General features: G+C 62.5%; 58 protein-coding genes (2 of these 58 only partly in view). 31 read left to right on the top strand and 27 right to left on the bottom strand.

The features are described 5' to 3' along the window. Positions 1-317, top strand: partial view of an ATP-dependent helicase HrpB gene (gene hrpB, locus ACYAS9_RS09975; protein WP_463568124.1) — the final stretch only. The gene continues 2206 nt to the left of window position 1, outside the view; 317 of the gene's 2523 nt are visible here — the last part of the coding sequence; the start codon falls outside the window, past its left edge; its stop codon occupies positions 315-317. A 6-nt stretch (positions 318-323) separates the two neighbouring features. On the opposite strand, the gene ACYAS9_RS09970 is transcribed toward hrpB, so the two are convergent. After that, a complete protein-coding gene (locus ACYAS9_RS09970; protein ID WP_463568123.1) occupies positions 324-656 on the bottom strand; it encodes a hypothetical protein in 333 nt (110 codons plus the stop codon). Positions 657-848: 192 nt separating this feature from the next. On the opposite strand from ACYAS9_RS09970, the gene ACYAS9_RS09965 reads away from it, so the two are divergent. Further along, on the top strand, positions 849-1586 hold the full coding sequence (locus ACYAS9_RS09965; protein ID WP_463568122.1) for a hypothetical protein: 738 nt from the start codon (positions 849-851) through the stop codon (positions 1584-1586). A gap of 51 nt (positions 1587-1637) precedes the next feature. Here the strand turns inward: ACYAS9_RS09965 and ACYAS9_RS09960 are convergent, their stop codons facing one another. The 5 genes from ACYAS9_RS09960 to ACYAS9_RS09940 all read right to left on the bottom strand — a co-directional run bounded on the left by ACYAS9_RS09960 (position 1638) and on the right by ACYAS9_RS09940 (position 6707). Next, entirely contained in the window at positions 1638-2252 is a 615-nt protein-coding gene (locus tag ACYAS9_RS09960; protein WP_463568121.1) for a hypothetical protein, read from the bottom strand. Next, entirely contained in the window at positions 2252-2425 is a 174-nt protein-coding gene (locus tag ACYAS9_RS09955; protein WP_463568120.1) for a hypothetical protein, read from the bottom strand. The genes ACYAS9_RS09960 and ACYAS9_RS09955 overlap by 1 nt, the downstream gene beginning before the upstream one ends. A gap of 164 nt (positions 2426-2589) precedes the next feature. Then, entirely contained in the window at positions 2590-4626 is a 2037-nt protein-coding gene (locus ACYAS9_RS09950) for a TonB-dependent receptor (protein ID WP_463568119.1), read from the bottom strand. Positions 4627-4704: 78 nt separating this feature from the next. Beyond that, entirely contained in the window at positions 4705-5856 is a 1152-nt protein-coding gene (locus ACYAS9_RS09945; protein ID WP_463568118.1) for a phytanoyl-CoA dioxygenase family protein, read from the bottom strand. Next, a complete protein-coding gene (locus tag ACYAS9_RS09940; RefSeq protein ID WP_463568117.1) occupies positions 5853-6707 on the bottom strand; it encodes an SDR family oxidoreductase in 855 nt (284 codons plus the stop codon). Before ACYAS9_RS09940 ends, ACYAS9_RS09945 begins: the two co-directional genes overlap by 4 nt. Positions 6708-6832: 125 nt before the next feature. Here ACYAS9_RS09940 and ACYAS9_RS09935 point away from each other — a divergent pair, with 125 nt between their 5' ends. Then, on the top strand, positions 6833-7855 hold the full coding sequence (locus ACYAS9_RS09935) for a LacI family DNA-binding transcriptional regulator (RefSeq protein ID WP_463568186.1): 1023 nt from the start codon (positions 6833-6835) through the stop codon (positions 7853-7855). Between the two features lies 1 nt (position 7856). Here ACYAS9_RS09935 and ACYAS9_RS09930 read toward each other — a convergent pair whose 3' ends face one another. Genes ACYAS9_RS09930 through ACYAS9_RS09920 form a run of 3 tightly spaced genes read right to left on the bottom strand, consistent with a single transcriptional unit; the run spans position 7857 to position 12036 of the window. Next, the gene (locus ACYAS9_RS09930) at positions 7857-9188 is read right to left on the bottom strand and encodes an OprD family porin (RefSeq protein WP_463568116.1); all 1332 of its coding nucleotides are present in this window, start codon (positions 9186-9188) and stop codon (positions 7857-7859) included. A gap of 55 nt (positions 9189-9243) precedes the next feature. Then, a complete protein-coding gene (locus tag ACYAS9_RS09925; RefSeq protein ID WP_463568115.1) occupies positions 9244-10818 on the bottom strand; it encodes an MFS transporter in 1575 nt (524 codons plus the stop codon). Between the two features lie 9 nt (positions 10819-10827). Next, entirely contained in the window at positions 10828-12036 is a 1209-nt protein-coding gene (locus ACYAS9_RS09920; protein WP_463568114.1) for an aspartate transaminase, read from the bottom strand. Positions 12037-12311: 275 nt separating this feature from the next. Here ACYAS9_RS09920 and nac point away from each other — a divergent pair, with 275 nt between their 5' ends. The 12 genes from nac to ACYAS9_RS09860 all read left to right on the top strand — a co-directional run bounded on the left by nac (position 12312) and on the right by ACYAS9_RS09860 (position 22040). After that, the gene (gene nac, locus ACYAS9_RS09915) at positions 12312-13223 is read left to right on the top strand and encodes a nitrogen assimilation transcriptional regulator NAC (protein ID WP_463568185.1); all 912 of its coding nucleotides are present in this window, start codon (positions 12312-12314) and stop codon (positions 13221-13223) included. A 112-nt stretch (positions 13224-13335) separates the two neighbouring features. Continuing rightward, on the top strand, positions 13336-13767 hold the full coding sequence (locus tag ACYAS9_RS09910) for an acetyl-CoA carboxylase biotin carboxyl carrier protein (RefSeq protein WP_463568113.1): 432 nt from the start codon (positions 13336-13338) through the stop codon (positions 13765-13767). A 41-nt stretch (positions 13768-13808) separates the two neighbouring features. Beyond that, entirely contained in the window at positions 13809-15161 is a 1353-nt protein-coding gene (gene accC / locus ACYAS9_RS09905) for an acetyl-CoA carboxylase biotin carboxylase subunit (protein ID WP_463568112.1), read from the top strand. Further along, entirely contained in the window at positions 15158-15823 is a 666-nt protein-coding gene (pxpB, locus tag ACYAS9_RS09900; RefSeq protein ID WP_463568111.1) for a 5-oxoprolinase subunit PxpB, read from the top strand. The genes accC and pxpB overlap by 4 nt, the downstream gene beginning before the upstream one ends. Beyond that, positions 15820-16791, top strand: a complete 972-nt coding sequence (locus tag ACYAS9_RS09895; protein ID WP_463568110.1) for a 5-oxoprolinase subunit C family protein — start codon at positions 15820-15822, stop codon at positions 16789-16791. The genes pxpB and ACYAS9_RS09895 overlap by 4 nt, the downstream gene beginning before the upstream one ends. Further along, a complete protein-coding gene (locus ACYAS9_RS09890; protein WP_463568109.1) occupies positions 16791-17177 on the top strand; it encodes a biotin/lipoyl-containing protein in 387 nt (128 codons plus the stop codon). Before ACYAS9_RS09895 ends, ACYAS9_RS09890 begins: the two co-directional genes overlap by 1 nt. Continuing rightward, positions 17178-17951 carry a LamB/YcsF family protein gene (locus tag ACYAS9_RS09885; RefSeq protein WP_463568108.1) on the top strand — a complete coding sequence of 258 codons (774 nt, stop codon included), beginning with the start codon at positions 17178-17180 and terminating at the stop codon, positions 17949-17951. Between the two features lie 126 nt (positions 17952-18077). Further along, complete coding sequence (locus ACYAS9_RS09880; RefSeq protein ID WP_463568107.1) at positions 18078-18830, top strand: SDR family oxidoreductase; 753 nt, start codon at positions 18078-18080, stop codon at positions 18828-18830. Positions 18831-18955: 125 nt separating this feature from the next. After that, positions 18956-19657 (top strand): amino acid ABC transporter permease, encoded by a 702-nt coding sequence (locus ACYAS9_RS09875; protein WP_463568106.1) that lies wholly within the window; start codon positions 18956-18958, stop codon positions 19655-19657. A 6-nt stretch (positions 19658-19663) separates the two neighbouring features. Continuing rightward, positions 19664-20404 (top strand): amino acid ABC transporter permease, encoded by a 741-nt coding sequence (locus ACYAS9_RS09870; protein ID WP_463568105.1) that lies wholly within the window; start codon positions 19664-19666, stop codon positions 20402-20404. A 23-nt stretch (positions 20405-20427) separates the two neighbouring features. Continuing rightward, positions 20428-21156, top strand: a complete 729-nt coding sequence (locus ACYAS9_RS09865; protein ID WP_459743840.1) for an amino acid ABC transporter ATP-binding protein — start codon at positions 20428-20430, stop codon at positions 21154-21156. 50 nt (positions 21157-21206) lie between these two features. Continuing rightward, complete coding sequence (locus tag ACYAS9_RS09860; protein WP_463568104.1) at positions 21207-22040, top strand: ABC transporter substrate-binding protein; 834 nt, start codon at positions 21207-21209, stop codon at positions 22038-22040. On the opposite strand, the gene ACYAS9_RS09855 is transcribed toward ACYAS9_RS09860, so the two are convergent. Further along, on the bottom strand, positions 22041-23078 hold the full coding sequence (locus tag ACYAS9_RS09855) for an endonuclease/exonuclease/phosphatase family protein (RefSeq protein WP_463568103.1): 1038 nt from the start codon (positions 23076-23078) through the stop codon (positions 22041-22043). Between the two features lie 47 nt (positions 23079-23125). Beyond that, positions 23126-23788: a YciC family protein gene (locus ACYAS9_RS09850; RefSeq protein WP_463568102.1), complete on the bottom strand. Its 663-nt coding sequence runs from the start codon at positions 23786-23788 to the stop codon at positions 23126-23128. A 180-nt stretch (positions 23789-23968) separates the two neighbouring features. On the opposite strand from ACYAS9_RS09850, the gene ACYAS9_RS09845 reads away from it, so the two are divergent. Continuing rightward, a complete protein-coding gene (locus ACYAS9_RS09845) occupies positions 23969-24619 on the top strand; it encodes a DUF2076 domain-containing protein (RefSeq protein WP_463568101.1) in 651 nt (216 codons plus the stop codon). A gap of 43 nt (positions 24620-24662) precedes the next feature. On the opposite strand, the gene ACYAS9_RS09840 is transcribed toward ACYAS9_RS09845, so the two are convergent. Beyond that, a complete protein-coding gene (locus ACYAS9_RS09840) occupies positions 24663-25133 on the bottom strand; it encodes a hypothetical protein (RefSeq protein ID WP_463568184.1) in 471 nt (156 codons plus the stop codon). A 195-nt stretch (positions 25134-25328) separates the two neighbouring features. Here ACYAS9_RS09840 and ACYAS9_RS09835 point away from each other — a divergent pair, with 195 nt between their 5' ends. Next, complete coding sequence (locus ACYAS9_RS09835) at positions 25329-25808, top strand: LabA-like NYN domain-containing protein (protein ID WP_122472182.1); 480 nt, start codon at positions 25329-25331, stop codon at positions 25806-25808. A gap of 34 nt (positions 25809-25842) precedes the next feature. Then, on the top strand, positions 25843-26454 hold the full coding sequence (locus ACYAS9_RS09830) for a 3'-5' exonuclease (RefSeq protein WP_463568100.1): 612 nt from the start codon (positions 25843-25845) through the stop codon (positions 26452-26454). Here ACYAS9_RS09830 and ACYAS9_RS09825 read toward each other — a convergent pair. Further along, positions 26432-26926 carry an Lrp/AsnC family transcriptional regulator gene (locus ACYAS9_RS09825; protein WP_463568099.1) on the bottom strand — a complete coding sequence of 165 codons (495 nt, stop codon included), beginning with the start codon at positions 26924-26926 and terminating at the stop codon, positions 26432-26434. The two genes, ACYAS9_RS09830 and ACYAS9_RS09825, sit on opposite strands and share 23 nt — an antisense overlap. A 167-nt stretch (positions 26927-27093) precedes the next feature. Here ACYAS9_RS09825 and yedA point away from each other — a divergent pair, with 167 nt between their 5' ends. Further along, positions 27094-27996: a drug/metabolite exporter YedA gene (gene yedA, locus ACYAS9_RS09820; protein WP_463568098.1), complete on the top strand. Its 903-nt coding sequence runs from the start codon at positions 27094-27096 to the stop codon at positions 27994-27996. Between the two features lie 62 nt (positions 27997-28058). Then, a complete protein-coding gene (locus tag ACYAS9_RS09815; protein ID WP_463568097.1) occupies positions 28059-29387 on the top strand; it encodes a DEAD/DEAH box helicase in 1329 nt (442 codons plus the stop codon). A gap of 6 nt (positions 29388-29393) precedes the next feature. On the opposite strand, the gene ACYAS9_RS09810 is transcribed toward ACYAS9_RS09815, so the two are convergent. Continuing rightward, positions 29394-30629, bottom strand: a complete 1236-nt coding sequence (locus ACYAS9_RS09810) for a TIGR03862 family flavoprotein (protein WP_463568096.1) — start codon at positions 30627-30629, stop codon at positions 29394-29396. A 233-nt stretch (positions 30630-30862) separates the two neighbouring features. Further along, positions 30863-31780, bottom strand: coding sequence for a histone deacetylase family protein (locus tag ACYAS9_RS09805; protein ID WP_463568095.1), 918 nt, complete (start codon positions 31778-31780; stop codon positions 30863-30865). Positions 31781-31898: 118 nt separating this feature from the next. On the opposite strand from ACYAS9_RS09805, the gene ACYAS9_RS09800 reads away from it, so the two are divergent. The 3 genes from ACYAS9_RS09800 (at position 31899) to ACYAS9_RS09790 (ending at position 33994) form a co-directional block, all read left to right on the top strand. Then, entirely contained in the window at positions 31899-32468 is a 570-nt protein-coding gene (locus ACYAS9_RS09800) for a GNAT family N-acetyltransferase (RefSeq protein WP_463568094.1), read from the top strand. A gap of 69 nt (positions 32469-32537) precedes the next feature. After that, positions 32538-33407 (top strand): acyl-CoA thioesterase II, encoded by an 870-nt coding sequence (gene tesB / locus ACYAS9_RS09795; protein ID WP_463568093.1) that lies wholly within the window; start codon positions 32538-32540, stop codon positions 33405-33407. Continuing rightward, positions 33407-33994 carry an HAD family hydrolase gene (locus ACYAS9_RS09790; RefSeq protein WP_463568183.1) on the top strand — a complete coding sequence of 196 codons (588 nt, stop codon included), beginning with the start codon at positions 33407-33409 and terminating at the stop codon, positions 33992-33994. Before tesB ends, ACYAS9_RS09790 begins: the two co-directional genes overlap by 1 nt. 69 nt (positions 33995-34063) lie before the next feature. Here the strand turns inward: ACYAS9_RS09790 and ACYAS9_RS09785 are convergent, their stop codons facing one another. From ACYAS9_RS09785 to ACYAS9_RS09760, 6 genes are all read right to left on the bottom strand, one after another. After that, complete coding sequence (locus tag ACYAS9_RS09785) at positions 34064-35056, bottom strand: alpha/beta hydrolase (protein WP_463568092.1); 993 nt, start codon at positions 35054-35056, stop codon at positions 34064-34066. A 3-nt stretch (positions 35057-35059) separates the two neighbouring features. Beyond that, positions 35060-35959, bottom strand: a complete 900-nt coding sequence (ypfJ, locus tag ACYAS9_RS09780; RefSeq protein WP_463568091.1) for a KPN_02809 family neutral zinc metallopeptidase — start codon at positions 35957-35959, stop codon at positions 35060-35062. 67 nt (positions 35960-36026) lie between these two features. Beyond that, positions 36027-37304, bottom strand: coding sequence for an MFS transporter (locus ACYAS9_RS09775; protein ID WP_463568090.1), 1278 nt, complete (start codon positions 37302-37304; stop codon positions 36027-36029). 97 nt (positions 37305-37401) lie between these two features. Next, positions 37402-38487, bottom strand: a complete 1086-nt coding sequence (gene trmA / locus ACYAS9_RS09770) for a tRNA (uridine(54)-C5)-methyltransferase TrmA (RefSeq protein ID WP_463568089.1) — start codon at positions 38485-38487, stop codon at positions 37402-37404. Next, positions 38484-39779 carry an NCS2 family permease gene (locus ACYAS9_RS09765; protein ID WP_463568088.1) on the bottom strand — a complete coding sequence of 432 codons (1296 nt, stop codon included), beginning with the start codon at positions 39777-39779 and terminating at the stop codon, positions 38484-38486. Before ACYAS9_RS09765 ends, trmA begins: the two co-directional genes overlap by 4 nt. Positions 39780-39928: 149 nt before the next feature. Next, positions 39929-42436 carry an EAL domain-containing protein gene (locus ACYAS9_RS09760; RefSeq protein ID WP_463568087.1) on the bottom strand — a complete coding sequence of 836 codons (2508 nt, stop codon included), beginning with the start codon at positions 42434-42436 and terminating at the stop codon, positions 39929-39931. A gap of 426 nt (positions 42437-42862) precedes the next feature. Between ACYAS9_RS09760 and ACYAS9_RS09755 the strand changes: the two genes are divergently transcribed. From ACYAS9_RS09755 to ACYAS9_RS09745, 3 genes are read left to right on the top strand one after another with little or no spacing between them, the layout of a single operon-like run. Continuing rightward, positions 42863-44302 (top strand): cytochrome ubiquinol oxidase subunit I, encoded by a 1440-nt coding sequence (locus ACYAS9_RS09755; RefSeq protein WP_463568086.1) that lies wholly within the window; start codon positions 42863-42865, stop codon positions 44300-44302. Between the two features lie 2 nt (positions 44303-44304). Then, the gene (cydB, locus tag ACYAS9_RS09750) at positions 44305-45312 is read left to right on the top strand and encodes a cytochrome d ubiquinol oxidase subunit II (RefSeq protein WP_463568085.1); all 1008 of its coding nucleotides are present in this window, start codon (positions 44305-44307) and stop codon (positions 45310-45312) included. Between the two features lie 12 nt (positions 45313-45324). After that, positions 45325-45486, top strand: coding sequence for a DUF2474 domain-containing protein (locus ACYAS9_RS09745; protein WP_463568084.1), 162 nt, complete (start codon positions 45325-45327; stop codon positions 45484-45486). 99 nt (positions 45487-45585) lie between these two features. Here the strand turns inward: ACYAS9_RS09745 and ACYAS9_RS09740 are convergent, their stop codons facing one another. Together ACYAS9_RS09740 and ACYAS9_RS09735 are read right to left on the bottom strand one after the other, a co-directional pair. Further along, positions 45586-46710 carry a methyltransferase gene (locus ACYAS9_RS09740; protein ID WP_463568083.1) on the bottom strand — a complete coding sequence of 375 codons (1125 nt, stop codon included), beginning with the start codon at positions 46708-46710 and terminating at the stop codon, positions 45586-45588. A gap of 120 nt (positions 46711-46830) precedes the next feature. Then, complete coding sequence (locus ACYAS9_RS09735) at positions 46831-47073, bottom strand: LuxR family transcriptional regulator (RefSeq protein WP_463568082.1); 243 nt, start codon at positions 47071-47073, stop codon at positions 46831-46833. Between the two features lie 344 nt (positions 47074-47417). Here ACYAS9_RS09735 and ACYAS9_RS09730 point away from each other — a divergent pair, with 344 nt between their 5' ends. Next, the gene (locus ACYAS9_RS09730; RefSeq protein WP_463568081.1) at positions 47418-48194 is read left to right on the top strand and encodes a ferredoxin--NADP reductase; all 777 of its coding nucleotides are present in this window, start codon (positions 47418-47420) and stop codon (positions 48192-48194) included. 18 nt (positions 48195-48212) lie between these two features. On the opposite strand, the gene mscL is transcribed toward ACYAS9_RS09730, so the two are convergent. Continuing rightward, positions 48213-48662: a large-conductance mechanosensitive channel protein MscL gene (gene mscL / locus ACYAS9_RS09725; RefSeq protein WP_463568080.1), complete on the bottom strand. Its 450-nt coding sequence runs from the start codon at positions 48660-48662 to the stop codon at positions 48213-48215. Between the two features lie 196 nt (positions 48663-48858). Here mscL and radA point away from each other — a divergent pair, with 196 nt between their 5' ends. Further along, on the top strand, positions 48859-50226 hold the full coding sequence (gene radA / locus ACYAS9_RS09720; RefSeq protein ID WP_463568079.1) for a DNA repair protein RadA: 1368 nt from the start codon (positions 48859-48861) through the stop codon (positions 50224-50226). Positions 50227-50247: 21 nt separating this feature from the next. Here the strand turns inward: radA and ACYAS9_RS09715 are convergent, their stop codons facing one another. Next, entirely contained in the window at positions 50248-50616 is a 369-nt protein-coding gene (locus ACYAS9_RS09715) for a PilZ domain-containing protein (RefSeq protein WP_463568078.1), read from the bottom strand. Positions 50617-50937: 321 nt separating this feature from the next. On the opposite strand from ACYAS9_RS09715, the gene ACYAS9_RS09710 reads away from it, so the two are divergent. The 3 genes from ACYAS9_RS09710 (at position 50938) to yjiA (ending at position 54325) form a co-directional block, all read left to right on the top strand. Beyond that, entirely contained in the window at positions 50938-53013 is a 2076-nt protein-coding gene (locus ACYAS9_RS09710; RefSeq protein ID WP_463568077.1) for a carbon starvation CstA family protein, read from the top strand. A 24-nt stretch (positions 53014-53037) separates the two neighbouring features. Beyond that, a complete protein-coding gene (locus ACYAS9_RS09705) occupies positions 53038-53235 on the top strand; it encodes a YbdD/YjiX family protein (protein ID WP_463568076.1) in 198 nt (65 codons plus the stop codon). Between the two features lie 97 nt (positions 53236-53332). After that, the gene (gene yjiA, locus ACYAS9_RS09700) at positions 53333-54325 is read left to right on the top strand and encodes a GTPase (RefSeq protein ID WP_463568075.1); all 993 of its coding nucleotides are present in this window, start codon (positions 53333-53335) and stop codon (positions 54323-54325) included. A 114-nt stretch (positions 54326-54439) separates the two neighbouring features. Here yjiA and ACYAS9_RS09695 read toward each other — a convergent pair whose 3' ends face one another. Next, a complete protein-coding gene (locus ACYAS9_RS09695; RefSeq protein WP_463568074.1) occupies positions 54440-54727 on the bottom strand; it encodes a hypothetical protein in 288 nt (95 codons plus the stop codon). Positions 54728-54730: 3 nt separating this feature from the next. After that, positions 54731-54972: the 3' portion of a hypothetical protein gene (locus ACYAS9_RS09690; RefSeq protein ID WP_463568073.1), read on the bottom strand. It continues 91 nt past the right edge of the window; only the last 242 of its 333 coding nucleotides appear in the window; the start codon falls outside the window, past its right edge — the gene reads right to left on this strand; its stop codon occupies positions 54731-54733.

Raw genomic sequence — 54972 nt, 5'->3', positions numbered from 1 at the left:
CGCATGTGCAAGTGCCTTCCGGCTCGTCGGTGCGCCTGGACTACAGCGAACATCCGCCGATTCTCGCCGTACGCCTGCAAGAACTGTTCGGCCTGTCCGACACCCCGCGCATCGCCAATGGCCGGCAGACCGTGAAACTGCACCTGCTGTCGCCGGCGCGTCGCCCGGTGCAGGTCACTCAGGACCTGGCGAGCTTCTGGCGCACCACCTACAGCGAAGTGAAAAAGGATTTGAAGGGACGTTACCCCAAGCACTACTGGCCGGATGACCCGCTGGTCGCCGAAGCGACGGCGCGGGTCAAGCCTCGCAAGGTTTAGGGCTGCTTATCCGCGACGACGGTCGTAGTGATCGCGATGATCATTACGGTAGTGATAACGCGGTGCCGGTGCATAACGGCGATGCTCGTAGCGCGGGCGCACCGGCACATACCGTACAGGCTGGTAGTGATGGCGGTATTCGCGCGGCGGTGGGCGACGATCATGGCGACGGTCGTCATGGCGGTCGTTGCGAGCGATCACCGTGGCCAGCACCGCACCGACAGCGGCGCCGGCAACGACGGGCACGACTACGTTGCGATCCGCGGCAGTGGCGGTAGCAGTACCGCCCATCAACAGGCTGGCGGACAGCATCAGGATTTTGGTCATCTTCGAAAACATGGTGTCTCCTCAGGCGGCATATGTATTCGCCATGTATCGATAAGACACCGGTTTGGTGTAAATCCAGGTACAGAGTCTGTAAAGGTAGGGTAAAGCCTGCCTGACGGTGCCGTTCGTAAATATCAGGGGTCGATGAATCCTCTGTACCGAGTCGTTGTCTGCATGGGACGTATTGAAAACAGGAGTTGATCGATGACCCAGGATGAATCCGTGGACTACACCCAGGTTCCCGCCGGCATGCAGCCGTTTCCCGCCGCAGAGTCGGTATTCGTGCCCGACCAGCAGGACCTGGCCAGCCACCTGCACCCGTTGTTCAGCATTGATATCAGCACCATCAATCCCGAGTGGTCGGGTGTGCTGCACATGCTCAGCCCACTGGAGCCCTATGAAAGCCTGGTCGGCGAACTGACCGAGTGGGACGGCTACCACGGCGATTTGCTCAAGACCAACTGGATCGGCTTCAAGATCGAAGACGGGCGTTATCGCCTGTGCGGCGACCCGCGTTATTTCTTCCTCCATGAAGACAACGCCCAACTGCCAGACCCGCACCCCGGTGCCCGCGCCGATCTTGAACAGCATTACGCCGAGCAGCACCGTGCCTACGCCGCCGCGGCCGAAATATTCAAGGCCCGTGGCATCCTCGTGCGCCCGGACTGGGACGTCGATTCGCCGGTGGCGTTCGTCGAGCAACTGGGCGGTGAAGTGGGTTTGGGCAACTGGGTCGAGACCGTCGAATTCCCGACAAAGATCATCGACGTCGATGCCGACAATGGCGAGTACCTGGTTTATCCCCTGAGCCCGGCCGGCAATCGTTTCTTGCATGTGGCCAGTGCACACGGCTGGAATTACCGCAGCGCGGGGGCTGATTTGATCGTGATGTTTTATGAGCCGATCGAGGGGCTGGTGCTGTTTACGTTTGATTACAGCTGAGTTTTTTGACCGGAAAGTATCGTTGGGGTTAGCCTCTCAGCGATACGAAAATTACGTTTTGAATACTTTCCCGAATTCGCTCCTCGGCCGAAAGTAGCCTTTTATACAAAGCGGATCACGCACACAAATCTGAGTATGAGCTTTCTCAAAGAAACCACTGCCAACATATAAGGCACTGCCTTCCTGAAAAGGAGAACGTACAGTTTGGTACTGAGCGAGCTCTGCATTAGCTCGGTAAGTATGCAAGGTTTCGAATACTGCACAGTCCAGGTGTCGTTTGATTCGGTCTGTATCTGTTCTGTAGCCGGCCACATTTTTTGGAAGCCTGGCGGGGTCATCGATGGAGGCAATCAGGATGTCGTATGCGCTGCGAAGTTCATTGAGCGCGAACTCATCCGTCAGATTCAGACAAAGCCCAAGATCAATAATTGCCCCGACAACAAACGGTGTTTTGATTGAGCCCTTGGTGTGCTTGGTCAGTGTTTGCAGCATCTGGGCATAACTCAATGCCCGGTGCGGGCTGTTTTCCCAAAAGTACATTCCGGCACCCAGCCAATCCCAGTCGTTCTCGCTGGAGCGCAAGTGTTCGCCGGCCAGTACGGATTCGCCAACCTGCCGGTCGCATCCATGAAAGCCCAGAACGAAAGAAGGGAGATGCTGATACATCAACGATAAGCCGCCGTCAGAGCGCCGTTCTTGTCAAAAACGCCGGTTTTTTCCCGGAATGCCTTGGCTTCTTCAGGATTGGCTTTCAGGCGCAGTGCGAAAAGACGCATACGCTCAGCCGTTGCGGCGTGAGAGGGCGTTTTGCAGAGGTCTTTGTTCGTTTGCACAGTCATGGTCAGCACCAGAGATTGCCGGTTTTGGCCATTCTAGGGCTGCATGTTTTTTATGTCTGTAGTCCATCCCGGCCAATCTTGCGGCACGCTTTGTACGCACAAGGTTCAGGCGTTGTAGGCCAATACCAGCAGCAGGACCGCCACGGTCCTGCTGCTGGCCTCATTTAAAAACTCACCTTCACCCCCGCCTGCACACTGCGCCCGGCCGCCGGCACTTCATCCCTCAGAATCGAGCTGGCATAGCGAATGGTCTGGTTATTCAGGTTGTCGCCTTTGACAAACGCCAGCCACTCGCTCTGGCCCACACCAAAGCGGTAGCCGAGGCTGGCATTGAGGGTGGTGTAGCCGCCGGTGTCGCTTTCGGCTTGTGGCACGCGGTGCTGGGCGCTGGCGTGTTCGGCGCCGACGCTGGCTTGCCACTGGTTGTAGTCCCACAGCAGTGCGGTGTTCAGGCGCAGGGGCGAGATGCGTGGCAGCGGCTCGCCGGTGTCGCGGTTGTTGGCGCGGGTGTAGTCGGCCGAGCTTTGCAGGGCAAAGTTGCCGTACGGGGTTTGCGCCAGGCGCCAGTGGTCCTGAGCCTCGATGCCCCAGAAGTCGGCCTTCACGCCGCTGTACAGGTACTCGGGCAGGGCATCGTCATCGCCGGCGGCGACTTCTTCGCCGTCGTCGTTGAGATAGCGGCCGCTGCCCAGCAGGCCGATGTAGTTGGAGAAGCGGCTGTAGAACACGCCGACGCTGCCTTTGTGGGTGCCGTTGTCGAAGCGCAGGGCGAGGTCGGTGGACCAGGATTTTTCTTTCTCGGCATTGGCATCGCCCACTTCATAGGTGCCGGTCGCCTCGTGCGGGCCATTGGCGTACAGCTCGTAAAAGGTGGGTGCCCGTTCGGTATAGCTCAGGGTGCTGGCCAGCGACCAGATGTCGGTCAGCTTGTAGATCGCGCCGAACGACAGGCTGCCGGCGGTAAAGCTGTGGCTGGCGTCGCTGCCTTCGAAGCGTTCGTTGCCGTCGGCATCCGGGCGCAGGCGCGTGTGTTCCAGGCGCCCGCCGAGGGTCAGGTCGAGGCGATCGGTGGCCTGCCAGTTCTCCAGCACAAACAGCGCGGCGCTGTCGGTGTCGGTGCGCGGCACAAAGGCTTCGGCGCCCAAGGCCTGGAACTGGCTGCTGGCGACCTGCGCACCGATCACGCCTTCAAGCGGGCCGATGGGTTTATGCCGCGCTTCGATGCGCGCTTCATAGCCATCGTTCTTGAACACGGTGCCGGTTTCGCCGTCTTCGATCTCGCGGTGCTCATACGTGGTGTGGCCGAAATCCATCTTCACCGAACTGAACGGGCCGTCGAGGTCGCGGATTTCCGAGGCCAGCGCGTAGTGACGCTGCTCCATGTCGATGCGCACCGCGTCTTCGGCCGGTGAGCCGTAGTTGCTGTCGTACTCGTCATAAGACAGGCCGACATAACCATGATCCCAATGGTAAGCGCCGCCGATGGCACCACCGTCCTGGCGACCGTCGCTGTTGGCGACGCGGTGCTTGCTGTCGTCGCCATCGATGGCGCGTTGATCCCGCGAGCGGGCGTAGCCGGGAATACGCAGGTCGTTGAACTCGCGCGAATTGGCGTCCAGGTGCAAGGCGAAATTGCCGTCGCCGGCTTCCAGTTTGCCCGCGCTGCTGCGCGTGGTATCGGCGCCGCCATAGCGCAACTCGCCGCCGCCATGCACGCCGTCGACCGGTTCGGTGGGGATGCGATTGTCGAAGGTATTGACCACGCCGCCTACCGCGCTGCCGCCGTACAGCAAGGCGGCCGGGCCGCGTACGACCTCGATGCGCTCGGCGTTGGCCGCGTCGTAGGGCACTGCATGGTCATAGGACAGCGACGAGGCATCCAGCGCGCCGGTGCCGTTGCGCAGGATGCGGATACGGTCGCCATCGAAGCCGCGAATCACCGGCCGGCTGGCCGCCGGGCCAAAGTAGGTCGACGACACGCCGGGCAGGGTATTGAGCGTCTCGCCCAGTTGCGCCGACTGACGCAGAGTCAACTGGTCGCCTTCCACCACGCTGGTCGGCGAGGCCAAGGCTGCGCTGCCCAGCGGGTTGGCGGTGATCACCTGCGGGTCGAGCACCACGGCTGACGCTGCGTAGACAGGCTGGGCGACCAGCAACGCGGCGGTCAGGGTAGAAAGCGGGAAGGAGAATCGGGCGAGCATCGAAGTGTTCCTTACGGTTTGAATTGTTATGTTACAACATAACAAAAATCCGTCCAGATGAAACTTCGGTCTCGTCCCTCAAGGTCGCCGCTTGTTGCGCATCACCTCCACCTGCGCAGCAAACTCATTGAACGGTCGGCGTTCGGCCAGCGCCTGATACATCCATTGTTGCCCGGTCATGGGCGCCAGCCCGTGCAAGGGCGGGTCGCTGTCGAGGTTGGTCGGAAATGAATAACCCTGCGCGGCGCTGGCAATGACCGCGCTCAGTGACTTGGCGTCCAGCGTTTGCTGTTCAAGTCGCTCAAGCAGAGGCGGGTAAAGGGCGAGCATCATGCGGTCGTGGTCCAGCGCTTCCATCGGCTTGCCGAACGCCGAAGAAATCTGCAACAGGTTGGCCATGCGCTGCTGGTCGGTGGTGTGGTTGGTGCCGGCGGCATGCATCAATGCCGGGTTGAAAAACAGCAGGTCGCCTTTGTTCAGCGGCAATTGCACGGCATGCGCCTGGAAATACTCGATGAAGGCCCGGTCGCGCCAAGCCATGTAGCCGGCCTCGTATTGCTGGGAAAACGGCAGCAACAAGGTCGGACCGGTTTCCACCGGCATGTCGCTGTGCGCCACGGCGCCTTGCAAGGTCAGGTACTGGCTCATGACCTGTACGTCGAGCGGGTAGTGTTGCAACACCTCAAGGGTCTGAAAACCCAAGTGGTAGTCACGATGCGGCTGTTGCGCCTGGCCGCCGGGCCGCACCACGTTGACTTGAGCGGTGACCTGATAGTACGGCCCCAGCCAGGCCTGGGCGACCAGCCCGATCAATGGATTGCTGTAGTACTCGATAAACGACGCGGGCGAATACAGGGCGGCTTTCTGCAAGGCATTCCAGATGCGCCCGTTGGCGCCGGTTCTGGCGAAATGATCACCGCCGCTGCCGTGCCGGGCTTCGTCCTGCAGAATGTTTTCGAACACGGCGCTGTGCCGGTCGATGACCGCCATGTCGGTGAACCCCTGGCGGATCACTACCACACCGGGCCCGTGACGAAAGAGCCGATGCAGTTCGCTCATCAGCGCCTTCGGATCATCGGCCAGCGCCTGATGCAGGGTGCTGGCCTGATAGATCGGCACGTTGTTCAGCACGCTGTTGCAATGCGGATAGTCGGCTGCGCGGACGGTCTGTTCGCACAGCGTGACAAAGTCTTGCAGGCACACATCCTCACCGCTCACGTAGCGGCTCATGGCTGCACTTCCGATACAGGCCATTGCAGGGGACCTTGCGGGCGTGGCGCGGTGTCATCGCCACAGCCGACAACCCCTTGCTCAAGGTCAGTGACCGTGCCGGTTTGCAGGCCTGACTCTGCCGACAGCAGAAAGGCCACATGGCGGGCGACTTCTTCGGGCTTGAGCAACCGCCCGAACGGCTGTGCCCGCTCGCACTCGGCCAGCCAGCCGTCCTGGGCGCCGTGGTAGCGGCGCTGAATTTCATCTTCGTGCGGGGTGTCCATCCAGCCGATGTTCAGGCCATTGACCCGAATCCGGTTACGCAAGGTGCTGAAGGCCACGTTTTTGCTCAGGATCGCCAGCGCGCCTTTGGAGGCGCTGTAGGCCGTCAGATGCGCCGGGCCGCCATGCGCCACGATGCTCTGGACATTGACGATCGCGCCTTCGATGCCGTCGCGGATCATCAGCTTGATGGCGTCCTGCATCAGAAAGAACGGTGCGCGCACATTCACCGCAAACAGGGCATCGAAGCGCTCCGGCGAGGTGTCGAGAATACTGCCGCGATCCGACATGCCGGCGCAGTTCACCAGCCCGTGCAACTGGCCGAAATGGCGGTCGGCGGCGGCGATGATGCGCCGGCAGTCCTCGACTTGCTCCAGGTCCGCTTCGACGAACACGGCCCGACAATCGAGTTCGGCCAGATTGCGCACCTGCTGCTCGCCCTTGGCGCGGCTGCGTCCGCACAGCACCAGCCCGGCGGCGCCGCGTTGTGCCAGGGTGTGCGCGACGGCGGCGCCCAGGCCCTGGCTGCTGCCGGTGACGACAAAGTATTGGCCGGCGAAGGGCCGTGCGTGATCAGCGTGCGACATGGTGTTCTCCTGTTTGTTGTTGTGTGCTGTACACCTTTCGTGGCTGAGACTAGCATCGGAGCCACCTCAAAATAGCCCTGAAAGACCTCAGAAAAACCTCATGCCAGGAGTCCGTCATGACCTCATTGCTCGACCGCGCCGGGCGTTATTCGATCAAGCAACTGGCGGCTCAGGCCGGGGTCAGCAAGGCCACGGTCGACCGTATGTTGCATGGACGCGCCGGCGTGCATGCGCAGACCGGCCGGCGCATCGAACAGGCGCTCGATGAACTCGAAGCCCAGGAACGCAGCGGTCTGGCGGTCGGGCGCACCCTGCATGTCGACATCGTCATGCACACGCCCAAGCGCTTCAGCGACGCGGTGCGTGCGGCAATCAATGCGCAACTGGGCAGCCTGGCGCCGTTCCGGATCATGCCGCGCTTTCATCTGTTCGAAGACATCGACAGCATGGGCATGGCCGAACTGATCCGGCGCTGCATGGCCAAAGGCTCGCAGGGCATTGTGCTCAAGGCCGCCGATGAGCCCGCCATCAACCAGGCGGTGAATCAGGTCATGGCCGCTGGCGTGCCGGTGGTCACCCTGGTCACCGACCTGCCGCAAAGTGCGCGCCTGGGGTATGTCGGCATGAACAACCGCACCGCCGGGCAAACCGCCGCCTACCTGTTGTCGCGCTGGCTCGACCCGGCCCCGCAGCCTGTGGCCGTGGTGCTGAGCAGCGATCTGTTTCGCGGCGAAGAAGAGCGTGAAGTGGGCTTTCGAACCTGGCTGCGGGCACGGGCAACGCATTTGCAGGTGCTGGACATCAGCGGTGGCGGCGGGGTGTATGCACCGACCTTCGAGCGGGTCAGCGAAGCGCTGGTGCGCCAACCGGCGCTCAAGGCGGTGTACAGCGTCGGCGGCGGCAACCGGGCGATTGTCGACGCCTTTGCGGCGCAAGGCCGTAGCCTGGCGGTGTTCGTCGGTCATGATCTGGACGAAGAAAACCGCCAGCTACTGGCCGAGGAGAAGATTGCAGCAATCATCGATCACCCGCTGCAAACCGATGCCCGGCATGTGCTGATGCACATCATGCAATTTCATCGGCTGTTGAAGCGTGAGCCGATCCCGCCGTCGCCGGTCAATATCGTCACGCCCTTCAGCCTGATGTGATTCAGAAAATATTGATCGGGTAGCTGACGATCACCCGGTGCTCATCCGAGTCGCGCTGGCTGACATAGCCGGTGCGCAACTGGGCGTGGCGCAGGGCGACGGTCAGGTTCTTGGCCGGGCCCGATTGCACCGCGTAGCTGAGGGTGACGTTGCGTTCCCATTCCTTTTCATCGCCGCTGACGGTCTTGATGTGTGAGCCGCTTTCGTACATGGCCAGGAAGGTCAGGCCCGGCACGCCGGCTTTGGCGAAGTCGTAGCCGTAGCGCACCTGCCAGGTGCGTTCGCCGGCGCGCTGGAATTTGCCGATCATCGACTCGGTCATGAAATAGGCCGTCGAGCCGTCGCCCTGGTTGAGCCACACCGCATCGCTGTCGCCGCTGACCACCTGATAACCGGCGGCCAGGGTGTGGCCCGCGATCAGGTAGGTGAACATCGCGCTGGACAGGCGGCTGTCGACCTTGCCCTTGGTCACGCCGTTGCCGTAATAGCCGACGGTGTAGTACGCAGGGTTGCTGCCGTTGGCGCCGTCGGAGCGGTTGTCGAAGTGGCGCAGGTCGGTGCGCAGGGTGCCGGGGCCGACCGGCAGTTCGTACTTCAGGCCCAGAAAGTGCTGTTTGTAGAAGTCTTCGAGGTTGCCGTAGTAGTACTGCAGCGTCAGGTCCTTGAGCGGTTTGTAGTCGACGCCGGCGTAATAGAACTTGTTGACGAACTCGCCGGTCAGCGCGTTGTTGGCGCCGGGAATCGACATGCCCATCTGGTTGGTCGAACCACGGCCCATGACGTGTTCCAGCTGGCCGGCGGTAAAGGTGAAGTCGCTCAGATCCCTGGACTGGATCTGGCCGCCGCGAAAGGTCTGTTGCAGCATGCGGTCGGTGGACATCACCACCGGCAGCATGGGCACCAGCGTGCCGTATTTGAGTTCGGTCTGCGAGACCTTGGCCTTGAGCGTCGCGCCCAGGCTGCTGAACTCGTCCACCGCCCGGCCGTCGCTGTCGGTGGGAAAGATATTGCCGTTGAACGCCGAACTGGTCGGGTTGTAGTGACGGCCCTTGCCGGAGTCCAGGCGAATGCCCAATTGACCGAACGCATCGACACCGAAACCCACCACGCCCTGGGTGTAGCCCGATTGCACGTTGAGCATGAAACCCTGGCCCCATTCCTGGGTGTAGTTAGGGTCTGCTGCGCCACTGCGGTTGTCGGCATTGCTGAAGAAGTTGCGCGCCAGAATGCTGGCCTTGGTGTCTTCGACGAAACCTGCAGCCTGGCTTTGTTGCGCGATCATCAGGCCACAGAGGCCGGCAATGACAGTGGGCGTGCGATTGATACGCTCCATCGGTTCATCCTCGTTGTATGAGTCAAGTGTGGGGAGAGGCAAGCAAGGGCGGCAGTCAGGTGTTTTCTTGTTGTTCACGAGCGAGAGTCGGGGGCGCAGCAGCAGGTGCAGCAGCAGACGCGACGCGGGTCAGCGTCACGGCCGGCAGTCGGTACAGCATGTACAGGGCTATGCCGCCCAGCGCCGCGCAAAGCAGCAGGCCGACATCCAGCGAGTGCGCCAGCGCGGCGCGGGCGATGGGCAGCGCGCTGTCGCTGTCAGGCTGCACGGCTTGCAGCAGCACTTGCGGGTCGCTGAAGCGGGACAGGGCGTGGCTTTGCCCGGCAGCCTCAAGGGCGCGTTGCAGGTCGCTGAGATACAGCCACTTGACCAGCGCGCCCATGATCGCGGTGCCCAACAGCCCGCCGACCAGGCGCAGCGACTGGGTCAGCGCGGTGGCGATGCCCAGCAACGGGCGCTCGGCCAGGGTCTGGGTAAACACCGTGAGGTTGAGCAGGATGAAACCCAGCCCGAGACCGGCCAGCAGAATCAGCATCAGCAGCGTTTGAAAACTGCCGCGCAAGCCAATGGTTGCCAGCGCCACACAGGCCAGCGACAAGGCGGCAAAGCCTGCCAGCGGCACGCGGTTGGGGTTTTGCAGACGGGTGACCAACCGGCTGTTGACGATGGCGCCCAGGGTAATGCTCAGCGCCAGCGGCGTGATCAGCAGGCCGGCGTCTTGCGGCGAATAGCCGTAGCTGCCCTGCAACAGCAGCGGCAGATAGAACAGCAGGGTGAACATGATCGCGCCGGCAATCATCGACAACCCGAACAGACGCCGCAGGCTGGGGCTGGCGAACAGCGCCGCCGGCAGCAAGGCATGCTGGCAACGCCGTTCCCACCACCACAGGCCCAGCAGCGCGGCCGCGGCTAGCACGCCCAGTGCGATGCTCAACACGCCATCGCTGTGGCCCAGCCACTGCACGAACAGTTGCAGGCTGCCCAGCAGCACGACGATGAGCAGCGCGCCGAGCCAGTCGAGACGAATCGCGCCGCTGTGTTGCGGGCGATACCACGGCAGAAAGCGCCAGGCCATGACAAACGCCAGGCAACCCAGCGGCAGGTTCAGCCAGAACACCGAGCGCCAGCCGAACTCGCCGGTCAGGTAGCCGCCCAGCCCCGGCCCGATGGCATTGATGACACTGAACATCGCGCTCAACAGCACTTGCCAGCGCAAGCGTTGCGCGGTGTCGGGAAACAGTTCGGGCACACAGGCAAAGGCGGTGCCGATCAGCATGCCGCCGCCGATGCCTTGCAGCGCCCGGCCCGCGAGCAATACCCACATGTCGTTGGCCAGCGCACAGGCCAGCGAGGCGAGGGTGAAGATCAGCGTGGCGGCGAGCACGAACGGCTTGCGCCCATAGAAATCGCCCAGCCGGCCAAAGATCGGAATGGTGACGATCGAGGCCAGCAAGTAACCGGTCGCGACCCAGGCATACAGCTCGAAGCCATTGAGTTCGGCGACGATGCTTGGCAGCGCGTTGCCGATCACGGTCTGGTCCAGCGCCGACAGCATCAACACCAGCGACACGCCGAGCATGGCCAGCAAGGCTTGGCGAAAGGTCAATGGCGATGGGCTTGGCGCGGTCATGGCTGTTCCTCAGCTCAGGGTCGCGACGGCGGCGGCAATCCGCGCGCAACCGGCTTCCAGGGTTTCCAGCGCGGTGGCGGTGGACATGCGAAAGAACGGCGCCAGCCCGTAAGCGGTGCCGGCGACAACCGCCACGCCCTGGCTTTCGAGCAGAAACAGCACCACGTCGGTGTCGGCTTCCAGCACCTGGCCATCGGGTGTGCGCTTGCCAAGCAGGCCGGCGCAGTTGACGTACAGATAGAACGCGCCGTCAGGCTGGATGCAGCTCAGGCCGTCGATGGCGTTGATTAATGCCAGGCAGCGGTCGCGGCGCTGGCGGTAGACCTGCACGCTGCTGGCCACGAAGCTTTGATCGCCTTCAAGCGCGGCAACGGCAGCGGCCTGGCTCACCGAGCAGGCATTGCTGGTCGATTGCGACTGCAAGGTGGCCATAGCGGTGATTATGTCCTTGGGGCCGGCGGCAAAGCCGATGCGCCAGCCGGTCATGGCGTAGGTCTTGGACACGCCATTGATCACCACGACGCGGTCGCGCAGGCGCGGCTCGACGGTCAGCAGATGGGTCAGCGGCTGGTCGTCGTAGCGGATGTGCTCGTAGATGTCGTCGGTCATCACCAGCACATCGGGGTAGTCGAGCAGCACATCGGCCAGCGCGCGCCACTCGGCGGCGCTGTAGGTTGCGCCGGTCGGGTTGCTGGGCGAGTTGAGCAGCAGCCAGCGCGTGCGCGGGGTAATGGCGGCGCGCAGCTGCTCGGCGCTGAGCTTGAACTGGTTGTGTTCCGGGCACGGCAACGTCACCGGGCGACCGTCGCAGGCCAGCACCATGTCCGGGTAAGAGACCCAGTACGGCGCCGGAATCAGTACTTCGTCGTCACGGCTCAAGGTGGCCGCAAAGGCGTTGAAGATCGCCGCTTTGGCACCGCTGGTGACCACCACTTCGGCGGCGCTGTACGCCAGGCCGTTTTCCCGCGCCAGCTTGGCGACGATGGCTTCACGCAGGGCCGTGGTGCCGGCATTCAAGGTGTAGCGGGTTTCGCCTTTTTCGATCGCCGCGCTGGCGGCCTGGCGGATATGCGCCGGGGTATCGAAATCGGGTTCGCCGACCACCAGGTTGATGATCGAATGGCCGGCCCGGCGCAACTCGTTGGCGCGATCGGCCGCCGCGCTGCTGGGGGAAGGTTTGATACGGAGCACGCGGGCAGCGATGCGGGATGCGGTCACGGTGGCATTCCTCGTTGATGGCCTTGACGAGGGATACGTTACGAGCCCGGCGCAGGCTGGCCATAAGACGAGTTCGTTCTGGTTTGATAGGCAGCGCTTATGACCCGCGATGAACCTGGCATGCGCCAAAATAGTGCGCGCAGCGTTTGCTGGGGTTGCGGCCGCTTATGCATGCAGAGGTTTCGGCCACCATAACCAACGCTTATGACGCCGCCGCAGACAAGCTGGCCTGGCTCTTGCTGAACAGGCTGGGTATCGATCCGGAAGTGCCCGCCATGAACCTGCGCCGCCTGAAGTATTTTGTGAAAATCGTCGACATCGGCAGCCTGACCCAGGCCGCCGATGTGCTGCACATCGCCCAGCCGGCCCTGAGTCAGCAACTGGTGACCCTGGAAGCCGAGATGCAGCAGCAATTGCTGATTCGCACCAAGCGTGGCGTCACGCCCACTGAAGCCGGCAAGGTCTTGTACGGCCATGCCCAGGTGATCCTGCGCCAGTGCGAGCAGGCGCAAAGTGACGTCAATACCAGCGGGCAGGCGCTGTCGGGGCCGGTGTCGGTCGGCCTGGCACCGGGCACGGCGGCCTCGTCGCTGTCGCTGCCCTTGCTCAAACGGGTGCGCGAGCGGCATCCGGGCATTTTGCTGTACCTCAACGAAAACTTCGGCACCACGCTGAGCGAGCTGATCATGAACGGGCGCATGGACATGGCCGTGCTGTATGGCGGGCGCGAGGTGCATGGCCTGAGTTTCGTGCCGTTGCTGCGCGAACAGTTATTTCTGGTCAGCGGCGATCCTGCGATGGCCGACCGCGAGCAAATTGCGCTGGCCGAGGTGAGCGACATCGACCTGTTGCTGCCGCGCACCTACAACACCATGCGCCGGCTGGTGGACGAAGCCTTTGTGCGCATCGAGCGCAGCGCGCGGGTGATTGCCGAGATCGAGTCGTCGACCAGCCTGGCCGCCGCCGTCGCCGACCGCTTCGGCGCGACGATCCTGCCCGAGTCGGCCGCGCGGGTACTGGCTGACACCCACGCGCTGCACCTGTGCCACATCGTCGAACCGGACATCGAAGCATCGCTGGCGCTGTGCCTGTCGGGACACTTGCCGCTGTCGGTGCCGGCCCAGGCGGTCAAGGCCATCCTGCTGGAACTGGTCGCCGAACTGCGTGGCAAGCAGCGCGATGCCTGAGCGGTCATAAGGCGGCCTTATCTCTCCACATTCAATCCGTCTTGGTCTGGCAAAAACCGCCTCGATACATTGGCCTCAGCCACTTTTGTTATTGCCAGGCAAGGGCCCTCGCATGAAACCGGAACGAATCAAATCCCTGATCGACCTGATGGTCGAGTCCGACCTGAGCGAGCTGAGCCTCAGCGAAGGCGATGCGCAATTGCGTCTGCTGCGCGAGCCGGGCCAGGCCGTTGCCAGCAGCGTGTTGCCGGCGGCGCCCGTCGCCGCCGTCAGTGCGCCCGCACCTGTTACGTCTGCGTCCGCCGTAACCGGCACTGACGTCTGCGCCTCGCTGTACGGCGTGCTGCACCTGACGCCGGCGCCCGACCAGCCGCCGTTTGTCGACGTCGGCACGGCGGTGGAGGTCGGCCAGACCCTGGCGGTGATCGAGGCAATGAAGATGTTTCATCCCCTCAAGGCTCAGGCGGCCGGCGTGGTGAGCGCCATTCTGGTCAAGGGCGGCGAAGAGGTTCAGGCCGGCCAGGTGCTGATCCGTATCGGTTGAGCCGTGCTGGCTGCCCACCCATTTTCGAGTCGGGGTTTTTCATGTTCGACACAGTATTGATCGCCAACCGCGGGGAGATTGCCCTGCGCATCCTGCGCGCCTGCAAAGGCCTGGGGCTCAAGACGGTCGCGGTGTATTCCGAGGCCGATCGTGACGCCAGCTACGTGCAACAGGCCGATGCAGCGGTGTGCATCGGGCCGGCGGCGCCGGGCCAGAGTTACCTGAACCAGAGCGCTTTGCTGTATGCCGCGCGGCTGACCGGTGCTCAGGCGATTCATCCGGGTTATGGTTTTTTGTCTGAGAACGCAGGCTTTGCCGAGCGCATCGCCGAACAGGGCCTGACCTTTATCGGCCCCTGCGCCGCGTGCATTCGCACCATGGGCGACAAGGTGGCGGCCAAGCGTGCCATGCGCCTGGCCGGCGTGCCGTGCGTGCCGGGCCCGGACAGCGCCTTGCCGAGTGATCCGCAGGCCATCCTGGCCATCGCCGATGACATTGGTTACCCGGTGATCGTCAAGGCCGCCGGCGGCGGTGGCGGACGCGGCATGCGCGTGGTGCATGAGGCCGACCGGCTACTCGATGCCATCGCCATCACCGGCGAAGAAGCGCGCCGCGCCTTCGGCAATCCCGAGCTGTACATCGAGAAGTTTCTCGGCACGCCGCGCCATGTCGAAATTCAGGTGCTCGGCGATGCCTATGGCCACGCCGTGTGGCTGGGCTCGCGGGACTGCTCGATGCAGCGCCGCCACCAGAAGGTGCTGGAAGAAGCACCGGCGCCAGGTATCGATCCTGCGCTGATCGCCCGCGTGGGCGAGCGCTGCGTCGAAGCCTGCCGGCAGATCGGTTATCAGGGCGTGGGGACTTTCGAGTTTCTGTTCGAGCACGGTGAGTTCTATTTCATTGAAATGAACACCCGCCTGCAGGTCGAGCACCCGGTCACCGAGGCCACCAGCGGCATCGACATCGTTCAGCAGCAGATCCGCATGGCCATGGGCGAGCGCCTGACGCTCAAGCAGGCCGACATTAGCGTACATGGCCACTCGCTGGAGTGCCGCATCAACGCCGAAGACCCGCGCAGCTTCATGCCGACGCCGGGCCTGGTAACCCGCTGGGTGGCGCCGGGCGGTTTCGGTGTGCGCGTCGACTCGCATGTGAGTCAGGGCTATCGCGTGCCGCCGTACTACGACTCGATGGTGGCCAAGGTCATCACCCATGGCGCGACCCGCGACGAAGCGTTGGCGCGCATGCGCCTGGCCCTGAGCGAGATGCAGGTCGAGGGCATCGCCACCAACATCGAGCTGCACCGCGACATCCTTGAAGACCCGGTGTTCTGCGCCGGCGACATGGACATCCACCACCTCGAACACTGGTTACAGACCCGGAGCCAACCATGAGCCGCCTGGCCGCTGCACCGTCTATCAGCCTGCTGGGCACCACGGCCCTGTTGCTCGAAGCGCCCGGCGAACTCGATTTATTGCCGCAGCAACGCATCTGGGCCCTGGCACGCCAGGTCAAGGACTGGCCCGAAGTCGGCGAGGCCGTGCCGGGCATGAATAATCTGATGCTGACCTTGCAGGCCCCGCCCCGCGACCTGTCCGGGCTGCGTACGCGGCTGCTTGAGGCCTGGGAAGCGTGCCAGGCGCTGCCGCTGCAAGGCCGCATCGTCGAGTTGTCGGTGGTCTACGGCGGCGACGACGGCCCGCACATGAATGACGTGATCGCCCACACCGGGCTGGACATCGAGACCATCGCCAACCTGCATTGCGAGCCGTTGTACCCGGTGTATGCCTTGGGCAGCCATCCCGGCTACTGCTATCTGGGCGGCATGGACCCGCGCCTGGCCACGCCACGGCGCAAGGTGCCGGTGCTCAACATCGGTGCCGGCGCGGTTTCCATCGGCGGCGTGCAGACCGGTATCTCGGCCTCGGCCGGCCCCAGCGGCTGGAACACCATCGGCCGTACCGAAATGGTTTTTTTCGACGCTGAACAAGACCCGCCCGCGCTGCTGCAGCCCGGCGACCAGTTGCGCCTGCGCATAGAGAGGATCATCCGATGATCGAGATTATCAGCGCCACCGCCCTGGCCACGGTTCAGGACCTTGGGCGCCTGGGCAGCCTGGGCTTTGGCGTCGGCACTTCGGGGGCGATGGACAGCCTGTCGCTGCGCCTGGGCAACCTGTTGCTGGGCAACGATGAAGGTGCGGCGGCCATCGAGATTCCGCTGTTTCCGTTTCAGGTGCGCTTTGTCGAAGACTGCGCATTCGCCGTCACCGGCGCGTCCTGCGCAGCCACGCTGGACGGTGCGCGGTTGCCCGGCAACTGGATGACCCAGGCGCGCAAGGGCCAGGTCTTGAACCTCAGTTACCCGAGCGCCGGCAGCCGTGCCTACCTGTGCCTGGCCGGTGGCATCGATGTGCCGTTGGTGCTGGGCTCGCGCAGCACCCAGTTGCGCGGCGCCTTCGGTGGCTGGCAGGGGCGGGCGCTGGAGCAGGGCGACCGGCTGGCAGCAGGCTCGCCCGGGCTGGTCGCGCTGAGCGACTTTGGCCTGGAATCGCCGCTCAGTGCTCTGCCGCTGACGGTCGATGGCCTGCCTGCCGTGCGTGTGTTGCCGGCCGCCGAATATGAGTGTTTCAGCCTGGAGGCGCGCGCCGGTTTCTTTGCCAGCCCATGGAAGATCACCACCCAGAGCAACCGCTACGGCTATCGCCTCGAGGGCACGCCGTTGCTGCCCGAGCGGCCGCTGGAGATTCGCTCGCACGGCATCGTGCCCGGCGTGATTCAGGTGCCGCATGGCGGCCAGCCCATCGTGCAGATGCGCGATGCGCAGCCCAGTGGCGGCTACCCGAAATTCGCCACCGTGATCGAGGCCGACCTGTGGCGCCTCGGCCAGGCGCCGATCGGCAGCCAGGTGCGTTTTGTCGAGTGCAGCTATGCCGAAGCCCTCGACGCACTGGACAGCCATCAAACGTTCATCGACGACGCCCGGCGCCTGCTGGCGCTGCGCAGCCTGCAAGGAAATCACTGATGGATATCCGCGAAATCCGCCAACTGGCGACCTGGCTGGGCGAGGCACAACTGAGCGCGCTGGAACTCAAGCGCCCGGGCCTGGAGCTGTTCATCAAGCGCAGCCCGGCGCGCCCTGCAATCCGTCGCGAAGACCGCGAACCGGATCATCCTCTCGTTAAAGCGCCACAACCGGGCCTGTTCATCCAGCACCGTCCCGACGAACGCAGCGCCTATGCCCAGCCCGGCGAAACCATCGAGGCCGGGCAACTGCTGGGCCTGCTGAAAATTGGCGGCCTGTACCTGCCGGTGCGCAGCAGCATGGCCGGCAAGCTGATTCGCTTTATTGCCCAAGACGGCGAACAGGTCGGTTACGGCCAGCCGCTGCTCGAACTGGAGGCCTGCTGAATGCGCATCGACTTGAACGCTGACCTGGGCGAGGGCTTCGGCCCCTGGCGCATGGGTGAAGATGAAGCGCTGATGCCGCTGATTTCCTCGGCCAATGTCGCCTGCGGTTTTCATGCCGGCGACCCGACGATCATGGACGCCACGGTGCGCCGCGCCAAAGCGCTGGGCATCGATCTGGGCGCGCATGTGGGCTTTCCCGACCTGCAAGGCTTTGGCCGGCGGCGCATGAACATCGACATCCCCGAGTTGTGCAACCTGGTGGTTTATCAGTTGGGGGCTCTGGCCGGCATTGCGGCAGCGGCCGATTACCGCGTCACGCACATGAGCTTTCATGGCGCGCTGGGCAACATGGCCGCCGCCGATGCCGCGCTGGCCGCGCCGCTGGTCGAGGCCGTGGCGCGTTTCGATCCGCGGATCATCATCAGTTCGTCGAGCAGCGTCGCCATCGAGAGCGCCGCCGAGCGCTGCGGACTGCGGGTGGCCACGACATTTCTGGCCGACCGGGCCTATGACGAAAGCGGCCTGCTGGTGCCACGCGGCATCGAAGGCGCGGTGATCAAGGACGCCGCGCAGGTAATGGCGCGGGTCGTGCAGTTGCTGCAAGACGGCACGGTCACGACCTTGAGCGGCAAGGTCATCGCCGCCAACGCCTGTTCGATCCTGCTGCACGGCGACACACCGGGCGCCGTAGAGCTGGCACGGCAGATTCGCCACGGCATCGAAGCCAGGGGCGGCGTCATCACCCCGATTTCGCAACTCGTCCAAGGGTCATAAGCACACCTTATTGCCACACAACCATTGCGTCTTGGTCGCTGCGGGCCCGGCTCGTTAAAGTCCCAGACAAGGCGATTACCATCCCCGAGACGGGACGTGATCCAAGCTCATTCGAGGAACTGTGATATGCCTTTTTCCGATTACAAAACAGCGCTGGTCACCGGCGCTTCTTCCGGTATCGGCGAGGCCGTGGTCGAACGCCTGTGTGCCGAAGGCCTTGAAGTGCATGCCCTGGCGCGCAGTGCCGACAAGCTGGCGGCGCTGGCCGAGCGCACCGGCTGCATCGCGCATGCCATCGACGTCACCGACCTGGCCGGGCTGACCGCACTGTTTGCCGCGCACACCTTCGATGTGGTGATCAACAATGCCGGTGTCGACCGTCCGGGTTCGTTGCTCAAGGCCGACGCCGAAGGCATCGATCTGCTGGTCGACGTCAACCTGCGCGCGGTCTTGCAGATCGCACGTCTGGCGCTGCCGGGCATGGTCGAGCGCGACCGTGGGCATATCGTCAATATCAGCTCGATTGCCGCCGCCTATAACTTCGGCGGCAACGCCACTTACCACGCCACCAAGGCAGCGGTGAGCATGCTCTCCAAGCAACTGCGGGTCGATGCATTCGGCAAGCGCGTGCGGGTCACCGAAATCTGTCCGGGCCGGGTCGCCACCGACATCTTCGCCCACGTCCACGGCGACTCCGAAGAAGTGCGCCAGCGCTTTATCGAAGGCTTCGAGCTGCCGGTGGCCGCCGACATCGCCAATGCCATTGCCTTTGCGATTGCCGCACCGGTGTCGGTGAACATCGGCCACATGGAAATCACCCCGACCCTGCAAGTGCCGGGCGGGCTGTCCACGGCACGGCCGCAGGATTACGTCGGTTAAAAGCCGGGCCATTCAATAGAACGGCGCTTTTTATAGAACGGCTCAAGCCGTCATCGCTGTACCGCGCCGCTGGCAACAGGCGGCGCCTTGCTCCTGCCCCAAGCCGAATGTCGATGGAACACACCATGACAAATGACTTCGATCTTTCCGCGATCCTGCACGGCGAGTATGCCGAGCTGATCCTCAAGGGCATCGAGATGACCCTGCAACTGGCGCTGTTCGCCTGGTGCCTGGCCATGGTGCTGGCCGTGCTGCTGGTGTCGATCCGCCTGACCGGTAACCGCTATGTCGAATACCTGGTGGCGGCCTATGTGTCGTACCACCGCAATGTGCCGACCCTGGTGCAACTGATGCTCTGGTACTTCGGGGTGCCGACCCTGCTGTCGGAGTCGACCCAGTTGTGGCTGGCCAACTACAGCACCGAATACCTGTTTTCGGTGATCGCCCTGGGCTTGTGCCAGGCGGCGTATTTCAGTGAAGACATCCGCAGCGGCCTGCGTGCCATTCCGGCCGGGCAGACCGAAGCATCGCGGGCGCTGGGCCTGGGTTATGTGCGTTCGATGCGCTACGTGATCCTGCCGCAAAGCATCCGCAATTGCCTGCCGTCGCTGATCAACCACACGGTGCTGCTGTTCAAGAACACCAGCCTGGCGATGGCCATCGGTGTGGTGGAGCTGACCTACGCCAGCCGCGAGGTCGAGAACTACACCTTTCGCACCTTCGAGGCGTATCTGGTGGCGACCGTGGTGTACCTGGCCTTTTCCCTGCTGCTGATGGCGCTTGGCGCGTTGCTGGCACGGCACTTCAGTAAAGCGATGGCGAGGTAAGCGACCATGTTCGATATGTTCACGATCCTGCAGGACAACTGGGCGCTGTTTCTGGTCGGCCAGTACCCGCATGGCCCGCTGGGCGGGCTGGCGTCGACGCTGATCCTGGCGGTGCTGGCGCTGGTGCTGGCGTTTCCCCTGGGCCTGCTGCTGGCTTTGGCGCGGGTTTCGCCGTGGCGCTGGCTGCGTTACCCGGCGACGGTGTGGGTTTATGTGCTGCGCGGTATTCCGCTGTTGATGGTGATCTTCTGGACCTATTTCCTGGTGCCGCTGCTGATCGGCCACAACATCACCGGCTTCACCACCATGCTCTGCACCCTGGTGATCTACCAGAGCGCCTACCTGTGCGAGATCGTCCGCGGTGGCATTCAGGCCTTGCCGGCCGGCCAGTACGAAGCCTCGCGGGCACTGGGCATGGGCTATATGCGCACCACGGTCTGGGTGATTTTGCCCCAGGCGCTGTACAACTCGCTGCCCAGCCTGGTCAGCCAGTTCATCTCGATCATCAAGGAAACCTCGCTGGGCTATGTGATCAACGTGCAGGAAATCACCTTTGCCGCCAACCAGGTCAATAACCAACTGCTGACCAAACCCTTCCAGGTGTTCTTCATCCTGGCCATCACTTACTACCTGCTGTGCTACGGCCTGACCCGGGTGGCGAATGCTCTGGAGCTGCGCATTGCGCGCAAGCGTCAGGGCCTCGCGCCTGTGGCAACGCCGAGCCGGCCGGCCTTGACCACCCACTGACCGAGGGCGCCTTCATGCATCCGATGATCATGTTTTCCAGGATCAACAAATGGTACGGCGATTATCAGGCCCTGACCGACATCACCGCCGAGGTCAAACGCGGTGAAGTGGTGGTGCTCTGCGGCCCGTCGGGTTCTGGCAAGTCGACGCTGATCCGCACCGTCAACCGTCTGGAAGATATCCGCGACGGGCAGATTCTGTTCGACGGCCAGGACGTACACGGCACCGACGCCAACCTCAACCGCCTGCGCAGCCGGGTGGGTTTTGTGTTCCAGAGTTTCAACCTGTTCCCGCACCTGTCGGTGCTCGACAACATCATCCTCACCCCGACCAAGGTGCGCGGCCTCAAGGGCAGCGAAGCCAGGGCGCGGGCCATGGAACTGCTTGACCGCGTCGGCCTGGCGCACAAGGCCGGCGCCTACCCTGCGCAATTGTCCGGTGGCCAGCAGCAGCGCGTGGCGATTGCCCGCGCGCTGGCCATGGAGCCGCCGGTGATGCTGTTCGACGAACCGACCAGCGCCCTGGACCCGGAGATGGTCGGCGAGGTGCTCAGCGTCATGAAAAGTCTGGCCAAGGAGGGCATGACCATGATGTGCGTGACCCACGAGATGAACTTCGCCCGTGAAGTGGCCGACACCATCTGGTTCATGGATGCGGGGCAGATTCTTGAAAAGTCCACCCCGGAAAGCTTCTTCCAGCAACCGACGCACCCGCGTGCGCAACGTTTCATTGCCGATCTGCGCAGCCACTGAGGGCTGCGTTCATTCAACCGTTTCGATCTTGATCTAATGAGGATGCTCCCATGGGTATGAAGTCTCTGTTGGCCGTGTTGCTGGTTTCGCCATTGGCCGTTGCGGTGGCGCAGGCCGATCAGTTGAGCGATGTCATGAGCAAAAAGAGCCTGAGCTGCGGCGTGTACGCAGATGTGCCGCCGTTCTCCGCACCCGATCCGAAAACCCGCGAGCTGGTGGGCATGGACGTCGACCTGTGCAAGGCACTGGCCAAGGAGCTGGGCGTGGAACTGGAGCTCAAGCCGCTGTCGGTTGAAGCACGGATTCCGGAAGTGAAAATGGGCCGTGTCGACCTGATTTTCGCCAACCTGGCCTACACCAAGAGCCGCGCCGACCAGATCCAGTTCAGCGACCCGTACTACATCGCCAAGGAAACCCTGGTGGTGCGCGCCGCCAACGCCGACCAGCCCAAGTCGTTCTTCGAGGGCAAGCGCATCAGCTCGACCAAGGGCTCGACCTCCGAGCAGTCGATTCGCCTGGCCAATGCCACGCCGGTGACTTTCCAGGACACCGGCTCGGCCTACATGGCCCTGCAACAGAACAAGGTGGTGGGGCTGGTCACCAACACCATGACCGCGATCAAGCTGGTCGGCCAGGCCAAGGCCGGCGGTGTCGAGCTGGCGATTGCCAAGGAGCCGATGGCGCTGGAACCGATCGGTGCCGGCATGCGTCAGGGCGAGCCGGCGTTTTTGGCCAAGGTCAACGAATCGCTGCGGGCCATGGAAGCCAAGGGCGAGATCGACGCGATCTGGGAGCGCTGGATCGGCCCGAACACCGAATACAAGATGGTCCGCGTCGACAAGGTACAGAGCCTGAGCGAGCTGAAGTTCGATCCGCTGCCTTGATCACGGCTGTACGGGCAGCAACAAACGCCCCAGCACCGGTAAATGGTCGGAGATTTCCAGGGTATCGGCCTGGCGAACCTGAGCCTCGAGGCGCTTGAGGCCTGGGCTGTAAAACAGATAGTCCAGCGTGCGGTCCGGGCCGTCGATACGCGGGTCGTTGGGCCAGTGGGTCAGCCAGCGGTTGCGCTCGGTGCCGTTGGTTTCGTTGTTGGCCGGGATCATCGGGTACGTGTCCCGAAGCTGTCGCAAGGCTGCATCTTGCGGCTGCAGGTCAAAATCGCCGCCCATCAGCCATGGCGTGCCGCTGCCGGTCAGGTGATCGAGCAGGCGGGCGGTGGTTTCAACTTGCTGGCGGCGGGTGTCATCCGCCGCCGGGGCATACAGCTGGGTGTTGATTGCCGCCAGCCGGCTGCCATCGCTCAGCGGCAGGTAACTGACCAGCAAGGCCGGTTTTGGCTGGAACTGGCGCACGATGATATTGGCGTGTTGCACCGGCAGTTGCAGGCGCTCGGCGCTGTCGATGCGATAACGGCTGAGGGTCGCCAGTTTCAGGCCGACGCTGCCCCAGATATGCGGGTGCGGGATGAACTCGGCCTGCCACTCCAGCGCCTGGGTACTGCACGGGTAAAGGTCGACCAGCCGTTCCTGAAGCAACGCCAGCTGGTTCTGGTAATCGGTGTGCCTGGCGCCGTCGCCGACTTCCTGAAGCAGCACCAGATCAGGCTGTTCGTCGCGGATCACCCGCGCCACTTCATCCAGATTGAACGCCAGGTCTTCGGCGGTGGGGCGCTCGTCGGCTTCATCGCCGGCGGCCGCCTCGTACCAGAACACATAGCGTTTGCCGGCCAGGTATTGAACGTTCCAGGTCATGACCTTCAAGGCCTGGCCAGGCACCAGCGTCGGTGCCTGAGGCGTGGTGCAGATGGCCGTGACCGGCTCACGTGCAGGCGGGCGCCAGGTCAGGTGATACACCGCCAGCCACAGTGCGGCTATCGGCAGCAGGGTCCAGAGGACCAGACGCAAAAGGATTCGGGTCATCGCCTGGATGGGCCTCCTTATGGGCTGCGCTCAGCATAGCCCAGGCATCAGTCCTTCGGCGGGGCGTCGGCCACCAGCATGAACAGGCGGAACATCACCACGCCCATGAACAACTGCAAAAAGCTGCTCAGGCTGTCGAGCATTAGCGTAACGCCGGACGCCTGGGGCTCGGGAAACAGGTACATGCCCAGGCCTTCGATCATCGACAGCGGGATATAGATGATCAACAGGCAAACCAGAATGCGCAAAAAGTGCCCGTTGGTCATCTGCATGCTTTCGCGCATCGCCAGCAGCGGCGGGCGCTGGCGCAGCACCAGCAAGTATTCGCTGAACGCCAGCTTGATCATCACCCACAGGCCCGGCAACACGAACAGCGACAGGCCGAACATGATCAACAGCGTGCTGATCGCCGACAACACCGCAAAGCTGGGCCACAAGCGCAGGGTCATGGCCCAGATATCGACGGTGCGCGGCTGCTCGCCGCGGGTGCGGGCAGCCAGCAACAGAATCAGCGCGCCGCTGTACAACGGATAGAAAAACAGGCCCACGACCAACTCATAGGCGTTCGAGGCACTGCTGGTCACGGCGTTGCCGACGGCCTGTTTGACCAGCGACTCGAGGACGATCAGCGGCAGGCACAGCACCAGAATGCTGATCAGGTTGCGGCGAAAGAAGTAAAGCGAGTCCTGGATGATGTTCAGCGGATTCATGGTGTTCGGTCGTAAGAAAAGTCGGCGGACACTGTAGCCCATTGGCCGATGACCCACCAAGCGCGCCCGGCTACAGCGGGCTTCTTAACTTTTTTGTCATGTCCTTGAAGCGCCCTTTGCCAGCCCCATAACGTTCTCAAGGCCACGCATTGGCCTTGTGACGATCCTTGCGAGGTGCGTATGAACAACCAAGAGCAAACCCTGATCGACGATCTTTTCGCGAAACTGAAAACCGCCGAAAGCACGGCTGGCGCCCGCGATGCAGCGGTCGAGGCACACATCAACGAGCACCTGCGGCGCCAGCCGGCGGCGCCGTATTACATGGCCCAGGCGATCGTGGTGCAGGAAGCGGCGGTCAATCAGCTCAACCAGCAAGTGCGCGAGCGCGACGAGCAGATCCTCAAGCTTCAGGCCGAGTTGCAGCAGGCGCGCAGTGCGCAGGCGCCGGCCAGTGGCGGCGGGGGCTTTTTGTCCGGCTTGTTTGGCGGTGGCCAGCCACAACGCAATACGCCACCACCTTCCGGTGGCGGCTGGCGCGACAGCGGTTATGCAGCGCCGCCGGCACCTGCTGCGGCGCCTGCACCAGCGCCTGCCAAGGGCAGCGGCTTTCTCGGCAGCGCCTTGCAGACGGCGGCGGGTGTAGCGGGTGGCGTGATGCTGGCGCAGGGCATCAGCAGCCTGTTCGGGCACCACAACGCGCCGCAGGAAATTGTCGAAGTGATCCAGGACTCGCCGGCACAAGGTTATCAACAGGATGATGGCTGGAACCGCGATCAGGATTATCTGGCCGACGATGGTGGATCGTTCGATGACGATGACAGCTTTGTCTGAGTCAATGCCGGGGAGGCCGCCCTGCTCCGGGCGGCGCTCACATTCACGTTGTCGGCTCTGGGCAGCTCAACTGTTCAGGTCGAATATCAATGATAAAGAGCTTGCTGTTTCTGGCCAGGTAGGAATGTTCCTGATGAACTTTAAACTTGCGCATCGCGGCTAACAGTTGTGTTTCCTTGCAGGCCAGTTTCTCCAGGCCACGGCGTAATTCCGCCTGCAGGCTGGCCTTGCGCTCTTCGGAGAGACTGCTTGCCGCCACGTCGATCCTGTAGCGGTAGACAATCGTGTCTGCGTACATCAAACCGACGTACTCAAAGGTGGTCAATGCATCCAGCTGCCTTGGCAGTGTTGCATTCAACTGGGCGAGGCGCTCGGCCAGCAGCGCCTGTTGGGCCTCCTTCTCCTGCTCGGCCTTGAGCCCGAAATAGCGTCCAGTCCCGGCAAGCAGCATCACCGCAGCGATACCCAGATAGAAATTACGCGGGTTGCGCCGCTTCTTCGGCGCCAGCTTCATCAGCACGTGAATGACTCGTCCTGAGCATGGAAAAACCTGGTGATACCAAGGGCCAGGCGTGAAAGCGCCGTAGCTTGACACAGGTACCCTCGAGACCGGCAATGACCTCTTGTCCTGACGGCGCTGTTCCCGACTGCGCACATCCTCGGCCCATAACTGGCATACTGCGCGCTGTTTGCAACCTGGGAAGTGACAGTGAAAAAGATCGCGGTGTTTGCCGATGTGCAGAACCTCTACTACACGGTGCGTCAGGCGCACGGCTGTCACTTCAACTATGCCGCGTTCTGGGCCGATGTCAGCCAGCACGGGCAGATCGTGCAGGCCTATGCCTATGCCATCGACCGCGGTGACAGCAAGCAGCAGCAGTTTCAGCAGATCCTGCGCAACCTGGGCTTTACCGTCCGGCTCAAACCCTACATCCAGCGCAGCGATGGCTCGGCCAAGGGCGACTGGGACGTGGGCATCACTCTTGATGTGATGGAACACGCCGCCGAAGTCGATGAAGTGGTGCTGGCTTCCGGCGATGGCGATTTCGATCTGCTGCTCGAGCGCATCATCGACCGCTACAAGGTCGAGGCGGTGGCCTACGGCGTGCCGGGGCTGACCGCCAACTCGCTGATCCGCGCCGCGACCCGCTATGTGCCTATTGAAGGCGCATTACTGCTCAAGAATTGAACACCTGATACCGCACAGAAAAAGGCTACCGATTGTGGAACGCATTGCCGTCATCGACTTTGAAACCACTGGCATCTCGCCGGGCCCCGGTTGCCGTGCCACGGAAGTGGCGGTGGTGATCATGGAGGAGGGGCGCATCGTCGACCGTTATCAGAGCCTGATGAATGCCGGCGTGCGTATTCCGGAGTTCATCGAGTCGCTGACCGGCATCAGCAACGCGATGATCCGCACCGCGCCGGCCGCCGAGCGGGTCATGGGCGATGTGGCGGACTTTGTCGGCAGCACGCCGCTGGTGGCGCACAACGCTTCGTTCGACCAGAAGTTCTGGGACTTCGAGCTGGCGCGTATCCAGCGCAAGCGCGTGCAGAACTTTGCCTGTTCAATGCTGCTGGCCCGGCGCCTGATCCCCGGCGCACCCAACCACAAACTCGGCACCCTGACCCGTTATGCGCGCCTGCCCAATACCGGCCAGGCGCACCGGGCCATGGCCGATGCTGAAATGGCCGCCAACCTGATGGGCTACATGACCGGCCAGTTGCGCAACCAGCACGGCATTACCGCCGTCTCCCACCAGTTGCTGTGCAGCCTGCAAAAGGTCCCGGCAGCGCGGATTCTGGAAACCCTCAAGCGTCAGCGCGGCCTTTGACCGACGGTTTCTCCAGGCGCACCCCGTTACCCAGATGACCGGCCGGCAGGCGCCGGTCCACAGGCGTCGACAGCACGATCGAGGTCTTGCTGAAACCAAAGCGCGCCACGCGGTCGAGCAGTTGCTCCAGATGCTCCATCGAGTCCACCGCCGCGCGCATGATCACGCAGGGATCGCCGGTGACCCGGTGGCACTGGATCAACTCGGGAAACTTGTACAACTCTTCATAAGCGTGCTGATTGCCATGGCTGCCCAGCCGTAGCTCGATCATGCACTGGATCGGCAGGCCGACCTTGGCCAGATTGACCTTGGCCTCGTAGCCGGTAATCACCCCGTTGGCTTCCAGCTTGGCAATCCGTTCGGCCACCGCCGGTGCCGACAGATTGACCAGCCGCGCCAGTTGCGCAAATGACGCACGGCCGTTTTCCAGCAGCGCGTCGATGAGAATGCGGTCGTATTTGTCCAGCTCCACAGGGCATCTCCCGAAGACAAAAGTGCTGTTTTTCGAATCGAAGGCTAAAGCCGGATAGTACCGTTGAATCGAAATTATCTGTGCCGTTTAAACAGTTTTGTCGGCTTAATATTCCGTATCTGCCTTCTTAAAATAGCTCGACCATTCGAATGGATTCCGAGCCTGCCATGCCTCATACCCGTCGCTTTCCCCTGTTACTCATCGGTGCCTTTCTGGCGCTTTACCTGATCTGGGGCTCCACCTACCTGATGATCCGTATCGGCGTGGCCTCGTGGCCACCGCTGATGATGGCCGCGGTACGCTTTCTGATCGCCGGCGCCTTGCTGTACGGCTACCTGCGCTGGCGCGGGGTGCCGGCACCCACCGCCGCGCAATGGAAAGCGGCGGCGATCATTGGCTTTTTGCTATTGGGCTGCGGCAATGGCGGCGTGACCCTGGCCGAGCACGCCGATGTGTCTTCGGGTGTGGCCGCGCTGGCGGTGGCGACCATGCCGTTGTTCACGCTGTTGTTCGGGCTGTTCTGGGGCAACCGCACCACCCGCCTGGAATGGGCCGGTATTGCACTGGGCCTGATCGGCATCGGCCTGCTCAACCTGGGCACCAACCTGCAAGCCAGCCCGTACGGCGCCGCCCTGTTGATCTTCGCCGCCGCTGCCTGGGCCTTGGGGTCGGTATTGAGCAAGCACCTGCCCTTGCCCAGCGGACCGATGGCCAGTGCCGCCGAAATGCTCACCGCAGGCGCCATTCTGATGGTCGGCAGCCTGCTCAGTGGCGAGCGCCTGGAGCAAATGCCCACCGCAGCGGGGTGGGGCGCACTGGCGTACCTGGTGGTGTTCGGCTCGATCGTCGCCTTCAGCGCCTACATGTACCTGCTGAAAAACGTCCGTCCGGCCGCCGCGACCAGCTATGCCTATGTCAACCCGGTGGTGGCGGTGGTGCTGGGCATGCTGTTCGCCGGCGAACACATCGGCCCCGAAGAGGCGCTGGCCATGCTGGTGATCGTCAGCGCGGTGATCCTGATCGGTCTGCCGCAGTGGCGTAAGCCTGCTGTCAGCGCGGCGGCGACCTGACGGATAAGCCGGCGACAGGGTAAACTGCACGCCTTGCGCTGAATTTTCCCTACGGTATTTCCATGACATTCGCTTCTCTTGGCCTGATCGAACCCTTGCTGCGTGCGCTTGAGGCGCTGGGCTACCAGACCCCGACGCCTGTCCAGGCCAAGGCGATTCCCGCTGTACTTGAAGGCCGCGACCTGATGGCGGCGGCCCAGACCGGCACCGGCAAGACCGCAGGCTTTGCCCTGCCGCTGCTGCAACGCCTGACCATGGAAGGCCCGAAAGTGGCCGCCAACTCGGTGCGTGCCCTGGTGCTGGCGCCGACCCGCGAACTGGCCGAGCAGGTGCATGCCAGCTTCAGCCAGTACGCCGAGCACGTGCCGCTGAGCACTTACGCGGTGTACGGCGGCGTGAGCATCAACCCGCAGATGATGCGCCTGCGCCGTGGCGTCGATGTACTGGTCGCGACGCCAGGCCGTTTGCTCGACCTGCACCGGCAGAACGCGGTCAAGTTCAACCAGGTGCAGATCCTGGTGCTGGACGAAGCCGACCGCATGCTCGACCTGGGCTTCTCCGAAGAGCTGCGCGGCATCTACAACGTGCTGCCCAAGAAGCGCCAGACCCTGCTGTTCTCCGCGACCTTCTCCGACCCGATCCGGCAGATGGCCGGGCAGATGCTCGACAACCCGCTGAGCATCGAAGTCAGCCCGCGCAATGCCGCCGCCAACACGGTCAAGCAATGGGTGGTGACCGTCGACAAGAAGCGCAAGACCGAATTGTTCATCCACCTGCTCAAGCAACAGCGCTGGGGCCAGGTGCTGGTGTTCGCCAAGACCAAGGTCGGCGTCGATCAACTGGCCGAGCGCCTGCAAGGGCTGGGCATCAAGGCCGACGGCATCCACGGCGACCGCCCGCAAGCCACGCGCCAGCGGGCGCTGGACAGCTTCAAGTCGCGCGAAATCCAGATTCTGGTGGCCACTGATGTCGCCGCCCGTGGCCTGGACATCGACGATTTGCCGACCGTGGTCAACCTCGACCTGCCGATCGTCGCCGAAGACTACGTGCACCGCATCGGCCGTACTGGCCGCGCCGGGCAGACCGGTGAAGCGATCTCGCTGGTGTGCGCCGATGAAGTCGAGCAACTGGCGGCCATCGAAGTGCTGATTCGCCAGACCCTGCAACGCAACGACGAGCCGGACTTTATTCCCGATCACCGGGTACCGGTCACCGATGCCAGCGGGCAGATTCTCAAGAAGCCGAAAAAACCCAAGAAGCCCAAGGCCAGCGGCAAGGGCAACCTGGGCAAGTGGATCGACAGCGGTGAGCCGGAAGCGGCAGCGCCTGCGGCCAAGCCGGTGCGCAAGGTGCCTGCGTTCAACACCGGCCCGCGCAAGCGCAAGCCGTAAGGCTGTTTACCGGGCAAGCCAGCGCAGCACACCCTGCGCGGCCATCCGCCCGCTGGCAAAGCAGGCAGTCAGCAGGTAGCCGCCGGTCGGGGCTTCCCAGTCGAGCATTTCGCCGGCGCAGAACACGCCCGGCAGTGCCTTGAGCATCAACTGCTCATCCAGCGCCTCAAAGGCCACGCCACCGGCGGTGCTGATCGCCTCGTCCAGTGGCCGCGCCTTGACCAGCGTCAAGGGCAGGGCCTTGATGGCCTGGGCCAGCAACTGTGCATCGTTGAACTGCTCAGCGCGGGTCAGCTCGCGCAGCAGCGCGGCCTTGGCGCCTTCCAGCCCCAATTGACCATTCAGGTGCTTGGCCATCGAGCGTGAACCGCGCGGTTTGCTCAGAGCCTTGTGTACCGCTTCCAGCGTCTTGCCCGGCAACAGGTCGACCGACACCGTGGCGCTGCCATGGCGGTTGATCAATTCACGAATCGGCGCCGACAGCGCGTACACCAGGCTGCCTTCCACCCCGCGCTCGGTGAGCACGCACTCACCCAGGCGTGGCGCTAAGTTATCCACAGTCATGGCGATATTCTTCAGCGGCGCACCGGCAAACTTGCTGCGCAATACCTCGCTCCAGGCACTCACTTCAAAGCCGCAGTTGCTGGCCTGCAACGGCACCACCCCGACGCCCTGGGCCTGCAGCCACGGCAACCAGGCGCCATCGGATCCCAGTCGCGCCCAACTGCCGCCACCCAGCGCCAGCAACACCGCCGTCGGGCGCAAGGCCAGTTCGCCTTCAGCATTCGCCACGCGCAGGCTGCCGTCACTGTTCCAGCCCAGCCAGCGATGACGGTTATGCACGTTCACGCCGCCTTCGCGCAGGCGCTTGAGCCAGGCACGCAGCAAGGGCGCCGCTTTCATGTCGGTGGGAAACACCCGCCCGGAACTGCCGACGAACGTCTCGATGCCCAGGCCGTGAATCCACTGGCGCAAGGCGTCGGCATCAAAACCCTGCAACAACGGCTCGATGACCGCTGCGCGCTCGGCGTAACGGGCGACAAAGGCCGGGTAAGGCTCGGAATGGGTAATGTTCATGCCGCCAACGCCGGCCAGCAGAAACTTGCGACCCACCGACGGCATGGCGTCGTACAGGTCGACCTTGACGCCGGCCTGGCTCAACACCTCGGCCGCCATCAAGCCTGCCGGCCCACCCCCGATGATGGCGACGGATGCAAGGGCAGGGGAGGTCGATGAGGTCATGGGCAAACCGGTGGTGATGGCACGAAAGGGGTGGGCATTCTACCTGAGAACAGTCGGTGGGCTGGATATGGCGCTGTCGTGCAGCAAACATACAGCCTGTAGGAGTGCGCTCTGCTCTGGGCCGCATTCGGACGACCGGCTGCGCTAGCAGTCGTAAACTTTCAGCGTTTCCGAGATTTTGCGAGCGCTAACGCACTCGGTCGTCCGAATGCGGCCCAGAGCAGAGCGCGCTCCTACAACCCCCGCTCAACCCATACCTTCTGCGCACTGTGATGCAAAATCCCGTGCCGGCGCGCCAGCGCATGGCGGTCCTTGCTATACCCGCCACCAATCACGCCCATCACCGCAATATCGCGTCCCAGGCAATGATGCAGCACGGCTTCATCGCGGGCGGCCAGGCCTTGATCGGTGAGGTTCAGATAGCCCAGCGCATCGTCCTTGTGTACATCGACACCGGCGTCGTAGAGCACCAGGTCCGGTTTGTAGAACGGCAACAGATAGTTGAGGGTGTCGTCGACCACTTGTAGGTAGTCCGCATCACCCATGCCCATGGGCAGCGGGATGTCCCAATCGCTTTGCGCCTTGCGGGCCGGGAAGTTCTTTTCGCAGTGCAGCGAGACGGTGATGGCGTCTTCGGTGTCGGCCAGCAGGCGGGCGGTGCCGTCGCCCTGGTGCACGTCGCAGTCGAAGATCAGCACCTTGCCGACCCGGCCGCTGCGCAGCAGGTACTGACTGATGATCGCCAGGTCATTGAAGATGCAGAAGCCGGCCGGGTAATCGTAATGAGCGTGGTGCGTGCCGCCGGCCAGATGGCAGGCCAGGCCATGTTGCAGGGCATGTTCTGCGGTCAGCAATGAACCGCCCACGGCGCGCACGGTGCGCCGGGCCAGCGCTTCGCTCCATGGCAGGCCGAGGCGGCGCTGGTCTTCGCGCGACAGGTCGCCGCTCATGAAGCGTTCGATATAAGCCGGGTCATGCGCCAGGGCCAGAATGTCCGGCGGGCACAACTCGGGGCGCAGCAATTGCGCGTCACAGGTAATGCCGCTTTCGATCAAGTGATCACGCAGCAAGCGGAACTTGTCCATCGGAAAACGGTGATCGGCCGGGAAGGGCGGGCTGTAGTCGTCGTGGTAGATGAGCGGCAGGGACATTTTGACTGTGCTTTAGGGTCCAACCCCGATAGTGCCAGTAATGCCATCACGCGCACAGTCGTGTGTCTTGTTCACAGCTAAACTGGCGCGATCCAGGATTGCCCCCGAGGAATGACGGATGGAACCCATACTCACGCTCGACAGCGCACGATTATCGATGCGCCAGTGGCACGATGATGATCTGCCGGCATTTGCCGCCATGTGCGCCGATCCACAGGTGATGCGGTATTTTCCCGAGCCCATGAGCCGCCTGGAGACGGCGGCGATGATCGGCCGCATGCGCGGGCATTTTGCCGAGCTGGGCTTTGGTCTGTGGGCGCTGGAGCGCAAGGACACCGGTACCTTTATCGGTTTTACAGGCTTGATGGTGGTGGGCTTCGAGGCGCCTTTTGCACCGGCGGTGGAGATCGGCTGGCGCCTGGCGCGCGAGCACTGGGGGCTGGGGTTTGCCAGCGAGGCGGCGTGGACGGCGCTGGGCTGCGGTTTCGAGCGCCTGGGGCTGGAGGAAATCGTGTCGTTCACCGCGCAAAGCAATCTGCCGTCGCAAAAGGTCATGCAGGCGATCGGCATGCAACTGGACCCGACCGCCGACTTTGAACACCCGGCCTTGCCCGACCAGCACCCGCTCAAGCCCCATGTGCTGTACCGCATCAATCGGGAACAGTGGCTCTCGACACTGCAAGGCTGACGTTTCTGTATCATCCTCTGTCTATTGCGCGACCTGATCGCGCCGATCCGTTTTGCAAAGGAGTCATGAATGAGCCGAGTGCTTGAAGACCTGGTTGACCTGCTGACCCTGGAGTCCATCGAAGAAAACCTGTTTCGCGGGCGTAGCCAGGATTTGGGCTTTCGTCAGTTGTTCGGCGGCCAGGTGCTCGGCCAGTCGATCTCGGCGGCCAGCCAGACCGTTGAAGATGACCGCCATGTGCATTCCATGCACGGCTATTTTCTGCGCCCTGGCGACGCGCAGTTGCCGGTGGTCTATCACGTTGACCGGGTGCGCGACGGCGGCAGTTTCAGCACCCGGCGCGTGACCGCGATCCAGAAGGGCAAGCCGATCTTCACCTGCAGCGCATCGTTCCAGTACGACGAAGAAGGCTTCGCGCATCAGGCCGCGATGCCGCAAGTGGTCGGCCCCGACGATTTGCCGTGCGAGCTGGAGCTGCTGACGCGCAACGCCCACCTGATTCCCGAGGCGATGCGCGAAAAATTCCTGTGCCCCAAGCCCATCGAGTTTCGCCCGGTTACCGCCGAAGACCCTTACAACCCCAAGCCCGGCGATCCGGTCAAGTACGTCTGGTTTCGTGCCGATGGCGCGCTCAAGGACATTCCGGCGCTGCACAAGTACCTGCTGGCCTATGCCTCGGACTTCAATCTGCTGACCACCTCGTTGTTGCCGCATGCCAAGACGGTCTGGCAGCGCGACATGCAGGTCGCCAGCCTGGACCATTCGTTGTGGTTCCACAGCAATCTGCGTGCTGACGACTGGTTGCTGTACGCGATGGACAGCCCGTGGGCCGGTAACTCGCGCGGTTTCTCACGCGGCAGTGTGTACAACCGCGCGGGCCAACTGGTGGCGTCGGTCAGCCAGGAAGGCCTGATTCGGCATCGCAAGGACTGGGCATGATGAACCTCGACCAGATTCGCCATTGGGTATTCGACATGGACGGCACGCTGACTGTGCCGGTGCATGATTTTGCCGCGATCAAACGGGCGCTGGATATTCCCGAGCAAGCCGACATTCTCGGTCACCTGGCCAGCCTGCCGCCGGCAGTGGCGGCGGACAAGCATGCCTGGCTGCTGGAGCATGAGCGCGAGCTGGCGCTGGGCTCGGTCGCGGCAACCGGTGCGGTGGAACTGGTGCGTGAGCTGGCCGGGCGCGGTTACCGGCTGGGCATCCTGACCCGCAACGCACAGGAACTGGCGCACATCACGCTTGAGGCCATCGGGATTGCCGACTGCTTTGCGGTCGAGGATGTCCTGGGGCGCGAAAATGCCACGCCCAAGCCGGACCCGGCCGGACTCTTGAAGCTGGCCAGTGCCTGGGAGGTTGAGCCTGCGCGCATGGTGATGATCGGCGACTACCTGCACGACCTTAATTGCGGCCGCGCCGCCGGTGCGCGCACGGTACTGGTCAACCTGCCGGAAAATCCCTGGCCGGAGCTGACCGACTGGCACGCCCGCGACTGCAACGCCCTGCGCGAGATGATCTAGCGGCGTAAACAGCAAGCTACAAGCCTGCACCCTCTGCTTGCAGCTTGAGGCTTACAGCTTAAAGCGGCCTCAAAGCGGTTTGAACAAGACGGCCTGGCTCAGTGGCGCGGTAAAAATGCCGTCGCCGCCATGGCCCACGCCCGGTACTTCCACCAGACGCTGGTTCAGCCCGGTCGGGTGGCGTTTGCTCAGGTAGTCGAAGTAGTTATGCCCGCGCACCAACCGGTCCTGGCCTTGGGCCTGGGCGGCACAGCTCTTGTCCAGCGCAGGATGGTTGGGGTCGTTGTCGAGCAGGCCCAGCAGGTACGTGACATCGCGCTGCACGTAGGCTTTTTCAAGATCGGCGCTTTCGATCTTGCTGGCGTAGGCCGGGAGTTTGTTCAGGCCGTATTTCCAGTCGTTGAAATTCGGACAGGTTTTCTCCGACACCGGTAGCGGCCGCTGCGCGTCGAACCAGGCATAGGTCGACGGGTCGGCAATCACGTAGCGCAGCCGGACGCCTTGCTTGCGCAGATAAGCTTCCTGCTTGCCGCCGAGCAGGGCATAGCGCTGGGCCATTTGTGCGCCGCCGGAGTGACCGGCGATGACGATTTCCTTGAGGTTGGGGAACAGCTTGTCATCGCCCAGGCGCTTGAGAATCTGGTCCAGTACGGTGAACGAGCTGACGGGCTTGGGACCAATGGACGGGGCGCCGGAAATCCATTCGTCTTCACGCCAGCGCAGGATCGAGTCGGCCAGGTGATGGGCCGTGATGTCTTTCTCATCCAGAAACTGCGGGGCAATGAGCAGGGTCTTGTTGCGTTCATGGGACTGGTTGGCGGCGCGCTCCACGGTGCGCAGGTAGGTCTGGGCGTTGCGCCCGCGGCCATGCAACACGATCAGCACACGCTGGATCTGCGGCTTGGGCCGCAGCCATTCCTGGCTCAGGCCCAGCGTCGCCTGGCTGCCATTGATGGTCAGGCGGTCTGGGCTGATCGAGGTGACAGGGTAAGTCTCGGCGTGTGCACTCAGGCTGGCGGCAGCGCTGCTCAACATCATGGCCAGCAACAACGGTTTGATCATCAATTACAGGCTCTTGGCGGCGAACGTGTCGCACTGGTTGATATTGCCCTGGGCAAAGCCGGTCTTGAACCAGCGCACCCGCTGTGCGGAGGTGCCATGGGTAAACGAGTCGGGCACCACCTGGCCGCGACTCTGGCGTTGCAGGCGATCATCGCCAATGGCGTTGGCCGCGTTCAATGCCTCTTCAATATCACCCGGCTCCAGCCAGTTCAAACGCTTTTGTGCGTTGTGCGCCCAGACACCGGCCAGGCAGTCGGCCTGTAGCTCCTGGCGCACCAGTAAACCATTGTCGCCTTCCATGCGCTGACCACTCTGGCGCGCCTGCTGGACCTTGGCTGAAATACCCAGCAGGGTCTGCACGTGGTGGCCCACTTCATGGGCGATGACATAGGCCTGAGCGAAGTCGCCGGTGGCCGAAAAGCGTTGGGACATCTCTTTGAAGAACTCAAGGTCGAGGTAGATCTTGCGGTCGGCCGGGCAGTAGAACGGCCCGGTGGCCGAGGTGGCAAAGCCGCAGGCGGAACTGACCTGGCCATTGAACAGGATCAATTGCGGGTCGGCGTATTGGCGCCCGGTCTGGGTGAAGATGGCCTGCCAGTTGTCTTCGGTGTCGCCCAGAATGGAGCGCACGAATTCGACCCGCGGGTCGTTGGCGGGAGCGCGCGGCGCGGTGTTGGGCGGATTGACCGCAGGGCTCTGTGGCTGGCTGAATTCGCCAGCCAGCTGGCCGAGGATCTGCATCGGGTCCTGGCCGGTGATCAGGCCGAACACCACGATCAGGGCCACGCCACCCAGCGTCAGGCCTTTGCCGCCTATACGCCGGCCGCCGCCAGCACCGCCGGCACCACCTTGTGCACGCTCGTCGACTACGTTGTCGCTACGTCGGCCTTTTTTCCACAGCATCGGACTGCCCTCGACATACACAATAAAAGAGTGTTGCTGCTGTGAGGCTGGTGCGCCAGCCCGTCGGTCATTTAATTGACGCTGATTTTTCTGCCGGTGCCGCATCCGCGAAGCGATTGACCTGGCGCAAACTTTTGAAACCGACCATCCAGGCGCCGACCACGCCCAGCGTGCACAGGCTGCCGGCAATCGCCGCCGGAATGGCGCCGATCAGCGAGGCGCTGGTGCCGGCGCGGAACTCGCCCAGTTCGTTGCTTGAACCGATGAACAGCATGTTCACCGCGTTGACCCGTCCGCGCATGTTGTCCGGCGTCGAGAACTGCACCAGCGCCGAGCGAATGTACACGCTGACCATGTCGGCGGCGCCGGCGATCAGCAGGGCGATGCACGACAGCCAGAACAGCGTCGACAAGGCAAACACCAGATTGGCCAGGCCGAAAATGCCCACGGCGATGAACATGGTCAGGCCGACATGACGGTCCAGCGGGCGCACGCTCAGGTAAATGCCGGTCACCAGTTCGCCCAGGCTCATGGCGCTGCGCAGTACACCCAGGCCTTGCGGGCCCAGGTGCAGCACCTCGTGGGCGTAGATCGGCAGCAGCGCGATAACGCCGCCCAGCAGCACGGCGAACAGGTCCAGGGAAATGGTGCCGAGAATGATCGGCCGCGAGCGAATGAAGGCGATGCCGGCGGTGAAGCGCTGCCAGGCGCCGTCTTCCAAGTTGAGCTTGGGCATGGCGTACTTCACCGGCACCTGGCTCAGCAAGACGGTGCCGAGAATGAAGGCCGCTACGCAGGTGGCGTAGGTCAGCTCGGCGCCACCCAGTGCGTACAGCCCGCCGCCGACCAAGGGGCCGGCCACTGTCGAGCTGCGCATGATCACGCTGTTGGTGGCAATCGCCGAGGCCAGGCGCTCACGCGGCACGATCTGCGGCAACAGGCTTTGCAGCCCGGGGCCGGTAAACGCCCGCGCGCCGCCGTAGAGCAGCAGGGCGGCATACACCAGGCGCACGTCGTGCAGGTTATAGAACGAGAACAGCAGCAGAATCACGCCGCACAACGCCTGCACCAGCCAACTGATGGTCAGGATCAGCTTGCGGTCGTAGCGGTCGATCAGATCGCCGGCGGGCATCAGCAGCAACAGCATGGGGATGAACTGCGCCAGGCCCGCATACGCCAGGGCCATGGGATCGCGGGTCATGTCATAGACCTGCCAGGCGACCACCACCGCCTGGATCTGCATGGCAAACATCGCCAACAGGCGAGCAGACAGAAACGCAACGAAACCGGGTTGACGATACAGACCCGACGAAGTGGAGGCAGACGCAGATGATTCGGAACTCAAGACAGTTACCCATGACACGCAGATGAGCGAATGCGCGTTATACCGCAAATGATAGGTAGCTGCCTATTGAATGTAAGGAGAGGGCGCGCTCCTTTTATCAGCGGCGAACCAGCAACACGCCCGATTCCATATGGTGGGTATACGGAAACTGGTCGAACAAGGCGCAGCGCTCGATACGGTGAGTGTCGTGCAGCTGGGCGATGTTGGCGGCCAGGGTTTCCGGGTTGCAGGAGATATACAGGATGCGCTCGAAACGCCGGGCCAGTTCGCAGGTGTCCGGGTCCATGCCGGCGCGTGGCGGATCGACGAAGATCGTGCCGAATTCGTAGCTTTTCAGGTCAATGCCTTGCAGGCGACGAAACGGCCTTACGTCGTTGAGCGCCTGTGTCAGTTCTTCGGCCGACAAACGCACCAGGGTGACGTTATCCACTGCGTTGTCTTCCAGGTTGGCCAGGGCGGCATAGACCGAGGTCTTGCTGATCTCGGTGGCCAGCACCTTGCGCGCACGGGTTGCCAGCGGCAGGGTGAAGTTGCCGTTGCCGCAGTACAGCTCCAGCAGATCGTCGTCACGCTCGCCCATGGCCTCGAAGGCCCAGTTGAGCATTTTCTGGTTGACCGTGCCGTTGGGCTGGGTAAAGGCGCCTTCGGGCTGGCGATAGCGCCAGATGCGGCCGGCCACGTGCAGCTCTTCGCTGACGAAATCGCGGCCGATCACCAGGCGCTGCCCGCGCGAACGACCGATCAGGCTGACGTCCAGCTCGGCAGCCAGTTCTTCGGCGGCGGCTTGCCAGGCGTCGTCCAGCGGGCGGTGATAGCACAGGGTGATCATCGAATCGCCCGCCAGGGTGGTCAGAAAATCGACCTGGAACAGCTTGCGGTTCAGCGCAGGACTCGCTTCCCAGCGCTCGCGCAACACCGGCATCAGCTGGTTGATGCGCTGGCTGGCGATGGGCAGGCCTTCGAGCAGGATCGGCGTGTGCTTGTCGCCGGGGGCGAACATTGCATAGTGGCGCTGCTCGCCTTCGCGCCACAGGCGAAACTCGGCGCGCAGGCGGAAATGCTCACGGGGCGAGTCGAACACCTGCGCGGCCGGCGCTTCGAAGGGCGCCAGCAGTTCTTGCAGGCGGGTGGCTTTTTCGGCGAGCAGACTCTCGTAGCTCGCAGGATCGAAGGAAACACTCATGCGTTGAACCAGCCCAGCTTGATGACGAACAGGATCGAGAGGATCACCAGCGCAGGGTTGAGCTCGCGCCAGCGTCCCGACAACAGCTTGATCGCCGTCCAGGAAATGAAGCCAAAGGCGATGCCGTTGGCGATGGAATAGGTGAACGGCATGGCCAGCGCGGTGATCACCACCGGCGCGGCAACGGTGATGTCGTCCCAGTCGATTTCAGCCAGGCCCGAGGCCATGAGCACCGCGACGAACAGCAGCGCCGGTGCGGTGGCGTAAATCGGCACGCTGGCCGCCAGCGGTGCGAAGAACAGCGCCAACAAGAACAGCACGGCGACGACGATGGCGGTCAGGCCGGTGCGGCCGCCGGCGCTGACACCGGCGGCCGACTCGATGTAGCTGGTGGTGGTCGAGGTGCCCAGCAAGGAGCCCGCCATGGCGGCGGTGCTGTCGGCGATCAGGGCGCGGCCCATTTTCGGCATGTGGCCGTCCTTGCCCATCAGCCCGGCACGCTTGGCAACGCCGATCAGGGTGCCGGAGTTGTCGAAGATATCGACGAACAGGAAGGCAAAGATGATGCTCACCAGTCCTACGTCCAGCGCACCGAGAATGTCCAGTTGCAGGAAGGTCGGCGCCAGCGACGGCGGCATCGACATGACGCCGGCGAAGGTACTGAAGTTGAACAGGATCGATACCAGCGTGACCGCCAGGATGCCGATCAGCACCGCGCCGCGGACCTTGAGTGTGTCCAGGGCGATGATCAGAAAAAAGCCCAGCGTGGCCAGAATCGGCGCTGGCTGCTTGAGGTCGCCCAAGCCGAGCAGTGTGGCCGGGTTACCGATCACGATCTTGGCGTTCTGCAGGGCGATCAGCGCCAGGAACAGGCCGATACCGGCCGCAATCGCCGAGCGCAGGGCCAGCGGAATGCTGTTGATGATCCATTCGCGAATACGAAAGATCGACAGGATGAAAAACATCACCGCCGACAGGAACACCGCGCCCAGCGCCACTTGCCAGGTGTGGCCCATGTGCAGGACCACGGTGTAGGTAAAGAACGCATTCAGGCCCATGCCCGGCGCCAGCGCGATCGGGTAGTTGGCGATCAGGCCCATCACCGCCGAGCCGATGGCGGCCGCCAGGCAGGTGGCGACGAACAGCGCGCCTTTGTCCATGCCGGTCTCGCCGAGAATGCTCGGGTTGACGAACAGGATGTAGGCCATGGCCAGGAAAGTGGTCACGCCCGCGAGAATCTCTGTGCGTACGTTGGTGTTGTGGGCCTTGAGTTGAAACAGCCTTTCCAGCATGCCGGGCTCCGGTGAGGTAATACGACTCCAACAGCAAAGCACAGGCTGGGGTTATAGCCTGGCGATTTTCTGTGGCTCGGAAAAAGCCGCGCATGATAACAGCAGCTCGCGAAACTGGCTGCACGGTTGATCAGCGAGATGGATATCGTTCAGCGGGTCAGCAACCAGCGTTCCAGGTCCGTGGCATTCAGCGGTTTGGCGAACAGATACCCTTGGGCCACGTGATAGCCCTGTTGCTTGAGAATCTCGTACTGGCCTTCGGTTTCGATGCCTTCGGCCACCACGGTCAGGTTCAGGCTGTTGCCGATGTGGATCACCGCATCGCTCAGGGTGCGGCTGGTGGCGTCGTTTTCAAGATCCATGACGAAGCTGCGGTCCAGCTTGAGTTCCTGGATCGGCAGGCGGCGTAAATAGCTCAGGCTCGAATAGCCGGTGCCGAAGTCGTCCATGGCCAGGCGTATGCCCAGGGCATGCACATCGTTGAGCACCTTGAGCGTGCTGGGGTTGGTGTCCATCAGGATGTTTTCGGTCAGCTCCAGCGTCAGGTCGCCGGGGCTCAGCTGGTGTTCGTCCAGCAGCGCCATGAGCATGCTCGGCAGTTCCAGATCATGGAAGTTGGTCGGCGACAGGTTGACCGACACCGCCGGCAATACCGCGCCATTGCGCCGCCACTGCGCCAGTTGCCGGCAGGCTTCGCGCAGGCCCCAGACACCCAGTTCGACGATCAGCCCGCACTCTTCGGCCAGCGGAATAAAACGCACCGGCGACACCTGGCCCCAGTGCGGATGATTCCAGCGCGCCAAGGCTTCGACGCCGTAGATACTGCCGTCGGCCATGTTGATCTGCGGCTGGTAATGCAGCTCCAGGGCATTGTCCTGCAACGCCTGCTGCAAGGCGGTTTCCATGGCCTGGCGTTCCTGGGCCAGCTGGTTCAGCTCATGGCAGAAGAAACTGAAGCGCCCGCGACCGGCATGCTTGGCCTGGTACATGGCCATGTCGGCGCGGTGGATCAGGGTGCCCATGTCGTGGCCATCTTCGGGGAACATGCTGACCCCGATGCTCACCGAAGGGCACACCCGGCTGCCACCGATCTGGCACGGCTGGCCGATGGTCAGTTTCAATTGTTCGACCAGTTCGGTGACATGGGCGGTGTCGCACTCGGGCAGCACGACCACAAACTCGTCACCCGACAGGCGTCCGACGATGTCTTTGGTGCTGCGGTTGTCGAGCAGCCGGCGGGCGATGACTTGCAGCAGTTCGTCACCGGCCGGGTGGCCGAACGAGTCGTTGACCTGCTTGAAGCGGTCGACATCGATGAACAGCACGGCCAGATGAGTCTTATTGCGCAGCGCGGCATGAATCGCCTGTTCGGCGTTGGCCAGCAGCAGGCTGCGATTGGGCAGTTCGGTCAGGCTGTCATAGAACGCCAGCTGGCTGATGTGCGCGCGGCTCTTTTCACGTTCGATCGCCAGTGCGCACAGCGGCACGATGACTTCGACCAGGCGCTGATGAAAGATCGAAGGGCCGCGCACTTCCTTGAAATAGAAGGCCAGGGTCGCGATGACCCGCTGGTCGGCGCCCATGATCGGGGTCGACCAGCAGCTCTTGATGTCGTGTGGCAGCTCGAGATCGCGATGGGCATCCCATAACGGGTCGCTGGCAATGTCCCTGGAAATCACCGGCTGGCGCCGAAACGCGGCGGTGCCACAGGTGCCGACCCCTTCGCCGATCTTCTGACCCTCCATGATCTGGCAGTAACGGCTGGGCAAGCTGGCGGTGGCCAGGGGATGCATCACGCCATCTTCATCGATCAACAGCATCGAGGTGATGACTTCCGGGGCAATGCGCTCGATTTCCCGGCAGGCCAGCAGCATCAGGTCTTCCAGCGGATCCTCACGCACCATGGCGTTGAGCATGCTGTGCTGCAGCACCTCATGCATCTTGGTGTTGGTAATGTCGGCGAGGATGGCGACGGCGTTGATAAATTTTCCCTGGCTGTCGAGCACCGGGTTGACCACCACGCTGCACCACAGCCGCTCGCCGTTCTGGATATAAGCCAGTGAATCGGTCTTGATCGATTGGCCGCGTGCCAGAGCCTGGCGGCTTTCCTGCACGGCAATCTCGGCCATGTGTGGGGCCAGCAAGGCGGTCGGGTGGTGACCGCAGACCTGATCGAGGCGGTAGCCGAACATGCGCTCGAAGCCTGCGTTGACGTAGACGATGCGCCACTGTTCGTCGGTAATGACGATGGCGTTGTCGGAGTGATCGGTCACCAGTGACAGCAGGCGCAGGCGTTCGCTTTCTTCGTGCTGGCGGGTGACGTTCTTGATGCTGGTCGAATAGAAAACCTGATCGGCGCTGACCACCCGTGCAATCGAGGCGCTGCCCCAGTGCTGACTGCCATCCTGATGCTGGATGCGGATATTCGGCAGCTCGCCGTCACGTTCCTCAAGCTGCTTGTGATAGGCATGCACCGGCAACGGCATCAGCCGTCTGGCGTCCTGACCGATCACCTCATGGCGGCTCAGGCCCCAGAGCTGTTCGGCGGCGCGGTTGAACAGCACGACACAATTGTCGGCGTCGCTGACCACCACGCTGTTGCTGGCCTGCTCGATAGACTGCACGAAGAGGTCGGAAAGGCTATGGGTTAGAGGCATGCACGTCCTGTGGCTCTTTATGAGGTGTGGCAGCAGCGTGAAGACTGTTCACGCCCGCTATTCAATAGCACAAGGCCATTATCTTGGGGAAGTACCGTTAAGGGCGCTGACCTTTAAACACCGGCGCTCAAAGGTCAACGGGTGCACAGGCGACTGCATCACAAAACCGCAAAGCTGTGTGGCAAGGGTGAGACAACCGGTCACGCGACAACGCGCCACGCAGGCGCGACGGGCAAATAGGTCTAATCTTTCAGCGTTGGTTGACCTGCATCATCACGATCGAACTGAAATCGTGTGCCAGGCGTCAGACAGCCATAGAACGAAAATGCAGCACCTGAAATTCAGCGCCGAGGGCTCGCCAGAAGCTGCCCGGCCCGCAACGACCGCCCTGACCGTGGGCCAGCGCAGCATCCGAGGAATAGTCTTATGTTCGGTTTGGAATCGCTCGATCTCGCCCGGATCCAGTTCGCGTTCACGATTTCGTTTCATATCCTGTTCCCCGCCATCACCATTGGTCTGGCCAGCTACCTGGCGGTGCTTGAAGGCCTGTGGCTGAAAACCCGCAACGATGTCTACCGCGACCTGTATCACTACTGGCTGAAGATCTTTGCCGTCAACTTCGGCATGGGCGTGGTTTCCGGCCTGGTCATGGCTTACCAGTTCGGCACCAACTGGAGCCGTTTCTCTGACTTTGCCGGCGCTGTCACCGGCCCCTTGCTGACCTATGAAGTGCTGACCGCCTTTTTCCTCGAGGCCGGATTTCTGGGCGTGATGCTGTTCGGCTGGAACCGCGTGGGCCGTGGCCTGCACTTTTTCGCCACGATCATGGTGGCCATCGGCACGCTGATCTCGACCTTCTGGATCCTGTCGTCCAACAGCTGGATGCAGACCCCGCAAGGCTTCGAAATCATTGATGGCCGGGTGATCCCGACCGACTGGTTCGCCGTGGTCTTCAACCCCTCGTTTCCTTACCGCCTGACGCACATGGCCATTGCCGCCTTCGTGGCCACGGCGTTCTTCGTCGGCTCCTCGGCGGCCTGGCACCTGCTGCGCGGGCGCGATACGCCGGCGGTGCGCAAGATGCTGTCGATGGCGATGTGGATGGCCCTGCTGGTCGCGCCGATTCAGGCGATCGTCGGCGACTTCCACGGCTTGAACACCCTCAAGCACCAGCCTGCCAAGATCGCCGCGATTGAAGGCCACTGGGAAAACGTTGGCAACGAGCCGACGCCGCTGATCCTGTTCGGCTGGCCGGACATGAAAGAGGAGCGAACAAAGTACGCCCTTGAAATTCCGTACCTGGGCAGCCTGATCCTGACCCACAGCCTGGACAAGCAGGTGCCGGCGCTCAAGGAGTTCAAGCCTGAAGACCGGCCTAACTCGACCGTGGTGTTCTGGTCGTTCCGGATCATGGTCGGGCTGGGCATGCTGATGATTCTCACCGGGCTATGGAGCCTGTGGCTGCGCCGGCGCGGCCAGATCTACCAGTCGCGGCCGTTCCTGCGCCTGGCCCTGTTGATGGGGCCGTCGGGCTTGATCGCGATTCTGGCCGGCTGGTTCACCACTGAAATCGGTCGTCAGCCCTGGGTGGTCTACGGCCTGATGCGCACTGCCGATGGCGTTTCCAATCACAGCGTGGTGCAGATGAGCATCACCCTGGTGATGTTCGTGGTCGTCTATTTCCTGTTGTTCGGTGCCGGCTTCGTTTACATGATGCGCTTGGTGCGCAAGGGCCCAGTGCCTCATGTCGAACATGCACCGCGCGGTGGCCCAGGCCAGCCCCGCACGCCAGCCCGTCCTCTGTCTGCTGCCGATGAAGGCACGCAAGAGGGCGACAACCTCGACCGACTGGGCAAGGGGAACTGAGCATGGGCATCGATCTTTCGCTGATCTGGGCCGTCATCATCATCTTCGGGATCATGATGTACGTAGTCATGGACGGTTTCGACCTGGGCATCGGCATCCTGTTTCCGTTCATGAAGCAAAGCCAGGACCGTGACGTGATGATGAACACTGTCGCGCCGGTCTGGGACGGTAACGAGACCTGGCTGGTGCTGGGCGGTGCGGGACTGTTCGGCGCGTTTCCGCTGGCCTATTCGGTGGTGCTCTCGGCGCTGTACCTGCCGCTGATCCTGATGTTGATGGGCTTGATCTTTCGCGGCGTGGCGTTCGAGTTTCGCTTCAAGTCATCCGAAGCCAGCCAGCACTGGTGGGACAAGGCTTTTATTGGCGGCTCGCTGACCGCGACCTTCTTTCAGGGCGTGGCGCTGGGCGCCTTTATCGAAGGCCTGCCGGTGGTCGACCGGCAATACGCCGGTGGCTCGCTGGACTGGCTGGCGCCGTTCCCGATGTTCTGCGGCCTGGCGCTGATCGTCGCCTATGCACTGCTGGGCTGCACCTGGCTGATCATGAAGACCGAAGGCCCATTGCAGAAGGCCATGCACGATCTGGCCCGGCCTTTGGCAATCGCGGTGCTGGTGGTCATGGCGATTGTCAGCCTGTGGACACCGCTGGCGCATCCGGCCATCGCCGAGCGCTGGTTCACCTTGCCTAACCTGTTCTGGTTCATGCCGGTGCCGATCCTGGTGCTGGTGACGATGTTCGGGCTGTTCAAGGCCGTGGCCCGCAACGCGCACTACACGCCGTTTCTGCTGACCCTGTTGCTGATCTTTCTGGGCTACAGCGGGCTGGGCATCAGCCTGTGGCCGAACATCGTGCCGCCCTCGATCACCATCTGGGACGCCGCCTCACCGCCACAAAGCCAGGGCTTCATGCTGGTGGGCACGCTATTCATCATCCCGTTCATCCTGGGTTACACCTTCTGGAGCTACTACGTGTTCCGCGGCAAGGTGACGGCCGAAGACGGGTATCACTAGAGGAGGTGGGCAATGACTGGCAAATACCCTGAAGAAGACCCGGCCATGAGCAAGCCACTGTGGCAGCGCCTGGCCTGGCTGGGCGGTATCTGGGCGGGCAGTGTGCTGGCTCTGTTTATCGTCGCCAGCCTGATGAGGATGTTCATGAGTGCCGCGGGCCTGACCACTCACTAGACCCTGACGCAAGAATCCCATCCCGTGTTTCGTGGACACGGCTTTTTTACCCTCCTGAACGGGCTGTGAAGGAGGGTTTTTTTTGCCTGCCGTTTACGTTTACTTGCGCGCTTTGAGAATCACGAATTTTGGCGTCGCGGCGACCTGTTCGACTTCGCGGAACAGCCGCGCCAGTTTGGCGTGGTAGCCCAGGTGACGGTTGCCAACGATGTACAGGGCGCCACCTTGCACCAGCGCCGCGCGGGCCTGGAGGAACATGCGCCAGGCGAGAAAGTCGCCGACCACTTGCTGCTGGTGGAACGGCGGGTTGCACAGCACCACGTCCAGCGAGTCGGCCGGCTGGCTGGCCAGGCCGTCTGCCGCGCGCACGGTTACAGGCCGCGACCCCAGTGCAGCCTGCCAGTTTTGCGTCGCCGACTGCACCGCCATGTACGACTCGTCGACCAGCGTGTACTCGGCGTCAGGATTGTCCAGCGCGCTGGCAATCGCCAGTACGCCATTGCCGCAGCCCAGGTCTGCGACACGGGCCTTGTTCAACCCTTTGGGCAGCCAGGGCAGAAAAGCCCGTGTGCCGATGTCCAGCCCGTCGCGGCAGAACACATTGGCATGGTTGACCAGTTCCAGCGCCGGTTGGTCAAGGCGATAACGGGTCGGAAAAGGCGAGGGCTGAACGGCTTTGGGGGCAGGCGTGGCAAACAGCAGGCGGGCCTTTTTCACCGCCAGCGAAGCTTGCACGGGGCCTACGTATTCTTCCAGCAACTCGCCGGCCGAGCGCGGCAGGTGCTTGATCATCGCTGCTGCCACCACTTGCGCGCCCGGTGCCAACTGGCCTTGCAGGCGGATCAACTGCTCTTCCAGCAGGGCCAGGGTCTTGGGAATGCGGATCAGCACCCAGTCGAACGGCCCGTCCAAGGGCTCGCTGGCCGCAATGAAGCGCACGGCATCGGTCGCCATGCCGTTGCGCGTCAGATTGATGGCCAGGGCACTGCTGGCCAGAAACGAATCGCCGCTGCTGGACACGGTTGCATGGGGCGCCAAGCTGGCAGCCAGGCCGCCGAAACTGTCGTTGAGCACCAGCACACGGGTTTGCAGGTTCAGGCCCTGTTCGGCGACATGGCTGAGCAAGTACTCGTCGGCGGCGTCGAACGCCTGTAACGGCTCGTTCGGTTGTTCCGGCTGACGGATCAGATCAAGTTCGGCAAAGGGGCTGGTGAGCAGGGGCATGGCAGGAAACTCTGGGCAAACGACGGGCATCACAGCGAGTCCGGTAGCGGCCGGTCTGGCTTGAAGTGCGTGATTCTACGTGCTTTTTGCCCTTTGGTACCTGCCATTGTGGTCTTGGGGTCAAAGGGTGCCGAACACTCCGCTCAATGCGGCTTGTACAGCGGCGGCGGTCTTGTTGCAGACCCCCATTTTCTGGATGGCGCTGGCAATATGGAAATGAATGGTTCGCTCCTTGAGACGCAAGATAATTGCGATGTCATTGGCTGTTTTGCCTTTGGCGGACCACTTGAGTATTTCGATTTCTCTCTTCGTCAAGGCGCTGGTGTGTGGCTGTTGGGGTGAATCGAATCGTACTGGCTCCATGATCGCCTCCATGCATCTATGGCGAGACCCTTCGATGAGGGTTCTGTCAGTCTAGGGAAAAAGCACGGGTGATCATGGCTGGCCAAAACCCTCCAGACGGGTGGTTTGATGGCCTTTGCGTATCCAAAGAAAGGGGTTTGCCCTGAAACGTCGGTCAGTATGGGTCGGGCCTTTTTTGCCCCAGGCATTGCCTTCTTTTGAGTATGCAAGCCAGAACCAAATAGTCTAAGTCCCGGTTATCGAAGGGCCGTCAGGGATGCCACTACAAACAGGTGGTGTTTATCGGTGGCCTTTTGCGGGACACTGCAGGCCTGCCATTCATGTTCAGGAGTTGCAAGTACACCATGACCGTCAGCGACGAGAAGTTCACCCGGCAAACGCTGCAACGCGTGACCCCGTTGACCCCCAATCTGTTTACCCTGCGCGCCAGCCGCGATCCCGGCTTTCGCTTCCGGGCCGGGCAGTTCGCCCGTCTGGGGGTGACCAAGGCCGATGGCAGCACCGTATGGCGGGCGTACTCGATGGTGTCTTCGCCGTATGACGAGTTCCTGGAGTTCTTTTCCATCGTGGTGCCGGACGGCGAGTTCACCAGTGAACTGAGCCGCCTGCGTGAAGGCGATGAGCTGCTGGTCGAGAAGCAGGCATTCGGCTACCTGACCCTGGATCGCTTCGTCGATGGCCGCGACCTGTGGCTGCTGGCCACCGGCACCGGCGTGGCGCCGTTTTTGTCGATTCTTCAGGATTTCGAAGTCTGGGAGAAATTCGAGCGCATCATTCTGGTGTACAGCGCGCGCGAGGCCAAAGAGCTGGCCTATCAACCGCTGATCGAAGAACTGACCCGGCGCGATTACCTGGCCGAGTATGCGCACAAGTTCCTCTATCTGCCGGTGGTCACCCGTGAATCGTATCCAGGTGCGCTGAACGACCGGATTACCCGGCTGATCGAAGACGGCGACCTGGAAGCGGCCGCCAGCCTTGAACTGAGCCCCGAGCATTCGCGGATCATGCTGTGCGGCAACCCGGAAATGGTCGACGACACCCGCAAGCTGCTCAAGCAGCGCGACCTGCAACTGAGCCTGAGCCGCCGGCCAGGGCAGGTGGCGGTAGAGACGTACTGGTAACGACCGCCGGGTTTACGCTTACAACAACGGTTTTTTCGGATCGACCACGATCGGCTCGGCCGGTTTGTGCTGCTCTTTGAGCAGGTCGCGGATTTCGCTCAGCAGCACTTCCTGCTTGGTCGGTGCGGCAGGCAGGGTCGGAGCCTTGGCCTCTTCGCGCTTGAGGCGGTTGATGGCCTTGACGCCCATGAAGATGGCGAACGCAACGATGATGAAGTCGATGACCGTCTGGATGAACTTGCCATAAGACAGCACCACCGCCGGTGCCGTGCCTTCGGCGCCGCGCAGGGTGATCGCCAGGTCACTGAAGTCCACCCCGCCGATCAGCAGCCCCAGGGGCGGCATGATCACATCGCCCACAAAGGATGAGACGATCTTGCCGAAGGCGGCGCCGATGATGATACCCACGGCCATGTCGACCACATTGCCTTTGACGGCAAACGCCTTGAATTCGTTGATGATGCCCATGGTCATTCCTTGTAACAGATGAGTGGATCCGCTCAAGTGTAATAGAGCGGCGGGCAAGTTGCCCCCGGTACACGTTCAATCGACCGGACCTGAAAAGGGAAGTTTTATTCGATTCAGCAATAAGGCCACTCAACGGGCAGGCTGAGCGACCGGCAACCTGCGTTATCATCGCGTTTTTTTGCGGGCGGATTTCTTTATGGCCAAGGCCAAGCGCTTGTATGGTTGCACCGAATGCGGTGCAACCTTTCCCAAATGGGCAGGACAATGCGGCGAGTGCGGCGCATGGAACACGCTGGTCGAAACCATGCTCGAAAGCGGCGCCGCAGCCCCGCCCAGTGGCCGCACCGGCTGGACCGGCTCGCAGGCACAGATCAAGACCCTGGCCGAGGTCAGCATCGAGGAAATTCCACGTTTCTCGACCCGATCCACTGAGCTGGACCGGGTGCTGGGCGGCGGCATGGTCGACGGCTCGGTGATTCTGATCGGCGGTGACCCGGGCATCGGAAAGTCCACGATTCTGCTGCAGACCTTGTGCCATCTGGCCGAAAGCATGCCGGCGCTGTACGTCACTGGCGAAGAATCCCAGCAACAAGTGGCCATGCGTGCCCGGCGCCTGGGGCTGCCGCAAGACAAGCTGCGGGTCATGACCGAGACCTGTATCGAAACGATCATTGCCACGGCGCGCAACGAGCAGCCCAAGGTCATGGTCATCGACTCGATCCAGACCATCTTCACCGAACAATTGCAGTCTGCACCGGGCGGTGTGGCCCAGGTGCGCGAGAGCGCCGCGCTGCTGGTGCGCTACGCCAAGCAGAGCGGCACGGCCATCTTTCTGGTCGGCCACGTCACCAAAGAGGGTGCACTGGCAGGTCCCCGTGTGCTGGAGCACATGGTCGACACCGTGCTGTATTTCGAAGGCGAGTCCGATGGTCGTCTGCGCTTGCTGCGGGCCGTGAAAAACCGTTTCGGTGCGGTCAACGAGCTGGGCGTGTTCGGCATGACCGACCGCGGTCTCAAGGAAGTCTCCAACCCTTCGGCGATCTTTCTCAGCCGTGCGCAAGAGGAGGTGTCGGGCAGCGTGGTGATGGCCACCTGGGAAGGCACCCGGCCGATGCTGGTCGAAGTGCAGGCGCTGGTGGACGACAGCCATATGTCCAACCCGCGGCGGGTAACGCTGGGGCTGGACCAGAACCGGCTGGCCATGCTGCTGGCCGTGTTGCACCGTCACGGCGGCATTCCGACCCACGATCAGGACGTGTTCCTCAACGTGGTCGGCGGGGTCAAGGTGCTGGAAACTGCCTCGGACCTGGCCTTGATGGCCGCCGTGATGTCGAGCCTGCGCAACCGGCCGTTGCCGCACGACCTGCTGGTATTCGGTGAAGTCGGCCTGTCTGGCGAAGTGCGACCGGTGCCCAGTGGCCAGGAACGTCTTAAAGAAGCGGCCAAGCATGGCTTCAAGCGCGCAATCGTGCCCAAGGGCAATGCGCCCAAGGACAACTATGAAGGGTTGCAGGTGATTGCCGTGACCCGACTGGAACAGGCGCTGGATGCCTTGTTCGAGTAAAGCTGCTTGAAGTAAGGCCGCCTACAGCTCGATCAGGGCGGCCAGCTCACGATCCAGCTCCTGAGGGTCGGCCAGGTTCAGCTCGACAAAGCGCTTCAGGTGGCTGATCGACTCCAGGCCGATGTGCAGGCAGACAAAACCCAGGTGCTGCAGGTCGTCATGGGTCTGCCTGACGTCCATCTTCACGTGCGCATCGGCGCTCAGGTGAATGTCGACCTGAAAGCTCTGCTCCGGTTCGCCTTCCCAGGGTTCGGGCCGCTGGATCAGCAGGCCCTTGAGGGACAGGTCGAGCAGTTGCACGGTCCAGTTGCGGCCGTTCTGGCTCAGTTCGGTTATGGCATCGAAGGCAATACGTTTGAAACGCCGGCGATCTGTAGGGGAATCGGTCATGACATGCACTCCGGGTGGCAGCCAACGAGCAGGTTTTCAGGAATACGCAGCCTTGTCTCCACGATAGCCCCGAACCTGCGCGGCGAACAGTTGCCGTTGCGCGCAGGCTTGCCGCCAAGTGCACCTGCATGCGTAAAGCGCAGGCTCTGGAACGTGTATTTCAGCGCGGTCCGGTTAATTTGTTTCTAGACCATCGTTGGGGGTGGCCTTTCACACTGACAAGGCTACACTCGCATCGTCGGGTTCTGCTGTCAGGCCGCCATAAGCGACCACAGCACCGCACGACCCAGAACTTCTAGTCATTTCTGCTGGAATAAAAAAATGAAAAATAATAACAGCCTGGTGCGCCATGTACCTTGGGTGCTGCTAGCAATCATTGGGGCCTGTGCCCTGGGGGTCGTCGCGCTGCGTCGCGGCGAAGCAATCAACGCCTTGTGGATCGTGGTAGCGGCAGTTGCCATCTATCTGGTCGCCTATCGTTACTACAGCCTGTTCATTGCCAACCACGTCATGCAACTCGACCCGCGTCGCGCGACACCGGCGGTGGTCAACAACGACGGCCTGGACTACGTTCCTACCAACAAACACATCCTGTTCGGTCACCACTTTGCAGCCATCGCCGGCGCCGGCCCTCTGGTCGGTCCGGTGCTGGCGGCGCAAATGGGCTATCTGCCCGGCACACTCTGGCTGATCGCCGGCGTGGTGCTGGCCGGTGCCGTGCAGGACTTCATGATCCTGTTCCTTTCCACTCGCCGTAACGGCCGGTCGCTGGGCGACATGGTCCGTGAGGAAATGGGCCGTATCCCCGGCACCATCGCCTTGTTCGGTTGCTTCCTGATCATGATCATCATCCTTGCGGTGCTGGCGCTGATCGTGGTCAAGGCCCTGGCCGAGAGTCCGTGGGGCATGTTCACGGTCATGGCGACCATCCCGACGGCGATGTTCATGGGCATTTACATGCGCTACATCCGCCCGGGACGCATCGGCGAAATCTCGGTGATCGGCGTCGTGCTGCTGCTGGCTTCGATCTGGGTCGGCGGCGCCGTCGCGGCCGACCCGGTCTGGGGCCCGCGCTTCACCTTCACCGGCGTGCAGATCACCTGGATGCTGGTCGGCTACGGCTTCGTCGCCGCCATGCTGCCGGTCTGGCTGTTGCTGGCACCGCGTGACTACCTGTCGACCTTCCTCAAGATCGGCACCATCCTGGCCCTGGCCATCGGCATCCTGATTCTGGCGCCAGAGCTGAAAATGCCGGCCCTGACCCAGTTCACCGACGGCACCGGCCCGGTGTGGAAGGGCACGCTGTTCCCGTTCCTGTTCATCACCATTGCCTGCGGCGCGGTGTCGGGCTTCCATGCCCTGATCTCCTCGGGCACCACGCCCAAGCTGCTCGACAACGAAGTCAACGCCCGTTACATCGGTTACGGCGGCATGCTGATGGAGTCGTTCGTGGCCATCATGGCCATGGTCGCCGCCTCGGTGATCGAGCCAGGCGTGTACTTCGCCATGAACAGCCCGGCTGCCGTGGTCGGTAGCGATGTGGTGTCGGTGGCCGCCAAGGTCAGCGAATGGGGCTTTTTGATCACGCCGGAGCAACTGACCGCCGTGGCCAAGGACATCGGCGAGAACACCATCCTGGCCCGTGCCGGTGGTGCACCGACCCTGGCGGTGGGTATCGCGCAGATCCTGCACCAGGCCTTGCCGGGTGAAAACACCATGGCGTTCTGGTACCACTTCGCGATTCTGTTCGAAGCGCTGTTCATCCTGACGGCGGTGGACGCCGGTACCCGTGCCGGTCGATTCATGCTTCAGGACCTGCTGGGCAGCTTCGTGCCGGCCCTCAAGCGCACCGAATCGTGGACCGCCAACATCATCGGCACCGGTGGTTGTGTGGCGCTGTGGGGTTACCTGCTGTACCAGGGCGTCATCGACCCGCTGGGCGGCATCAACACCCTGTGGCCGCTGTTCGGCATCTCCAACCAGATGCTCGCCGGTATCGCCCTGATGCTTGCCAGCGTCGTGCTGATCAAGATGAAGCGCCAGCGCTATGTCTGGGTCACCATCCTGCCGGCTTCGTGGCTGCTGATCTGCACCGTGACCGCAGGCCTGATCAAGCTGTTCGATCCTAACCCGGCGGTCGGTTTCCTGGCCCTGGCCAAGAAATACAGCACCGCCGCCGACGCCGGCCAGATCCTTGCCCCGGCCAAGAACGTCGACCAGATGCAGCACGTGATCTTCAACGCCTACACCAACGCCGGCCTGACGATCCTGTTCCTGTTCGTGGTCTTCAGCATCCTGTTCTACGCGGTGAAAGTCGGTCGTGCGGCATGGACCAGAACCGAGCGTACCGACAAGGAAGCGCCTTACCAGGCCATGCCGCCAGGTTCGCAAGTCTGATGACCATCAACAGAGGAACTGCCTGTGTTCAATGACCTTGGCCGTCTCGGCAAATACCTGGGCCAGGCCGCCCGCCTGATGGTGGGCATGCCTGACTACGATAATTATGTCGAGCACATGCAGACCAACCACCCGGACAAGCCGATGATGAATTACGAAGAGTTCTTTCGTGAACGTCAGGAAGCCCGTTATGGTGGCAAGAGTGGTCCGAAGTGCTGTTGAACCGCTGAACTGCGTTATTGTTTGACTCGACGCGCCACAGGCCCTCACCTGTGGCGCGTTTTTATTTCTGCCTGAAGCATCCTGCCAAGGAGCCCCAATGAGCGAGCTACAACCCATCCCCGTCACCGTGCTGACCGGTTTTCTGGGCGCCGGCAAGACCACCTTGCTGCGCCACCTGCTCAAGGTCGAACACGGCCTGAAAATCGCGGTGATCGAAAACGAATTCAGCGATGCCGGCATCGACAGCCAGCTGCTCGGCGACGAGCCGGTACAGGTCATGACCCTGTCCAACGGTTGCGTGTGCTGCACCATCCACACCGACCTGACCAAAGCGCTGTACCTGTTGCTCGAGCGGCGTGACAGCGGCGAGATCGCCTTCGACCGGCTGGTGATCGAATGCACTGGCCTGGCTGATCCTGCCCCGGTGGCGCAAACCTTCTTCATCGACGAAGACCTGCGCGAGCGCTACATCCTCGACGGCATCATCACCCTGGTCGATGCCGCCCATGCCGACACACACCTGACCCAGACCATCGCCCAGGCCCAGATCGGCTTTGCCGACCGGCTGCTGGTCAGCAAGCGCGATCTGGTTGACGACGCAGCATTCGAAGCGCTGAGCGCACGCCTGACTCGCATCAACCGCCGTGCGCCGATCCGCATCGTCGACCACGGCCGCATCGATCTTGCCGAACTGCTCGACGTACGCGGCTTCAACCTCAATGCCGACCTGGGCGGCGGCATGACCCTGCGCCCCGTGGCCCCGACCGGCAACAGCGGCGACCGCATCACCAGCCTGGTGCTGCGCACCGACCAGCCGCTGGATATCGACAATCTCAGCACCTTCATGAACGAACTGCTCGAAGAACACGGCAAGCAACTGCTGCGTTATAAAGGCGTGCTCAGCATCAAGGGCGAACCGCGTCGCCTGGTGTTTCAGGGAGTGCTCAAGTTGTACGGCTTCGACTGGGACACCGAATGGGCCGAGGGTGAACCGCGCGAAAGCGTGATCGTGTTCATTGCCGATGAACTGCCGGAAGAGAAGATCCGGGTAGGGTTTGCGGCGATGGCCGGGCAGAGTGTCGTCGTCTGACTCAGCGCATTCGCAGGAGCGAGCGTAGAGCTCGCGAAGAGCCGGTATGACCGAGAGGGTTCATCGTTTGGTCGGCAGCATTCGGGAGCTCTACGCTCCCTCCTGCCCGTGACATCAGCGCCCTTTGCATGCCTCCAGTTCTTCCTGGTTATTCAATCGGGTCACGATGCCCAGCCGGTATTTGCAGTAATCAATCACCAGTTGACGCTCCTCCTGATCAAGCTTGTGTAGAGGTTTGTCGTCCGCATCGCTATCAAAGATATTCACAAACTCCAGCTGAAGCGTGGGTTGCTTCTTGATGAAGAGGACGGTTTTGTTGTCCTCGGCCCAGCGTGTTTCGTAGTAGCCGATAAATAAAGCTGCAAAGAGAGTAATCGCTAAAACTGCAATGATTTTTTTCATGATTCAATAAGGTTCCTGAGGTCCCTGGAAGTACGAATGTTCTTGAACGTCTGGTTCTTCTCGGCACGTTCTGAATTCTTTTTCGGTTTTTAACTGGGTTTCTATGCCTAGTCGATAGACGCAGTAATCGATCATTTTCTGTCGTTGCAGGTCGGTCAGCTCATGCAGGCCTGTTTCAAAGTCAGGGTGAAATATCCTATGGAATACAATTTGTAATGTGGGTTTTTTCTTGATGAAAATCACAG

This window comes from Pseudomonas sp. HP_08 (genome assembly GCF_055284095.1).
The sequence above is the reverse complement of the archived record's forward strand: the minus strand, read 5'-3'. Positions and strand labels throughout refer to the sequence as shown.

Coding starts and splice junctions, on each gene's coding strand:
- ACYAS9_RS09970 (WP_463568123.1), bottom strand. CDS start 656: ATGTTTTCGAAGATGACCAAAATCCTGATGCTGTCCGCCAGCCTGTTG.
- ACYAS9_RS09965 (WP_463568122.1), top strand. CDS start 849: ATGACCCAGGATGAATCCGTGGACTACACCCAGGTTCCCGCCGGCATG.
- ACYAS9_RS09960 (WP_463568121.1), bottom strand. CDS start 2,252: ATGTATCAGCATCTCCCTTCTTTCGTTCTGGGCTTTCATGGATGCGAC.
- ACYAS9_RS09955 (WP_463568120.1), bottom strand. CDS start 2,425: ATGACTGTGCAAACGAACAAAGACCTCTGCAAAACGCCCTCTCACGCC.
- ACYAS9_RS09950 (WP_463568119.1), bottom strand. CDS start 4,626: ATGCTCGCCCGATTCTCCTTCCCGCTTTCTACCCTGACCGCCGCGTTG.
- ACYAS9_RS09945 (WP_463568118.1), bottom strand. CDS start 5,856: ATGAGCCGCTACGTGAGCGGTGAGGATGTGTGCCTGCAAGACTTTGTC.
- ACYAS9_RS09940 (WP_463568117.1), bottom strand. CDS start 6,707: ATGTCGCACGCTGATCACGCACGGCCCTTCGCCGGCCAATACTTTGTC.
- ACYAS9_RS09930 (WP_463568116.1), bottom strand. CDS start 9,188: ATGGAGCGTATCAATCGCACGCCCACTGTCATTGCCGGCCTCTGTGGC.
- ACYAS9_RS09925 (WP_463568115.1), bottom strand. CDS start 10,818: ATGACCGCGCCAAGCCCATCGCCATTGACCTTTCGCCAAGCCTTGCTG.
- nac (WP_463568185.1), top strand. CDS start 12,312: ATGAACCTGCGCCGCCTGAAGTATTTTGTGAAAATCGTCGACATCGGC.
- ACYAS9_RS09910 (WP_463568113.1), top strand. CDS start 13,336: ATGAAACCGGAACGAATCAAATCCCTGATCGACCTGATGGTCGAGTCC.
- accC (WP_463568112.1), top strand. CDS start 13,809: ATGTTCGACACAGTATTGATCGCCAACCGCGGGGAGATTGCCCTGCGC.
- pxpB (WP_463568111.1), top strand. CDS start 15,158: ATGAGCCGCCTGGCCGCTGCACCGTCTATCAGCCTGCTGGGCACCACG.
- ACYAS9_RS09895 (WP_463568110.1), top strand. CDS start 15,820: ATGATCGAGATTATCAGCGCCACCGCCCTGGCCACGGTTCAGGACCTT.
- ACYAS9_RS09890 (WP_463568109.1), top strand. CDS start 16,791: ATGGATATCCGCGAAATCCGCCAACTGGCGACCTGGCTGGGCGAGGCA.
- ACYAS9_RS09885 (WP_463568108.1), top strand. CDS start 17,178: ATGCGCATCGACTTGAACGCTGACCTGGGCGAGGGCTTCGGCCCCTGG.
- ACYAS9_RS09880 (WP_463568107.1), top strand. CDS start 18,078: ATGCCTTTTTCCGATTACAAAACAGCGCTGGTCACCGGCGCTTCTTCC.
- ACYAS9_RS09875 (WP_463568106.1), top strand. CDS start 18,956: ATGACAAATGACTTCGATCTTTCCGCGATCCTGCACGGCGAGTATGCC.
- ACYAS9_RS09870 (WP_463568105.1), top strand. CDS start 19,664: ATGTTCGATATGTTCACGATCCTGCAGGACAACTGGGCGCTGTTTCTG.
- ACYAS9_RS09865 (WP_459743840.1), top strand. CDS start 20,428: ATGATCATGTTTTCCAGGATCAACAAATGGTACGGCGATTATCAGGCC.
- ACYAS9_RS09860 (WP_463568104.1), top strand. CDS start 21,207: ATGGGTATGAAGTCTCTGTTGGCCGTGTTGCTGGTTTCGCCATTGGCC.
- ACYAS9_RS09855 (WP_463568103.1), bottom strand. CDS start 23,078: ATGACCCGAATCCTTTTGCGTCTGGTCCTCTGGACCCTGCTGCCGATA.
- ACYAS9_RS09850 (WP_463568102.1), bottom strand. CDS start 23,788: ATGAATCCGCTGAACATCATCCAGGACTCGCTTTACTTCTTTCGCCGC.
- ACYAS9_RS09845 (WP_463568101.1), top strand. CDS start 23,969: ATGAACAACCAAGAGCAAACCCTGATCGACGATCTTTTCGCGAAACTG.
- ACYAS9_RS09840 (WP_463568184.1), bottom strand. CDS start 25,133: ATGAAGCTGGCGCCGAAGAAGCGGCGCAACCCGCGTAATTTCTATCTG.
- yedA (WP_463568098.1), top strand. CDS start 27,094: ATGCCTCATACCCGTCGCTTTCCCCTGTTACTCATCGGTGCCTTTCTG.
- ACYAS9_RS09815 (WP_463568097.1), top strand. CDS start 28,059: ATGACATTCGCTTCTCTTGGCCTGATCGAACCCTTGCTGCGTGCGCTT.
- ACYAS9_RS09810 (WP_463568096.1), bottom strand. CDS start 30,629: ATGACCTCATCGACCTCCCCTGCCCTTGCATCCGTCGCCATCATCGGG.
- ACYAS9_RS09805 (WP_463568095.1), bottom strand. CDS start 31,780: ATGTCCCTGCCGCTCATCTACCACGACGACTACAGCCCGCCCTTCCCG.
- ACYAS9_RS09800 (WP_463568094.1), top strand. CDS start 31,899: ATGGAACCCATACTCACGCTCGACAGCGCACGATTATCGATGCGCCAG.
- tesB (WP_463568093.1), top strand. CDS start 32,538: ATGAGCCGAGTGCTTGAAGACCTGGTTGACCTGCTGACCCTGGAGTCC.
- ACYAS9_RS09790 (WP_463568183.1), top strand. CDS start 33,407: ATGAACCTCGACCAGATTCGCCATTGGGTATTCGACATGGACGGCACG.
- ACYAS9_RS09785 (WP_463568092.1), bottom strand. CDS start 35,056: ATGATCAAACCGTTGTTGCTGGCCATGATGTTGAGCAGCGCTGCCGCC.
- ypfJ (WP_463568091.1), bottom strand. CDS start 35,959: ATGCTGTGGAAAAAAGGCCGACGTAGCGACAACGTAGTCGACGAGCGT.
- trmA (WP_463568089.1), bottom strand. CDS start 38,487: ATGAGTGTTTCCTTCGATCCTGCGAGCTACGAGAGTCTGCTCGCCGAA.
- ACYAS9_RS09765 (WP_463568088.1), bottom strand. CDS start 39,779: ATGCTGGAAAGGCTGTTTCAACTCAAGGCCCACAACACCAACGTACGC.
- ACYAS9_RS09760 (WP_463568087.1), bottom strand. CDS start 42,436: ATGCCTCTAACCCATAGCCTTTCCGACCTCTTCGTGCAGTCTATCGAG.
- ACYAS9_RS09755 (WP_463568086.1), top strand. CDS start 42,863: ATGTTCGGTTTGGAATCGCTCGATCTCGCCCGGATCCAGTTCGCGTTC.
- cydB (WP_463568085.1), top strand. CDS start 44,305: ATGGGCATCGATCTTTCGCTGATCTGGGCCGTCATCATCATCTTCGGG.
- ACYAS9_RS09745 (WP_463568084.1), top strand. CDS start 45,325: ATGACTGGCAAATACCCTGAAGAAGACCCGGCCATGAGCAAGCCACTG.
- ACYAS9_RS09740 (WP_463568083.1), bottom strand. CDS start 46,710: ATGCCCCTGCTCACCAGCCCCTTTGCCGAACTTGATCTGATCCGTCAG.
- ACYAS9_RS09735 (WP_463568082.1), bottom strand. CDS start 47,073: ATGGAGCCAGTACGATTCGATTCACCCCAACAGCCACACACCAGCGCC.
- ACYAS9_RS09730 (WP_463568081.1), top strand. CDS start 47,418: ATGACCGTCAGCGACGAGAAGTTCACCCGGCAAACGCTGCAACGCGTG.
- mscL (WP_463568080.1), bottom strand. CDS start 48,662: ATGGGCATCATCAACGAATTCAAGGCGTTTGCCGTCAAAGGCAATGTG.
- radA (WP_463568079.1), top strand. CDS start 48,859: ATGGCCAAGGCCAAGCGCTTGTATGGTTGCACCGAATGCGGTGCAACC.
- ACYAS9_RS09715 (WP_463568078.1), bottom strand. CDS start 50,616: ATGACCGATTCCCCTACAGATCGCCGGCGTTTCAAACGTATTGCCTTC.
- ACYAS9_RS09710 (WP_463568077.1), top strand. CDS start 50,938: ATGAAAAATAATAACAGCCTGGTGCGCCATGTACCTTGGGTGCTGCTA.
- yjiA (WP_463568075.1), top strand. CDS start 53,333: ATGAGCGAGCTACAACCCATCCCCGTCACCGTGCTGACCGGTTTTCTG.
- ACYAS9_RS09695 (WP_463568074.1), bottom strand. CDS start 54,727: ATGAAAAAAATCATTGCAGTTTTAGCGATTACTCTCTTTGCAGCTTTA.